General features: G+C 64.1%; 48 protein-coding genes and 1 tRNA gene (2 of these 49 cut by a window edge). 21 read left to right on the forward strand and 28 right to left on the reverse strand.

Translation table 11 applies throughout. The features are described from left to right. Nucleotides 1–92 carry the 3' end of a gamma-glutamyltransferase gene (locus QUV11_RS05215; RefSeq protein WP_300880914.1) on the forward strand. 1,486 nt of this gene lie to the left of the window's left edge, so the window shows 92 of its 1,578 coding nt (coding positions 1,487–1,578); its start codon lies off the left edge, out of view; the stop codon is at nucleotides 90–92. A gap of 346 nt (nucleotides 93–438) precedes the next feature. Here the strand turns inward: QUV11_RS05215 and QUV11_RS05220 are convergent, their stop codons facing one another. The 7 genes from QUV11_RS05220 to QUV11_RS05250 all read right to left on the reverse strand — a co-directional run bounded on the left by QUV11_RS05220 (nucleotide 439) and on the right by QUV11_RS05250 (nucleotide 9,065). Then, nucleotides 439–2,274: an ATP-binding protein gene (locus QUV11_RS05220; protein ID WP_300880915.1), complete on the reverse strand. Its 1,836-nt coding sequence runs from the start codon at nucleotides 2,272–2,274 to the stop codon at nucleotides 439–441. Beyond that, the gene (locus tag QUV11_RS05225; protein ID WP_300880916.1) at nucleotides 2,271–3,017 is read right to left on the reverse strand and encodes a response regulator transcription factor; all 747 of its coding nucleotides are present in this window, start codon (nucleotides 3,015–3,017) and stop codon (nucleotides 2,271–2,273) included. Before QUV11_RS05225 ends, QUV11_RS05220 begins: the two co-directional genes overlap by 4 nt. A gap of 13 nt (nucleotides 3,018–3,030) precedes the next feature. Continuing rightward, entirely contained in the window at nucleotides 3,031–3,297 is a 267-nt protein-coding gene (locus QUV11_RS05230) for a hypothetical protein (RefSeq protein WP_300880917.1), read from the reverse strand. 188 nt (nucleotides 3,298–3,485) lie between these two features. Beyond that, complete coding sequence (locus tag QUV11_RS05235) at nucleotides 3,486–5,369, reverse strand: EAL domain-containing protein (RefSeq protein ID WP_300880918.1); 1,884 nt, start codon at nucleotides 5,367–5,369, stop codon at nucleotides 3,486–3,488. Between the two features lie 76 nt (nucleotides 5,370–5,445). Then, nucleotides 5,446–6,864, reverse strand: coding sequence for a dihydrolipoyl dehydrogenase (locus QUV11_RS05240; RefSeq protein ID WP_300880919.1), 1,419 nt, complete (start codon nucleotides 6,862–6,864; stop codon nucleotides 5,446–5,448). Beyond that, complete coding sequence (locus QUV11_RS05245; protein ID WP_300880920.1) at nucleotides 6,861–8,237, reverse strand: NAD-dependent succinate-semialdehyde dehydrogenase; 1,377 nt, start codon at nucleotides 8,235–8,237, stop codon at nucleotides 6,861–6,863. The genes QUV11_RS05240 and QUV11_RS05245 overlap by 4 nt, the downstream gene beginning before the upstream one ends. A 66-nt stretch (nucleotides 8,238–8,303) precedes the next feature. Next, nucleotides 8,304–9,065, reverse strand: a complete 762-nt coding sequence (locus tag QUV11_RS05250) for a hypothetical protein (protein WP_300880921.1) — start codon at nucleotides 9,063–9,065, stop codon at nucleotides 8,304–8,306. A 244-nt stretch (nucleotides 9,066–9,309) separates the two neighbouring features. Between QUV11_RS05250 and QUV11_RS05255 the strand changes: the two genes are divergently transcribed. After that, nucleotides 9,310–9,990 carry a DUF2490 domain-containing protein gene (locus QUV11_RS05255; protein ID WP_300880922.1) on the forward strand — a complete coding sequence of 227 codons (681 nt, stop codon included), beginning with the start codon at nucleotides 9,310–9,312 and terminating at the stop codon, nucleotides 9,988–9,990. 28 nt (nucleotides 9,991–10,018) lie between these two features. On the opposite strand, the gene QUV11_RS05260 is transcribed toward QUV11_RS05255, so the two are convergent. The 9 genes from QUV11_RS05260 to QUV11_RS05300 all read right to left on the reverse strand — a co-directional run bounded on the left by QUV11_RS05260 (nucleotide 10,019) and on the right by QUV11_RS05300 (nucleotide 18,391). Further along, the gene (locus QUV11_RS05260; RefSeq protein ID WP_300880923.1) at nucleotides 10,019–11,740 is read right to left on the reverse strand and encodes a complex I subunit 5 family protein; all 1,722 of its coding nucleotides are present in this window, start codon (nucleotides 11,738–11,740) and stop codon (nucleotides 10,019–10,021) included. Beyond that, on the reverse strand, nucleotides 11,737–13,212 hold the full coding sequence (locus QUV11_RS05265) for a proton-conducting transporter membrane subunit (protein ID WP_300880924.1): 1,476 nt from the start codon (nucleotides 13,210–13,212) through the stop codon (nucleotides 11,737–11,739). Before QUV11_RS05265 ends, QUV11_RS05260 begins: the two co-directional genes overlap by 4 nt. Beyond that, nucleotides 13,209–14,702 (reverse strand): proton-conducting transporter membrane subunit, encoded by a 1,494-nt coding sequence (locus QUV11_RS05270; RefSeq protein WP_300880925.1) that lies wholly within the window; start codon nucleotides 14,700–14,702, stop codon nucleotides 13,209–13,211. The genes QUV11_RS05265 and QUV11_RS05270 overlap by 4 nt, the downstream gene beginning before the upstream one ends. Then, a complete protein-coding gene (locus QUV11_RS05275; protein ID WP_300880926.1) occupies nucleotides 14,699–15,031 on the reverse strand; it encodes an NADH-quinone oxidoreductase subunit K in 333 nt (110 codons plus the stop codon). The genes QUV11_RS05270 and QUV11_RS05275 overlap by 4 nt, the downstream gene beginning before the upstream one ends. Next, entirely contained in the window at nucleotides 15,031–16,038 is a 1,008-nt protein-coding gene (locus QUV11_RS05280) for a hydrogenase subunit MbhD domain-containing protein (RefSeq protein WP_300880927.1), read from the reverse strand. The genes QUV11_RS05275 and QUV11_RS05280 overlap by 1 nt, the downstream gene beginning before the upstream one ends. Continuing rightward, nucleotides 16,035–16,325: a monovalent cation/H(+) antiporter subunit G gene (locus tag QUV11_RS05285; protein ID WP_300880928.1), complete on the reverse strand. Its 291-nt coding sequence runs from the start codon at nucleotides 16,323–16,325 to the stop codon at nucleotides 16,035–16,037. The genes QUV11_RS05280 and QUV11_RS05285 overlap by 4 nt, the downstream gene beginning before the upstream one ends. Next, a complete protein-coding gene (locus QUV11_RS05290) occupies nucleotides 16,315–16,656 on the reverse strand; it encodes a monovalent cation/H+ antiporter complex subunit F (protein ID WP_300880929.1) in 342 nt (113 codons plus the stop codon). Before QUV11_RS05290 ends, QUV11_RS05285 begins: the two co-directional genes overlap by 11 nt. Continuing rightward, complete coding sequence (locus QUV11_RS05295) at nucleotides 16,653–17,150, reverse strand: Na+/H+ antiporter subunit E (protein WP_300880930.1); 498 nt, start codon at nucleotides 17,148–17,150, stop codon at nucleotides 16,653–16,655. The genes QUV11_RS05290 and QUV11_RS05295 overlap by 4 nt, the downstream gene beginning before the upstream one ends. A 314-nt stretch (nucleotides 17,151–17,464) precedes the next feature. Beyond that, complete coding sequence (locus QUV11_RS05300) at nucleotides 17,465–18,391, reverse strand: LysR family transcriptional regulator (RefSeq protein WP_300880931.1); 927 nt, start codon at nucleotides 18,389–18,391, stop codon at nucleotides 17,465–17,467. Between the two features lie 1,009 nt (nucleotides 18,392–19,400). Here QUV11_RS05300 and QUV11_RS05305 point away from each other — a divergent pair. The 4 genes from QUV11_RS05305 to QUV11_RS05320 all read left to right on the forward strand — a co-directional run bounded on the left by QUV11_RS05305 (nucleotide 19,401) and on the right by QUV11_RS05320 (nucleotide 26,582). After that, nucleotides 19,401–19,922, forward strand: a complete 522-nt coding sequence (locus tag QUV11_RS05305; RefSeq protein WP_300880932.1) for an RNA polymerase sigma factor — start codon at nucleotides 19,401–19,403, stop codon at nucleotides 19,920–19,922. Beyond that, nucleotides 19,919–20,893 (forward strand): FecR family protein, encoded by a 975-nt coding sequence (locus QUV11_RS05310; protein ID WP_300880934.1) that lies wholly within the window; start codon nucleotides 19,919–19,921, stop codon nucleotides 20,891–20,893. The genes QUV11_RS05305 and QUV11_RS05310 overlap by 4 nt, the downstream gene beginning before the upstream one ends. Before the next feature lie 132 nt (nucleotides 20,894–21,025). After that, nucleotides 21,026–24,100: a TonB-dependent receptor gene (locus QUV11_RS05315; RefSeq protein WP_300880935.1), complete on the forward strand. Its 3,075-nt coding sequence runs from the start codon at nucleotides 21,026–21,028 to the stop codon at nucleotides 24,098–24,100. A gap of 49 nt (nucleotides 24,101–24,149) precedes the next feature. Continuing rightward, nucleotides 24,150–26,582 (forward strand): prolyl oligopeptidase family serine peptidase, encoded by a 2,433-nt coding sequence (locus QUV11_RS05320; RefSeq protein ID WP_300880936.1) that lies wholly within the window; start codon nucleotides 24,150–24,152, stop codon nucleotides 26,580–26,582. A gap of 33 nt (nucleotides 26,583–26,615) precedes the next feature. On the opposite strand, the gene QUV11_RS05325 is transcribed toward QUV11_RS05320, so the two are convergent. After that, a complete protein-coding gene (locus tag QUV11_RS05325; protein ID WP_300880937.1) occupies nucleotides 26,616–27,128 on the reverse strand; it encodes a helix-turn-helix transcriptional regulator in 513 nt (170 codons plus the stop codon). A gap of 300 nt (nucleotides 27,129–27,428) precedes the next feature. On the opposite strand from QUV11_RS05325, the gene QUV11_RS05330 reads away from it, so the two are divergent. The 3 genes from QUV11_RS05330 (at nucleotide 27,429) to QUV11_RS05340 (ending at nucleotide 30,689) form a co-directional block, all read left to right on the forward strand. Beyond that, nucleotides 27,429–28,058: a GntR family transcriptional regulator gene (locus tag QUV11_RS05330; protein WP_300880938.1), complete on the forward strand. Its 630-nt coding sequence runs from the start codon at nucleotides 27,429–27,431 to the stop codon at nucleotides 28,056–28,058. A gap of 239 nt (nucleotides 28,059–28,297) precedes the next feature. Then, nucleotides 28,298–28,936, forward strand: a complete 639-nt coding sequence (locus QUV11_RS05335) for a lasso peptide biosynthesis B2 protein (protein WP_300880939.1) — start codon at nucleotides 28,298–28,300, stop codon at nucleotides 28,934–28,936. A gap of 244 nt (nucleotides 28,937–29,180) precedes the next feature. Beyond that, nucleotides 29,181–30,689, forward strand: coding sequence for an asparagine synthetase B family protein (locus QUV11_RS05340; protein ID WP_300880940.1), 1,509 nt, complete (start codon nucleotides 29,181–29,183; stop codon nucleotides 30,687–30,689). A gap of 3 nt (nucleotides 30,690–30,692) precedes the next feature. On the opposite strand, the gene QUV11_RS05345 is transcribed toward QUV11_RS05340, so the two are convergent. Together QUV11_RS05345 and QUV11_RS05350 are read right to left on the reverse strand one after the other, a co-directional pair. Further along, on the reverse strand, nucleotides 30,693–31,937 hold the full coding sequence (locus QUV11_RS05345) for a site-specific integrase (protein ID WP_300880941.1): 1,245 nt from the start codon (nucleotides 31,935–31,937) through the stop codon (nucleotides 30,693–30,695). A 130-nt stretch (nucleotides 31,938–32,067) separates the two neighbouring features. Continuing rightward, the gene (locus QUV11_RS05350) at nucleotides 32,068–32,763 is read right to left on the reverse strand and encodes a tRNA (guanosine(46)-N(7))-methyltransferase TrmB (RefSeq protein ID WP_300880942.1); all 696 of its coding nucleotides are present in this window, start codon (nucleotides 32,761–32,763) and stop codon (nucleotides 32,068–32,070) included. Between the two features lie 146 nt (nucleotides 32,764–32,909). Here QUV11_RS05350 and QUV11_RS05355 point away from each other — a divergent pair, with 146 nt between their 5' ends. From QUV11_RS05355 to QUV11_RS05370, 4 genes are all read left to right on the forward strand, one after another. Next, entirely contained in the window at nucleotides 32,910–34,622 is a 1,713-nt protein-coding gene (locus tag QUV11_RS05355) for a long-chain fatty acid--CoA ligase (RefSeq protein ID WP_300880943.1), read from the forward strand. A 107-nt stretch (nucleotides 34,623–34,729) separates the two neighbouring features. Continuing rightward, nucleotides 34,730–35,128 carry a hypothetical protein gene (locus QUV11_RS05360; protein WP_300880944.1) on the forward strand — a complete coding sequence of 133 codons (399 nt, stop codon included), beginning with the start codon at nucleotides 34,730–34,732 and terminating at the stop codon, nucleotides 35,126–35,128. 50 nt (nucleotides 35,129–35,178) lie between these two features. Beyond that, on the forward strand, nucleotides 35,179–36,525 hold the full coding sequence (locus QUV11_RS05365; protein WP_300880945.1) for a TldD/PmbA family protein: 1,347 nt from the start codon (nucleotides 35,179–35,181) through the stop codon (nucleotides 36,523–36,525). Between the two features lie 3 nt (nucleotides 36,526–36,528). Continuing rightward, complete coding sequence (locus QUV11_RS05370; RefSeq protein WP_300880946.1) at nucleotides 36,529–38,028, forward strand: DUF4403 family protein; 1,500 nt, start codon at nucleotides 36,529–36,531, stop codon at nucleotides 38,026–38,028. 7 nt (nucleotides 38,029–38,035) lie between these two features. On the opposite strand, the gene fghA is transcribed toward QUV11_RS05370, so the two are convergent. The 4 genes from fghA to QUV11_RS05390 form a co-directional block, all read right to left on the reverse strand. Continuing rightward, the gene (gene fghA / locus QUV11_RS05375; RefSeq protein WP_300880947.1) at nucleotides 38,036–38,887 is read right to left on the reverse strand and encodes an S-formylglutathione hydrolase; all 852 of its coding nucleotides are present in this window, start codon (nucleotides 38,885–38,887) and stop codon (nucleotides 38,036–38,038) included. Further along, complete coding sequence (locus QUV11_RS05380; RefSeq protein WP_300880948.1) at nucleotides 38,887–39,999, reverse strand: S-(hydroxymethyl)glutathione dehydrogenase/class III alcohol dehydrogenase; 1,113 nt, start codon at nucleotides 39,997–39,999, stop codon at nucleotides 38,887–38,889. Before QUV11_RS05380 ends, fghA begins: the two co-directional genes overlap by 1 nt. 187 nt (nucleotides 40,000–40,186) lie before the next feature. Further along, nucleotides 40,187–41,182 carry a copper resistance protein B gene (locus tag QUV11_RS05385; RefSeq protein ID WP_300881005.1) on the reverse strand — a complete coding sequence of 332 codons (996 nt, stop codon included), beginning with the start codon at nucleotides 41,180–41,182 and terminating at the stop codon, nucleotides 40,187–40,189. Beyond that, a complete protein-coding gene (locus QUV11_RS05390) occupies nucleotides 41,182–43,005 on the reverse strand; it encodes a copper resistance system multicopper oxidase (protein WP_300880949.1) in 1,824 nt (607 codons plus the stop codon). Before QUV11_RS05390 ends, QUV11_RS05385 begins: the two co-directional genes overlap by 1 nt. Nucleotides 43,006–43,169: 164 nt before the next feature. Here QUV11_RS05390 and QUV11_RS05395 point away from each other — a divergent pair, with 164 nt between their 5' ends. Beyond that, complete coding sequence (locus QUV11_RS05395) at nucleotides 43,170–45,191, forward strand: ATP-binding protein (protein ID WP_300880950.1); 2,022 nt, start codon at nucleotides 43,170–43,172, stop codon at nucleotides 45,189–45,191. Between the two features lie 163 nt (nucleotides 45,192–45,354). Here the strand turns inward: QUV11_RS05395 and QUV11_RS05400 are convergent, their stop codons facing one another. Next, nucleotides 45,355–47,619, reverse strand: a complete 2,265-nt coding sequence (locus QUV11_RS05400; RefSeq protein ID WP_300880951.1) for an NADP-dependent malic enzyme — start codon at nucleotides 47,617–47,619, stop codon at nucleotides 45,355–45,357. 258 nt (nucleotides 47,620–47,877) lie between these two features. Between QUV11_RS05400 and QUV11_RS05405 the strand changes: the two genes are divergently transcribed. From QUV11_RS05405 to QUV11_RS05415, 3 genes are all read left to right on the forward strand, one after another. Next, a complete protein-coding gene (locus QUV11_RS05405) occupies nucleotides 47,878–48,657 on the forward strand; it encodes an enoyl-CoA hydratase (protein WP_300880952.1) in 780 nt (259 codons plus the stop codon). 121 nt (nucleotides 48,658–48,778) lie between these two features. Beyond that, nucleotides 48,779–49,933: an acyl-CoA dehydrogenase family protein gene (locus QUV11_RS05410; RefSeq protein ID WP_054134871.1), complete on the forward strand. Its 1,155-nt coding sequence runs from the start codon at nucleotides 48,779–48,781 to the stop codon at nucleotides 49,931–49,933. A 19-nt stretch (nucleotides 49,934–49,952) separates the two neighbouring features. Beyond that, nucleotides 49,953–50,402: a thioesterase family protein gene (locus QUV11_RS05415; RefSeq protein WP_300880953.1), complete on the forward strand. Its 450-nt coding sequence runs from the start codon at nucleotides 49,953–49,955 to the stop codon at nucleotides 50,400–50,402. Here QUV11_RS05415 and QUV11_RS05420 read toward each other — a convergent pair. Next, nucleotides 50,399–50,980 (reverse strand): YqaA family protein, encoded by a 582-nt coding sequence (locus tag QUV11_RS05420; protein WP_300880954.1) that lies wholly within the window; start codon nucleotides 50,978–50,980, stop codon nucleotides 50,399–50,401. The two genes, QUV11_RS05415 and QUV11_RS05420, sit on opposite strands and share 4 nt — an antisense overlap. A 174-nt stretch (nucleotides 50,981–51,154) precedes the next feature. Beyond that, nucleotides 51,155–51,529, reverse strand: a complete 375-nt coding sequence (locus tag QUV11_RS05425; protein WP_300880955.1) for a PRC-barrel domain-containing protein — start codon at nucleotides 51,527–51,529, stop codon at nucleotides 51,155–51,157. A gap of 290 nt (nucleotides 51,530–51,819) precedes the next feature. On the opposite strand from QUV11_RS05425, the gene QUV11_RS05430 reads away from it, so the two are divergent. Together QUV11_RS05430 and QUV11_RS05435 are read left to right on the forward strand one after the other, a co-directional pair. Then, complete coding sequence (locus QUV11_RS05430) at nucleotides 51,820–53,655, forward strand: cyclic nucleotide-binding and patatin-like phospholipase domain-containing protein (protein ID WP_300880956.1); 1,836 nt, start codon at nucleotides 51,820–51,822, stop codon at nucleotides 53,653–53,655. 100 nt (nucleotides 53,656–53,755) lie between these two features. Further along, a complete protein-coding gene (locus tag QUV11_RS05435) occupies nucleotides 53,756–54,739 on the forward strand; it encodes a calcium/sodium antiporter (RefSeq protein WP_300880957.1) in 984 nt (327 codons plus the stop codon). 68 nt (nucleotides 54,740–54,807) lie between these two features. Here the strand turns inward: QUV11_RS05435 and QUV11_RS05440 are convergent. Continuing rightward, nucleotides 54,808–54,881: transfer RNA gene (locus QUV11_RS05440), tRNA-Gln, on the reverse strand. Nucleotides 54,882–55,231: 350 nt separating this feature from the next. On the opposite strand from QUV11_RS05440, the gene QUV11_RS05445 reads away from it, so the two are divergent. Both QUV11_RS05445 and QUV11_RS05450 read left to right on the forward strand, forming a co-directional pair. Next, the gene (locus QUV11_RS05445) at nucleotides 55,232–56,260 is read left to right on the forward strand and encodes a Ppx/GppA phosphatase family protein (protein WP_300880958.1); all 1,029 of its coding nucleotides are present in this window, start codon (nucleotides 55,232–55,234) and stop codon (nucleotides 56,258–56,260) included. Further along, nucleotides 56,257–57,057: an RlmE family RNA methyltransferase gene (locus QUV11_RS05450; protein ID WP_300880959.1), complete on the forward strand. Its 801-nt coding sequence runs from the start codon at nucleotides 56,257–56,259 to the stop codon at nucleotides 57,055–57,057. Before QUV11_RS05445 ends, QUV11_RS05450 begins: the two co-directional genes overlap by 4 nt. A 79-nt stretch (nucleotides 57,058–57,136) precedes the next feature. Here the strand turns inward: QUV11_RS05450 and QUV11_RS05455 are convergent, their stop codons facing one another. Beyond that, nucleotides 57,137–57,671, reverse strand: partial view of a TonB-dependent receptor gene (locus QUV11_RS05455; protein ID WP_300880960.1) — the 3' portion only. The gene runs 2,252 nt beyond the window's last position; the window shows 535 of its 2,787 coding nt (coding positions 2,253–2,787); its start codon lies beyond the right edge, outside the window; the stop codon is at nucleotides 57,137–57,139.

Raw genomic sequence — 57,671 nt, forward strand, 5'->3', positions numbered from 1 at the left:
ATCTTGGAATTATCAATTTCGTCGCGCGCAGCCAGGCAGGCGATTATTACGCCGGAGCCGATCCCTCGTCGAGAGGCTCGGCTTTACCCTGAGGGGCCCGTCGCGGCCCTGCTCACCTGGAACGCCCCTCGCCTGCGCACCCGATGCCGCCGCGTTGATGGTGCGGCGCGGCACGGTCGGCGGCCCTTCGACAATCCCGCGTTCGCGGTATGCGCGGCACCGCGCCTTTGGCCAAGATGATGGCTAGCCGGGGGGCCGATACGGTCATGGCAGGCCGCTGACCCTCCGAACACGAGATCCATGGCTTCTTTTGCGACTCGGGGAGCCATGGGGTGCAAGCAGACGGTGATGGTCACCCGCGATTGATACAACGTCTGCTTGCACCATCGTTCCGGTCGTAACGCGGCTCGCTGCTGTCCGCCAGACGCCAGGGCGGCTTCAGGCCGCAGGAATGCGCAGCACGACCCGCGTCCCCTTGCCCCCCGTTTCGATCGCCAGCGTCCCGCCGATCGCCCGGGCGCGCGTTTCCATGTTCGAAAGGCCCCGCCCCCGTTTCCACAAGACAGGGCCGGGCCGGCCGTCATCGGCAATGACGATCTCGACCCCGCCGGTGGCGAGAGGCGATATGGCCAAGGTCACCACCTGCCCGCCCGAATGGCGCACCGCATTGTTGATCGCTTCCTGCATCACGCGGTAAACTGCAAGAATGGTGCCCGGGGCCAACATGATCGACTGGCCGTCGAGCGCGTTCGACCACGCCAGGCGCATGCCCGCGGCGCGCAGCTTGGTCTCCGCGCGCTCGCGAAACTGGCCCAGCGCGATGTCCATCGTGTCGCCGACCGAATCCAGGCTGTCGATCAGCAGCCGCAGGTCGTCGATCGCCTGCTCCACGGTGCGGGTGATCATCTGCCTGGGGCTGGTCTCGTCGCGCGAGAGCATCAGCACCGACAGCAGCTGCCCGCCCATGCCGTCATGCATGTCGCGCATGATCCGGCTGCGCTCGCCCTGCACTGCGGCCTCGGCTTCGCGCTGGCGCAGCAGTTCGGCGGTGGCTTCCAGCTCCGCCTGCTTGGCGGCGATGCGGGCATCGAGCAGAGCATTGGCGTCCTCCAGACGCCGCGAGAGCATCCGCCCCCGGCGCACGATCCCCAGCAGCAGCAGAACAGCCAGCGCAAGCACGCCCAGCGGCGCGATGTTGAGGTTCAGCGGATTGACCTGGATGCTGTCGATAAGGTCGGCCAGGCTGATTGACGGCACAAGCAGCACCACGGCAGCATCGGCTGCCCATGCTTGAAGGTCAGTCCTGAGACCGCGAAGGATGCTGGCCACAATGGCGATGTTGGCAAGCGATACCATGCCGATTTCGAGCATGTTGCGCATCAGCGCGGGCATGCCGTCGGTGGTAAAGGCCGCGGCCGCGATGAGGACGAAGAACACCGGTGCGAGCGCGATCAACACCCGGTCGTGCCGCGGACCGCCGGGAAACCAGCGATCCGCCAGCGCGACCAGCCCCGCGAAGGTCGCAAGCAGGGTCATCTGCCCGGCGGCGCCGTAGACCGCCTCGCTCGACGGAGTCAGGATGTCGACCTGCCACAATCCGCCCAGCGCCATGCCGGTGAACGCCAGCGCGGCGGCATAGGCCTGCTGGCGATAGGCGGAATTGCCCGCTGCCAGCAGGCACGAGCCGGCGCCAAAAAGCCCCAGCACCATAAGGCCGAGAGCGGGCAACAGCGATTGCAGCCGCCACTGGCGGATGGCCACGTCGATGGCGCCCGGCGGAGCGGCGATCAGCGCGGCAAGATAGGCGCGGCAGCATTCGCGGCGGACATCGAGCGCGATGCTGTTGCGCCCCGCGCGCAGAAACCCTGCAGGTACCACCCATTTGCCGCCGAGCCGTCCCCCGCGCCACGCCGGCGTATCCGACAGGGGAATGATCTCGCCGTTGACCGCGAGCCTTGCCCAGCGATTGTAGCGCGGCGCGAACACCACCAGCCCGGCTTCGGGTCGATCGAGCACGACCGTTCCGACGAAACGCGCTGCGCGCCCCTCGCCGAGATAGTAATTGGGACGCCCCGCAGCCTCGCGCGGCCGGCCGTCCGCGCCCATCAGAACAACATCGGTTACACGGTGCCGTTCGAACACCGGGTCAACCACATGTGGCCGCACCAGCAGCGCGACACCCCAGAAGACAGCCTGAACCGCAACGATCCAGATGATGAGACGAACCGTGCCCGCGCGCGCGAATCCATTCGGCTGCACCACAGGACGAGTCATCGCCCTTCCATCTTGATGAGGCCGCTGTGGATCGCCTCGAACACCGCCTCGGAGCGCGAGTTGACTGCCATCTTCTGATAAATCGCCTTCACGTGCGAGACGATGGTATGGGGCGAGACGCCCAGGATCTCTGCAGCTTCGCGCTGGGTAAACCCGCGCGCCAGCGTTTCCAGCGTTTCGCGTTCGCGCGCGGTCAGGCCGTAATCCTCTGGCGTGATGCCGGATGGCGGCGGCTCGGCCACGGCGCTCGGCCTAGGGGGCTCGCGGAAGGCACGCAGCAGCTGCGCCGCGGCCTTGGGGCTGATCGGCACGCCGCCGTCGCGCGCGGCGCGGATGGCAGAGGCAAGCTCGGCAGGGCCGCTGTCCTTGAGGATGAACCCGTCCGCGCCGACCGCAAGCGCGTCGCTCACGGTCTTGCGGTCGCCGAACACGGTGAACACCAGCACCTTGGCCGCCGCCTCGCTGTGGTGGATCGCCGCGATCAGCTCGAGCCCCGAGCCATCGGGCAGGCCAAGATCGACCAGCACGATATCCACCCCGGCCGCCGCGCCGCGCAGCGCCGCCTTCGCGGCGGACAGACAGTCGGCCTCGCCCACCACCAGCATGTCGGGCTCGCGCCTGATCCGGTCGATCAGGCTTGCACGCAGGATGGCATCGTCCTCGACGATGAAGATACGGCACGCCTCCCCGGCGCGCGAGGATGACGACGGGTCCGCCGGTCCGGTGTGTGTGCTGTCATCCATAGCGGCAACCTTCTTAACGAGCCTGCATGGCGCTTCCAATCTTGGATTGCATGGGAGGCAGACAGCCGCACCCGTGCGCCTTCGCGGCCATCTGCGTTGGGTGCAAACGGGGACCTTGCGGCCCGTCCATGCCGGCCGGAACTTCCCAGGCGTTGCGGATCGCCCGGTCGCTGCCCGAGGTGTGAATCGGGCTGCTGGCGAGCAGTGCCGCGGGCCCTGCAATCACCATCATGCAGGCGGCAATGCCTCCGGCAGCATGGGAATCGCAGCGATCGGTCATGGGTCATGTTCCTGTGTCGGCGCCGCGCCGGTCTCTCGTACGAGGATGTTAGCGGCCTGCGCGCGCGCCTGCCTCCCGCGTTTGCGGGATGCGCTCGGCGGCGCGCTGGGCGTGGTTGCACAGCGCGAAGGCACGCCCGGCGGCTGCCCGTGATGGGCACGCCGATCGGGGAGCGCCGGCGCGTCCGTTCAGCCGTATTTCAGGGCCCCTGCCCGTTCCCGCGCCAGCAGCCCGGCAAAGGCGCGCGCGTCGACCGGGCGGCCCCAGTAATAGCCCTGGCCAGCATCGAAGCCGATCTTGCGAACGATATCGGCCACGACCTCGTCCTCGATGCCCTCGACGACCGAGCGGATTCCCAGGCCCTTGGTCATGTGCTGCATCGCCTTGAGCACTTCGATGCGCGGATCACCCGGGTGCAGCCCCAGCACGAAGCTGCGATCGATCTTCAGGGTCTGGACATCGATCTCGAGCACGCTGTTCAGGCTCGCAAAACCGGTGCCGAAATCATCGAGCGAAATCGCAACCGACATGTCCGACAACTGCTTCAAGACCTTGAGGTTGAGCGATCCGTCCTGCAGCGTGATGTTCTCGGTCACCTCGATCTCGAGACAGCGCACCGGCAGCTTGCAGCGGTGCAGCGCGTTGTGCACCTCGAGCACGAAATCAAAGGTCGCCACCTGGAGCGGAAACGCGTTTACCGCGACGACAAGATCGAGCGAGAAGCGCCGGTTCCATTCCGCAACCTGCCTGCAGGCCGTATCGAGGACCCAGCGCCCGACCTTGCGGGACTGATCCAGGCCGCACAGCACATCGATGAAATCGGCCGGCATCAGCAGCCCGCGGGTCGGGTGCTGCCACCGCAGCAGCGCCTCGACCTTGATGATCGCACCGCTGTGCAGGTCGACAATCGGCTGGTATGTCAGGACAAAATCCTTGTCGGGCCTGGCCGCCAGCAGATCCTGCGCGGTTTCGTGCCGCTGAAGCGCCAGCTTGCGCAGGTCCGGGCTGTAGGCGCAGGTTTTTCCCTTCTCGATCTTCGAGGTGAGCACCGCAAGGTCGGCATTGGCGGCCAGCACGTCTGCGGTGGTGCCATCGCGCGGCGCTACCGTCAGCCCTGCGCTCATGTCGATCCGCGTGTTCTGGTCGCCCAGAATGAACGGTTCGATCAGCGCCTGCCGCATGTGTTCGATCACCTTGTGCATCGCGCGTTCGGCGTTCCGGTCGTTGAGCACAACCGCAAACTCATCCCCCCCGATCCGGTAGATGTCGACGCCGTCGGTCCTGACCACGGCCCAGCGCTGGACGATCTGGCTCAACAGCCGGTCGCCTTCGGTATGCCCGTATTTCTCGTTGACGCTCTTGAAGCGGGCGAGGTCGATCATCGCGACACTGGTCTGGGTCTGCTGCTGTTCGCCGCACTCCAGCGCCGACTTGATGGCAAGATGGAAGGCCCGCCGATTGGGTGCGCCGGTCAGATCGTCGTGCATCACCAGATGGCGCAACTGCGTCACCGCCTCTTCAAGCTCGGTCTTGGTGCGGACGATTTCGCGGTTGGCCGCGGCGCGCGCCAGGATCGATCCCACCGCCCCTGCCACCGCAATCAGGATGCGCAGCACTTCGGACGAAAACGGGCTTGCGATCTTGACCTGATCAAACCCGACAAACCCCATGATGGCGCCGTCCCACTGGACCGGAACCAGCAGGATGCCGACGATGCCCTGCATGGCGAGCAGCTCGCGCAGATCGGGGTCCAGATCGAGCGCATCGATGGAGGGCACATGCAGCGGCTCTCCGCGCTCGAATCCCTCCCGCCAGGGAGCGATGATGTCCATCGTCATGTTCTGCAGAACATCGATCATCGGGGCCACGCCCTGGCTGCACCACTCATGGGTGTTGTCGAGCAGGTCGCAGGCCTTGCGCTGAAACACATAGGCGCGATCGACGCCGCTCAGATTGCCCATTCCTGACAATATCTTGTCGATCGCCGAGTCCGCATCGCACACATGCGCCGAAATGGCGTCGGCGAGAATTTCGACGACGTGAGCCTGCTGCGCAAAACTGTTGGGTGTCACGGCCATCTCCTGCAACCGTGCCAGTCCTTAACGGCATCCGTCTAAGGTTTGGTTAAGCCGCCACAGGCCAGATCCGTCACGCTCCTGCAGGTGATCCTGCGTCCTGGTTTTCTGGGACCGCGATCGGGGTGGCGGCGCAGACGGTGCGCAGCGCCTGTTTGAGGCCTTCCTCGATCGTGGGGTGATAGAACGGCATCTCGAGCAGCTGGGTCGCGGTCATCTTCTGCTGGATCGCCCAGGCCAGCAGATGGCCCAGATGCTCGCCCGCCGGGGCGACCAGATCGGCACCGATCAGCACGCCATCGGGCGCGGCGGCATACAGCGTGAGCGCGCCTTCGTTGCGCACCTCGACCCGCGCGCGGCCCTGGTCCGAAAAGTCGGCGGTGCCGCTGACCGCGCCATCCTCTTCCGCCTCGCCGATGCTGACCACCTGCGGATCGGTGAAGGTGATGCTGAACGGCACATAGCGATCGGTGTGCACCGGCGCCGGAAAGGCCGCAGCATTGCGCCCCGCGATCGCGCCATCGTGCGACGCCTCGTGCAGCAGCGGCCAATCGGCGGCGACGTCTCCGGCCAGAAAGACGTTGCTGTCGCCGCAGCGCATGGTCGATCGGTCGTGACAGGGCACGCCCTTGTCGTCCGTCTTCAGCCCTGCCTTGTCGAGCGCCAGCCCGTCGAGCACCGGGGGGCGTCCCACTGCCACCAGCACATGGTCGAACATCGCCTCGCCCTCGCTGCTGCCGCTCCAGCGGATGCAGACGCCGTCGTCGGCGGGCTCGGGCGTGACATCGACGCCAAGATGCACGTGCACATCCCGTTCGATGATCTCGCGCAAGGCCTTGTGGACGCGCTCGCAGCGCACCTTGGCCATGGTTTCGGACTTGTCGAACAGCGCGACGTCGACCCCCAGCCGGGCGAAGGCCTGCGCCAGCTCGAGCCCGATCGCGCCCGATCCGACCACCGCCAGACGCCTGGGCAAAGCTTCGAGTTCGAACACGGTTTCGTTGGTCAGCGCGCACGCACCCAGCGCCGCGAACGCTGGCGGCAACGTGGGCCGCGAGCCGGTCGCGATCACGATCGCGCCTGCCTCGATCTTGCGGCCGTCATCAAGGAGCAAGGTCTTTGGCCCGGCAAACTTCGCCCGCGATGCGATCCGGATACCATCGGGAATCTTGGCGATGTTCTCGCGCGTGGAGGCCGAGAACCGGTCACGCTCAGCGCGCACCCGGCCCATCAGCGCGGCATCGTCCACACTGACCTCGCCGACCTTGACCCCGAAAACCCCGGCACGGTCGATTGCGTGCCGCGCCTTGGACGCGGCAATCAGCAGCTTGGAGGGCATGCACCCGACATTGGCGCAGGTCGTGCCGCTGAAGTCGGGATCGATCAGCAGCGTCGAGGCGCCATTGGCGCGCGCGGCGCGCTCGGCGGCGAGGCCGGCAGTGCCGGCCCCGATCACCGCGACATCACAGCGCAGCGTGTCCTGCTTGCTCATGCAACCAGGATGGCCTTGGCGTTGACGAACTCCTTGAAGCCCTCATCGCCATGCTCGCGGCCATAGCCCGATGCCTTTACGCCGCCGAACGGCATGTCGGGCGAGGCGACGTTGAAGGTGTTGATGAACACCATCCCGGTATCGAAATGCTTGGCCGCAAGCTCCTTGGCGCGCTCGACATCGCGCGAGAAGATCCCGCCGCCCAGCCCGTAGCGGCTGTCGTTGGCGATCCGCATCGCGTCCTCGTCGTCCTTGGCGCGGATGATCGAGGCGGCAGGCCCGAACAGCTCGTCGTCATAGGCAGGCTGGCCCGGCTCGACATCGACCAGCACGGTCGGGGGATAGAACCAGCCGGTCTGCTGAGGGATCTTGCCGCCGGTCAGGACGCGCGCACCCTTCTCGACGCTCTTTTCGACCTGATCGTGCAGCGAATCGCGCTGGCGCTTGGACACCAGCGGTCCGAGCTGGGTGTCGTCCTCGCACGGATCGCCCATCGTCAGCGCCTCGAACGCCTCGGCATAGCCCTTGACGAACGCATCGTAATTGGCGGCGGTCACCACGAAGCGCTTGGCATTCACGCAGGTCTGGCCGTTGTTGTAGATGCGGCCCTGCACGCAGGTCTCGATCGCAAGATCGAGATCGGCATCGTCGAGCACCAGATAGGCGTCGTTCGAGCCCAGTTCGAGCACGGTCTTTTTAACCACCGATGCGGCCTTGGCGCCGACGGTGCGGCCCGCCTTGTCGCTTCCGGTCAGCGTCACGCCGCGCACATGCTCGTGCTCGATGACCTTGTCGGACTGGTCGTGGTCGATGATCAGCACCCCGAACAGCCCCTTGGGGAGGCCAGCGCGCTCATACAGATCGCGCAGGAAAAGGCCGCTGCCGGTGCAGTTCTCGGCATGCTTGAGCAGCACGCCGTTGCCCGCCATCAGGCTGGCGACCGAATAGCGCACCGCCTGATAGGCGGGAAAGTTCCACGGCTGGATGCCGTAGACCACGCCGATCGGCGCGTGGGTGACATAGCCGTCGCCGTTGTCGGTCTCGCGCTTCTGGTCGGCCAGCGCCTTGGGGCCTTCGCTCGCGGTATAATCGCAGATCGCGGCGACCAGATCGACCTCCTGCTGGCTGTCACGCAGCAGCTTGCCGACCTCGCGGGTCATCAGCTGCGCGAATTCATCCTTCGATGCGCGCAGTTCCTCGGCGATCCGTCCGATCACCTTGGCGCGTTCTTCGAGGCTCTGCATCCGCCAGTCGAGAAACGCCTTGTGGCTTGCCTCGACGACCGCGGTCGCCTCGTCATCGGACATATACGAATAGGTCTCGATCGGCTCTTCGGTCAGCGGGTTGATCGTCTGAAATGTGCGATTGGTCATGAAAATCTCCGTAAGTTTTGAGGGTTTGCGGCCAATTCAGCCGTGGCCGGATCAGCCATGGCCAGGTCAGCCATAGGTGGCGCGGTGGCTGTCGAGCGTTTTGTCGACATCCAGCAGCGCGCCGAGAATTTCGGTTTCCCATCCGCCGGGAGGAAGCGTGCGAACCGCCGAGTGCGCGGTGCACACGGTGCGCGTATCGGCCCAGGCGCGCGCAAGCTCGAGCGCCCAGTTGGCATAGTCGTCGGCCGCGCCGGGACGCTTTTCCAGCGCCTTGCCCAGCATCGGGTGAAAGCGCAGCCGGGGCTCGGGCAGGATTGCGCTCAGCAGCGCCGGAGGCTCGAGCACGTTGATCGTGTCATCGACATGGACGATGCCGCTGGGCCTGTGGCGCACCAGCACCGAGGCGACGTGCACCTTGTCATCCGCGCTGATGAAATCCACGCCGCGCGGGGTCGAGAACTCGAGGTCCTCTGCAAACTCGGCCTGCGCTGCCGGATCCTCGATGACCCCGGGCTCCCAGCGCAGCTCGGGCCGCTCGGCATGATGCCTGCGGGTGCCGATCAGCCGCGCACCGGGCAGCACCGAATGCAGCGCGGCGCAATGCAGCGTGTGGAACGGGTGCACATTGATGATTGCATCGACCAGCGCGCCGCCATCGGTCAGCGCAAGCAGCTGGTCGCGATCCTCGGCGTCCAGATCATAGCTGTCGAGCGCGAGGAAACGGCCATTGCCCTGCCGGACCAGCGACATATGGGTGCCGATATCGACGACCTTGGCGATCCTGAACGAACCGCGAAAATTCCAGAAGTCATCGTGCAGCCGGTCCATTGGACCTCCTCGTTCGCTTGGTTCTCATGGGAAGGCATATCTACGAGCCCGGGCGCGAGCGGTTCCGGTTGGCCGCGAGCAGCGATGTTCAGATGCGGCTGTCGGGGGTGCCCGGATCCCACCACCTGCCGCATAGCGTTTGCCAAAAGCTGCCCGATGCAGGCATGAACCCGCGCTTTCCATAGAGCGGGCCTGCCCATAGAGCGGGCCGGGATACAGGCTCGGGTGTTCAAAAGGTTGGCTTATGCGTTCGCGACTGTTTTCCCGATTGGCGGCAGCTGGTCTTGCCGCGCTCGGCATGGCCGCGCCTGCCCGCGCGAACGACCATGATTTCAATATTTGGCTCGGCCAGTTCGCGACCATCAACGCCAGCGACAGCGTCTATGTCCGGCTCGAGGCGCAGGAGCGGTTCACCGATGACGCCGACCGGCTCGGGCAACTGCTGTTGCGCTCGCTGGTCGCGTACCGGCTCGACCCGACCGTCAGCCTGGGTGCGGGCTATGCCTATATCCTGACCCGGCCGGATGGACGGGCCGATCTCAACGAGCACCGGTTCTATCAGGAATTGAACGTCCGCCTGCTCCAGACCGCAGGCGGGGTGACGGTGGATTCGCGCACCCGGATCGAGCAGCGCACCTTCGAGGAACGCAACGGCACCGCCTGGCGGCTGCGCCAGTTCGTCCAGCTGCGCGTGCCGATCACCGGGCGCAACAAGCTGGTGGCGTATACCGAGCCGTTCATCGACCTCAACCAGACCGATGTGCAGCGCGGCGGGGTCTCGCTGTGGCGCAATTTCGCGGGCGTTTCGGTCCCGCTGGCGAACCGGATCGAAATGGTGCCCGGCTATCTCAACCAGCACGTCTTCCGCGATGGTCGCGACCGGTCCGACCATGTCGCCAACGTCAACCTGGTGATGACGTTCTAACCCTGAGCCGTGGCGTCGCGAAGCGGGGTCAGCGGGCCGCCAGGATCGCGATCGCGAGCACCGACACCACGATCGCAAGGCCGCTGATCCGCCACTGCAGCAGCGCCCCTTCGAGTGTCTCGGCGCCCTTCGCCGCCACTGTGCCGGCACGGCGCACGGCTGCGGTGGACCGGTCGGCAATGGCAGCGCGCATCGTCGCGAGCGATCCGGGAACGCGCTTCAGCGGTGCAAGCCTGCGGCCCGCCGCCCTCGCGGCGCGGAGCGGATCGGCCGCCTCCAATGTGCCGGCGGGCCAGTTGGCGCGGGCCATCGCGGCGATCGCCGCCATTCCCAGCGCGACCGGCCAGGCCGCCGACCACAAGGTTGCGAGGCGCATCGGGTAGTCGGCGGGCAGCCCGCTCCACGCGCTCCACAGCCACCACGGCGATACCACCGCGGCGAGCGCCAGCGCGACCACCGGCCCTGCGATCAGCGGATGCGGGTGCCTGGCACCTTCGGCTTCAGCGTCATCTTCCGCGTGCTTCGTCGGGCTGGCGGCGAGCCGGACCAGAAACCAGCCCAGCACGAGCGTCGTCGTGGCGGCCGACAGCGTCAGCGCGAACGTCTCCCATGCGCCGAGCCCGGTCTTGGCGGCCGCCTTGGCCAGCCCCCCCCCGGTCAGGGGCGCCCCTGCGACCGACAGGGCCACCGCGGCCAGCAGCACCAGCCCCCCGGATCGCCAGCGCCCGCGCGAGCCTGCGACCAGCGCGACCCCGAGGAACAGCGCGCCCTTGGCCAGGCCGTGGTGGAAGCCGTAATAGGCGGCGTAGGCCATGTCGCCACCGGGACTGCGGGTCGCCGCGGCAACCAGCGCGATCACCAGCCCCATCTGGCTGATCGTCGAATAGGCGAGGATGGCCTTGGGCTGGCGCACGCGCAATCCCGCCAGCGCACCGCCAAAGGCGGTGGCAAAGCCGAGCGCTATCACGATGGTCGTGATATCGCTGGCAACCGGCAGGAAGAGCATCAGCCCGACAATGCCCGCCTTGACGATGGCGCCCGAGAGCACCGCCGAGGCAGGCGTGGGCGCGGCAGGATGCGCCAGCGGCAGCCAGACGTGCAGCGGCATCAGCCCGGCCTTGATGCCAAAGCCTGCCACCAGCAGGGCGACCGCGAACGTGCCAAGCGGCGCATCGGCCAGCGCCAGCCGGATCTGCCCGATCATCAGGCTGTCCGCAGCCGAAGCGCCGATCAGGAACGCCACCAGCAGGCAGACCTCGCCGACCAGGGCGAGCACGATGTACAGGCGTCCGGCGCGCAGGGCTTCCGCCGTGGCCTCGTGCACGACCAGAAAATAGGCCGAGAGCGATACCGCCGCGAAGGCGACGTAGAACGTGGCGACATCCTGCGCGAGGAATACCCCCAGATTGCCCGCCAGCGTCAGGCACCAGAAGCTGCTGAACACTGCGGGGTTGGCCGTCCCCTTCATGGACTTTTGCGCGTGCACGGCCGCGGCGAACCACAGGCAGGCGGTGAGCGTCAGCAGCAGCATCGCAGGGCGCCCGGCACCCAGCGTCACGCCGAGCAGCACGTCGGGCACGACCGTCACGCCCTGCCCTCCGAGGAAGGCCAGCCCGATTGCGGGCAACGGCGCCAGCGGCAGCAGCCGCAAGGCATGGGCCCGCACCGGCGGCAGCAAGGCGACCAGGCCGAGCAGCAGCGGCCAGATCAGGGCGACCAGCGGCAGCATCGGACCGCTCGGGCCGATCATCGCAGATAATCCCGCGTTGCGATCAGCGTCGCCCAGGCGAGCGGACTGAAGGACGAGGCCGCCAGCAACGCCACCGCGATCGATGCGAAGGCGGTGATCACCGGTGGTGCGATCAGGCCCAACGGCCGTTCGGTGGGGCCACCGCCCGCAGGCACCGGTGTCGGTGCGTCACCGAACCAGATGCGATAGACCAGCGGCAGGAAATAGGCGGCGTTGAGCAGCGTCGAGACGGCCAGCACCGCAAGCACCCAGGGCGCATCCGCCTGCATCGCGCCGATCCCGAGATAGATCTTGGTGATGAAACCGGCGGTGGGCGGCAGGCCGACCATGCCGATCGCGCCAATCGAAAAGCACACCGATGTCCAGGGCATCTGCCGCCCGATGCCATCGAGCGCATCGACCCGGGTGATCCCGGCGCGCTCGTCGAAGATGCCCGCGCAGAAGAACAGGGTGATCTTCATCAGCCCCTGATGCACCAGATGCACCAGGCCGCCAATCACCGCAAACGGGGATGCGAGCGCGACCCCGAGGACGATATAGGACACCTGGCTGACCGTCGAGAACGCCAGGCGCTTCTTGATCTCCTGCTGCTGCAGCGCGCGCGCCGACCCCCACAAGATGGTGAAGGCCGCCAGCACGGCGAGCGGCAGGCCCACGCCGAGCGTCTCCATCCGTTCGAGACCGAACACATCGAGCACGATGCGCATGACACCGAACGCCCCCGCCTTCACCACCGCGACCGCGTGCAGCAAGGCGCTGACCGGGGCAGGTGCGGCCATCGCAGCCGGCAGCCAGCCGTGCAGCGGCACCAGCGCTGCCTTGACCCCCAGCCCCGCGATGAACAGCGCAAAGATCATCCGCAGGCTGTTGTCGTCGAGCCTCTCCAGATTGGCCGGCGTCGCGAACTCGACCGGCCCTACCGAGCTTTCAAGCCATATGATCGCGATCAGCAGCACCGCGCTCGCCGGCAGCGCATAGGCAAGATAGCTGCGCCCGGCGGCGATCGATTTGGCATTCTGCTTGTGGACCACCAGGGGCCAGGTCGACAGCGTGAGCAGTTCGAAGAAGATGAAGAACGAGATCAGCGTTCCTGACAGCGCGATCCCCGTCGTGGCAGCCACGCACAGGCTGAAGAACCCGAAGAAGCGGGACATCTCGGGCTTGTTGCCCAGATAGGCGATCGCATAGATCGTCGTCAGCAGCCACAACAGCGCCGACAGCGAAACGAAAAGCAAAGACAGGGCATCGACGCGCAGCAGCAGATACAGGCCGGGGGCAAAGCTGATCCGGGTTTCGTAGATCGTCCCCTGCACCACCTCCAGGATCATGAAAACGATCAGCCCGAGCTTCAGGACCGCCCCGCCCAGATTGAGCAGATTGCGCACGCTGTGACGCTCCTGCGGCAGGAAGAAGGTGATGAAGGCCGGCACCAGCGACGTGAGCAGGATCAGAATCGGGAGCGTGGCGCTCATTGCAGGCCCGCCTCGGCGCTGCTTGGGCGGCCGATCTGCATCAGCGCGAACGGCCCCTGCGATGCCAGGCCGAGCAGGATCGCGGCGAGCGCCAGCATCAGCGGCATCGCCTGCGCCAGACGGGGAACCGGCTTGAACACCGCATCGCCGTCGCGCGCGAACGCGACCGCCAGCGGGCGATACAGATAGGCTGCCGAGAGCAGCCCGCCGATCAGCAGCACCGCGGCCCAGACATATTGGCCCGAGACGAACGCCGAAGTCAGCATCAGATACTTGGCGGTGAAACCCCCCGAAGGCGGCAGCCCGACCAGCGTCACTGCGGCCAGGGCGAATGCCGATGCGATCATCGGCGTGGCCGATGCCAGTCCGCGCATCGCCTCGATCCGGTCGCTACCCGCCGCCACGATCCACAGGCCGGCGCACAAGAACATCGACGCCTTGGCAAGGCCGTGGCTGAGCGCGTGAAACATCACGCCGGTCCATGCGCCGGCGGCCCATGGCTGCATGTAGGAATCACCGCCTGCGAGCGGGAAGATGAGGAACAGATAGCCGATCTGCGCCACAGTGGAGTATGCGATCATCAGCTTCAGCCGCGTCTGGCGCAGCGCGAGCACCGAGCCGTAGACGATCGCGATCGCGCCCATTGCCCCCAGCGTCACGAGCAGCGGCGGGGTGGCCAGCCCGGGCAGGGCTTCGAACCATATCCGGATGAGGATCGCGAACGAGGCCTTGGGCACCAACGCCGAAAGCATCGCCGACGCCGGCGCAGGCGCCCCCGAATGCGCTGGCTGCAGCCAAGCATGAAACGGAAACAGGGCGGTCTTTGCAGCCAGGCCTGCGGTCATCAGGCCGACGGCCATCATGTCGACCGCGGCGCGACCACCGATCGCCTGGTCGGCCAGCAAGGCAATGTCGAGCGTACCGTGCTGCGCATACAGCAGCGCTGCGCCAAGCAGATAGGCAAGCGAGCCCAGCAGCGCAAACATCAGATACCGCAAGGCCGCGCCAAGTCCATCGGCCTTGCCGTCGATCGCGACCAGCGCCACCGCGGATACCGTCAGCAGCTCGAGCGCGACATACAGGTTGAACAGATCGCGCGAAAGAAACACGACGTTGAGCGCGCTCCACAGCAGCAACGCCAGCGGCCAGAACGCCCATTGCCGCCGCGTCTCGGTCACCTCGCCGCCGCCCCCGAATTCCGGTCGTGCGCTGACCAGCACCGCTGCCATCACCAGCGCCGCCATCGTGAGGAAGGCCAGCGCCATGCCGTCGGCGCGCAGCGTGATCCCGAGCGGCGCCTGCCAGCCGCCGATCGGCAGCGTCAACGCCCCCTGGCTGACGATAGCGGGGATCAGCACCACCAGCGCGGCCGCGTTTCCGGCGACCACCAGCAGGCTCAGCCATGGCCCCCAGCGCGGCAGGATGACCGCGATCAGCGCGGCCACCAGCGGCGCGGTCACCAGCGCGACAATAGCGAGCGATACACTCATCGCGGCGGCTTGCCGGGGTCGGTGGGCGCGCCATCTTCGGGCAGCGTGGTGCGTCCGGTGACGCGCGCATAGGCGAGCACCAGCCCGACGCCGAGCGCGGTCGCCGCGAGCGCAACGACGATGCCGGTGATGATCAGCGCCTGCGGGACGGGATCGGTCGCGGCCGATGGCAGACGGGCCGCCGTTGCCCCGAACAGCAGGAAGATGCCCGATCCGATCACGTTGAAGGCCAGCAGGCGGCGCAGCAGATGCGGATGGGTGATGAAACCGTACAGCCCCATCCCGATCAGCAGCGCACCGCACAGGCCAAAGATGCTCGATGATGCCATCAGGGTGCATCCCCCGGTCCGGAAGGCATGGCAGGCCCGCCAGGCGGACCGAGCACCAGCAGCGCCAGCGTCGCTGCGATCGACAGCGTGAGGGCCGCCTCGATCATCAGGATCAGCGGCTTGGCATAAGCCGGCGGCAAGCCGAGGAAACCGCCGGCAAACGCTCCGATGATGCCGACGCTCAGAAACACCAGCGGCCCGGCGATCAGCACAGCGCGGATCCGCGCCGAGGTGACCATGGGGGGCGGCATCAGACCCGCCATCATCATCAGCAACCACACCGCCGCAAGAACGGTACCGCCCTGGAATGCCCCGCCGGGCAGCGACGAGCCGACCCACACCATATACACGCCGAACAGCAGCCCGAAGGGCGGCAGCAGCCGACCGAACATCGCCAGCACGCCATCGGCGCGCGCATGCTGGCGAAGACCCGGCCGCCGCCCCCAGTCATCGTCGCGCCAGAGCGACCACAATCCGATCAGCGCGGCCAGCAGCACGATGCTTTCAAGCAGCGTATCCCAGCCGCGAAAATTGATCAGCACCGCCGTCACCGGATTGGAGACCCCCGACGCGTCGAGATTGGCTGCCACCCCTGCGCGCAAACCGTCCGAATCCGACAGCGACAGGAACGCCCAGCCAAGCGCCACGCTGACCGCTGCGGACACGAGCATTGTCGCGATCTGCGATACCGAACGCACCGAGAAGGCGCTGCGGCGCGAGAGCGCATCGGTGCCTTGCGTCCCGGTTCTGCGGCCAAGCCGGGCCACGGCGCCGATCAGCAGCACACCGGTCAGCCCGGCCCCCAGGGCCGCTTCGGTCAGCGCAACATCCAGGGCTCCGAGCCGCAGCCAGGCCAGAGCGACGAACACGCCATAGACGATGAAAAAGACCACCGCGCCAAACAGATCGCGCACGGTCACCGCAAACAGCCCTGCCCCAAGGATCATCGCCGCAAGCACAAGATCGAACCCCGTGGCCGCGATATCCGATGCGGTGCCGTCGATCACTGCGATGTATCCTGCTGCTGCAACGCCGAACGGGCGACGAGCTGCGCGGTGGTGCCCGCCGCAATCAGCGCCATGGCCCAGATCAGCACGAGCTTGCCCACCGATTGCCAATCGGGCGCCTGGAATGCCAGACCCGTGATCAACAGACCCAGGCCGACATTGTCCGCCTTGGTCAGCGCGTGCAGGCGCGTGAGCGTATCGGGAAAGCGGATGATCCCGGCGGTTCCGGCAAAGAAGAACACCAGGCCGGCGCCGCACAGGACAAGGGTGACGATATCAGCGGGCATCGGGTGCACGTCCGGGCTGGATGGTGGTAGGATCGGTGCCTGCCGCAGGCGACACAGGGTCTTCCTCGGGGTCGCCACTGCCATCGACACTCTGTGCCTTGACGAAGGCGATGGCCGCGAAGGCGGCCAGCAGCGCCAAGACCAGCGCGACGTCGAGCATCTGCCAGTCGCTCGCCGCTGCCAGCAGCAACACCACGCCGACCCCGCCGGTGCCGACAAGCTGCGCCGCCATCATGCGATCGGCAGGCTCCGGCCCGCGCCAGATCCGCCAAAGCGCGCCAGCAAGGCTGAGCAGCAGCAAGGTGGCGAATGCCAGGAACCAGGCGCTCATCGCGACCCTTCCGTGTCTTTGGGTGGACCGCCGGTGCTGGCGCCGCCCCTGCGCGCACCCGTCGTCTGCCAAAGGCGTTCCTCCTCGTGGCGGATCGCCGCCGCGACATCCTGCTTGCGATCGAGGACATGCACCAGCAGCCTGTTCCCGACGCTGCCGGCAGCGAGCGTGCCGGGCATCAGCGACAATTCGCCGCCAAGCGCTACGCGGCCGCCATCGGGCAAGGCAACGGGCACCTCGATCCAGCCCGGATCGATCGGCAGCCGCGGATCGAACGCGCGCCGCGCCACGTCGATTCCGCCGATGACGGACTGGGCTATGAATCGCGGCAGCAGGCCTGCCACTGCGCCAAGCCGCACAGGTATCCCGTCCGGGACCAGCCGCAGGCTGAGCCCCACCGCAATAGGAACGAATATCAGCCCCACCACCAGGGCTTCGAGTCCGGCTCCGGCAAACACCAGCCAAATCGCTGCCAGTGCCACTGTCCGTTTCAAGATCGTAATCCTGCTCACTCCCAATCGAGCGGGCCCAATTGCGATAGCCCGCAGCCTTCAGGGCGTAGGGGGCATCCGCCATGACCTCAACCGTGAAATGCCCTTTGGGCGGTTCTTCTCGGCCTAGCGCCAATGCTTCCTGCCGGTTGCGGCTGAAGGGCCGGTGAAAACTGAGAACAGCTCCAATATCGGTTGAACGAACCGATTGAGGCGTGACGCGTCGCAATGCCCGCATGCGAAATGCCTTCTGAGATCAGACTGGCATTCTCAAGCAAGAGGACACCCATCCCGATCCCAGGGCCATCAACCCTGTCTCAACTCTTCTTCGAAAATCCGGTCGCCTGCCATGTGTCATGCGCGCAGGTCTCTGCGATGTACCGAAATTTCGCGAGTGCAGGGTTGGTGTTGGTGGTGTTCCAATGCAGACCGAAGCCGATCCGAACGAGCCCATCTGTACCAAGGATTTCGTGCGACTGAACCGTTGGAAATGCTGATGTCGACATCGGCTGAACCAGCAGGGTTACTTTCTGCGTGATGGCAACAAGACCTAGAATACTGTCACCACCTGTGGCCTGGAATGAGATTTCCGGCTCTGCATCGTCCGACCCAAGGTGCCTGATCAGTATGTCACGAAACACCGGCCCCAGACCGGAAGCAGGAAGAAGAAATTGCTCGTTGCCCAAGGTGTTCCAGCCTATTTGGCCGGCGCCCACCAGCCTGTGGGTGCTGGCAAAGCACACACGCAGTGGTTCACTCCAAAGCGGTAGATGCTCGAATTCTTCCGACGAGAATTCGCAAGGGGCAATAACAGCATCCAGCGCGCCGGCCCGCAATGCATCGAACAGCCGACGCGGGCCTCGCTCGAATCCATCAAACTGAATATCAGGATGCTGCTTCAAGAATATCGAAAGGGCAGAAACCAGGGGGCCGGCAAAAAGAGAGGTGCTGTATCCAAGGGCCAGTCTTCCCTGCTGCTTGCTCCGCAACGCTATGGCCCGAAGCTGCAAATCATCGATGTCGTGGATGATCTGACGTGCAGCATCGAGGAATGAGACAGCGATCGCGGTTGGATGCGCCCCGCGGGTCGACCGGTCAAACAATCGAAACCCTAGCTGATCCTCCAGTCGCAAGACCTTCTTGCTCAGTGTCGACTGCTTTATGTTCAGCGAAGTCGCGGCGCGAGAGAAACTCTGCTGCTCGGCCGCGATAACCGCATAACGAAGCTGTCGAATTTCGATCATGCTCCGATCGTCCCGTTGGTTTCGACCACTGTGCGAAGATGGGGTGACTGCCGAGCACACGTTCCGGCAACCATCGCAATGGTGCGCACGATCCTCCAGGAATGATTGGATATCCCGTCCATCATCAACAGGAAGAATGCATTGTTCCTGCTTGTGGCAAGGCAAAAATCTGCATCTTTGGGCCGCTGCGGACCATAATTCAGCCTTCTGCAGCCAGTATTGTCCGGCCTGAAACACGCAGAATGTGTCGCGCAATGATGGCTGATAGGCTGGTTGCCGCAATAATCGCGTGAGCAGTGCTCATGCGCGCCTCAGGCCCTTCAACGCGCACTTCAGCGCTACGTCCGCCAGCAGGGTGCAAGAGGGCGGCGCGTTTCGCCAAGTTTACGCAGCATGACGGCGAATCAGCGGTAGCCAGCCAAATGTACCATCGATGATGGCAATGCTCGGCGTCACTCGATCCGCAACTCCGTTTCGTAACGACCGCAGCCCTTTGCCTGATTCACGCAAGATACTGGCGGAGCCCGTTCATGTTGCGAAAATCCATCCAGTTTCTGCGGAAATATTTCACCGGACTGCGGATGTGACTTCGCACGTTCCAACCGCAGGAATAAGGACACTATGTCGGGTGCCGCAAAATAGGGCGCGATGCGGGAGCCGGGGGACATTCGCGGTTCTGCTGGATATGTCGGCAGCGCATCGCATTTCAAATAGCGGGCCTTGTGTACTGAGGTTCCAACACCCGACCCCCTCCCTCCTGCCAGCTGCCGCTATTGCGATGACGTGCCAGGTGGCTGATCCTGCCACGGCTGCCGGTATGGCTGGCAGCGGGGCGTGGAAACCCTTGTATATTGGTCAAGAGTGCTGGGTCACGTGCCGGACCGCAATCCGGACGGGACCTCCGGTTCTCATGACGGCCGGCTTTGTCGGCTGGTCTCTAAGCAATCGGCTTTCCTGGCAGCTGCAAAGGTTGCCGTAGCGCCTCTGGTTTACAGGGAAAGCCGCTGCCATGGCAGATCATCTGAGTCCGATACCTCGCCGAGGGCTGTCAGGTCGCGGGCGCCAGCGTAGGGCAATAGAAACTTTGTACCGCACCCATGTTGACTGGCTGCGCCGCGCATTGGGTTACAGGCTCGGCAATCACGGTATCGATGTGGATGACATAGTCCACGACGCCTACATCCGCATAGCCCGATACAGCGACGAAGACAGCATTCACCACCCCAAGGCGTTGCTGCTACGGATCGCTCTCAATCTGGCCAGGGATCAGATGCGACGAGATTCCAAACTGCCAGCCAATGATCTGGACCCTTTCGAAGAGATCGCATCAGAGGGAGATCAGGAGTATCTGTTGGCATTGAAGGGGATTATTCTCTCTCTACCACCTGACTTGCGCAACGTGTTTCTCCTATCAAGGTTTACCGCCATGACCAATGTGCAGATTGCCGAGCATCTTGGAGTTTCGGTCAAGACGGTAGAGTACCGGATGCGCAAGGCACTTCTTCACTGCGCGGAACGGTTGGCGCAATGAGCAACATCCCCTCAGACAAGCTCGATCCGGTCACACGGCAGGCTGCGGTTGAAGCTGCAGGATGGTTGTCCCGGCTAAACTCGCGCGTGGTCGACACTGTCGAGCTGGAAGAGTATTTCGCATGGCGTCGAATTCCCCACAACGCAAAGGCCTATGACGAACTCGAAACCCTCTGGCGGTCCAGTCTGAGGCTGGCAGATGATCCCGAGATTGCCCACGCGCTGGATGGTGCGACTTTTGCAAACAGGGATCGTGGGCGCGGGATCAGGCTTGCTATTGTAGCAGGTTTTGCAGTGCTTCTCGCTTGTGCCGCGTTTTTCATGCTGGCCCGCGACACGGTTTTTGAAACCGCGATCGGGGAGCAGAGGCTCGTCCAGCTCGAAGATGGCAGCCGCATCCGGCTCGACACCAATACCCGCATCAACGTGCGCATGGATTCCGAGCGGTCCGTGCGGCTCGTCAAAGGACGAGCGTTCTTTGATGTTGCCCATGACAGCTCGACAAGTTTTCTCGTTTCGGCTGGCGACGCGCGGATTCAAGCCTTGGGAACGCAGTTTGAAGTCGATGACACCGTCAGCGGCACCAGGATCGCGCTTGTGGAAGGCCGGGTCGCAGTCACCACCAGAAACCCCTCGCCTGCTTTGGCGCGTGTCGAACTGGCACCAGGCCAGATGGTCAACGTTGCAGCTTCCGGGCTGGAACGGGTGATGGCTGCAGACACGAGGTCTATCACTGCATGGACACAGGGCCGGCTGGATTTCCGGCAGACACCGCTGGTCCAGGCTGTCGCCGAAGTGAACCGCTACGCGCGCAAACCCCTGCGCCTGACTTCAACCCGCTGGGCTCAGCAGGAGGTCAACGGCGGCTTTGCTGTCGGTGACGTTCAGGCCTTTGTCGAGGCCGTGACGACGCTTTACCCTCTGGAGGCGTTTGACAAGCCTGATGGGGCCATCGAGTTGCGTGACAGGTAATCAGCCAGCTGCACTGGGAATTTTCCCAGGGGTTTAGGGTTGCCCCCCGCTCCCATCGTTTAGGGTGATCAGGTGCTGACGTTCCGTTCCCGGAAGCTGCCCTGCAATCCAAAAACGAGGGGGAAAAGGGAAATGGGAAAAACGCAGAAACAACATCGGGTTTTGTGGCTCGCAGCCAGGACTTCGCTCGCGGCACTCGTGGTGCTCAGCGCCACCCTTCCTCCGAATGCTGCAGCCCAGGCAGCCGGCCGGACTCAGCAGTTCGACATTGCGGCGGGCCCGCTTGATCAGGCGCTCCGCCAATATATGGCACTTACAGGGCGACAGCTCCTCTACCCCTCGTCTCTGGTTGCGCACCGCAATGCTCCGGCAATCAAGGGCCCAATGGACGCAGATCAGGCATTGCGGCGATTACTGTCAGGCCAGCAGATACTGGTACGCAAACGGGCTCGCAACGTCATCGTGTTGACCGCAGCGCCGGCAGAGCGGCCAAGGTCTCTAGGTCAGTCGCGCAACCCCTCGCCGCCCCGCACCCCAAGGCTACAGCCGCAAAGGCCCCAGCCGCCCGCGGAGGCGAGGGACGACGTTCCTATTGTTGTTACCGGCAGCAACATCCGCTCAACAGGAATCGGCGTCTCTCCACTTATAGAAATCACATCGGAGAACATCGAGCGCTCTGGAACAGGCACGATTGCCGAAGCCTTGGCTTTGCTGCCGCAGAACTTCGGCGGCACCGCAAACGAGGACACCAGCCTGACGGGTAGTGACCGGACAATCAACAATTTGGGGCTTGGATCGAGCATCAATCTGCGCGGGCTCGGTTCAGACGCGACGCTCACGCTCGTCAACGGCCGAAGAGTAGCCGGATCCGGGGGCAGAGGCGACTTCACGGATCTTTCGTTGATACCCCTTGCGGCAGTTGAGCGCATCGAGATCCTGACAGATGGCGCATCGGCGGTCTACGGCTCGGATGCGGTCGGTGGAGTTGTAAACCTGCTGCTACGCCGGGACTTTGAGGGTACAGAAACACGCTATCGGCTTGGCAGCGTCACCCGAGGGGGCAGCCAGGATGTCCAGCTGGGACAGTTGGCGGGGACACGCTGGGCAGAGGGACACATTCTGGTTGCGTACGAGTTTCAGCGGCGAGAAGCGCTGAGCTCATCTTCGCGGGCCTATACCCGCTCGGCGGATCTGCGGCCACTTGGCGGAAATGACTATCGCCTGTTTTTTTCCGCGCCTGGTACCGTGGTGGCCCTTGACCCGGCTCTGCGTACGTTCGTGCCGGCCTTTGCGGTACCCGCTGGTCAGGATGGAACGGCCCTGCGGCCTCAGGATTTCGTGCCCGGACAAAATCTTGCCAGCCCGCGCGCTCAGGTTGATCTCCTGCCCCGACAGACACGTCACAGCCTGTACATCACCGGGGAGCAGCAACTTGGAAGTGCCGCAACCCTATATGCCGAAGGACGATATACAAACCGGCAGTTTCAGCATCTGGCCCAGCCGTCCCTGACAGTCATGTCGGTCACGCGGGCCAATCCATTTTTCGTTTCACCCAATGGCAGCCCAGTAACCAACATTGCCTATCTGTTCGACAAGGACCTTGGACCTCTTCGGACCCAAGGGAAAGTGGAGGCCTGGTCGGGTACCGGAGGCGCACGCGCGGAATTTGGAGGTGACTGGCAAGTGGACGGCTTTGTCTCCTATGCGCGTCAATCGGATCACCGGCGCAACAACAATATACTCAACGCTACCGCGCTGAATGAAGCGCTGGGTACGACTCCGGATGATCCCCTCACGCCATTCAGCGCTCCCCGGGACGGGTTTTTCAACCCTTTCGGCGAAGGGCGCAGCAACAATAGCGCAGTCCTGAATTTCATTGGCAGCGGCTTTATCGACGAGCGATTCAGCAGTGGACTGCTCAACGGCAGCCTCGTTGCCGACGGGACGATTTTCGAGGCTCCAGCCGGATCGGTTAAGCTTGCGATCGGAATGCAGGCGCGGCGCGAGAATTTTTCGCGCAGAACCTTGAGCTTTCTATCGGGCCGAACCCCATCGGCGGGAATACCTATTGATGCCGACCGCACAATTGTCTCGGCGTTCGCCGAAGTCGCCGCGCCGCTGGTGGGTGCTGCCAACGCGGTTGCCGGGATTGAAAGACTGGACCTTTCGGCTGCGGTGCGGGCGGAACGATATTCTGACTTCGGCACAACGGTGAATCCGAAGATAGGGCTGGCCTGGCAGCCTTCTGGCGGCGTCATGGTACGAGCGAGTGCTGGCACATCGTTTCGTGCGCCTGCCCTTTTCGAAGTTCGCGATGCCCCCAGGATTTCCAACACTCAGCTGCCCGCAATCGGAGGCGGAAATCGCCAGGTCATCTCGCTTGGCGGCGGAAATACCAATCTCGACCCGGAAACAGCAAGATCACTGACAGTCGGAGCAACCATCACCCCGCCCACAATGCCGGGGCTCTCGTTCGAGGCCACCTTCTTTCAGACGCGGTTCCGCAACCGTATCGGCCAACCCGCCAACGAAAACATCCTGCAGGCGCTGACCAATCCAATCTTCGCGCCGTTTGTTACTTTTCTGGACCCGCAGAACAACTCTCAAGACCGGGCTCGGATCGCAGATCTGATTGCAAGCCCCAATTCGACCATCCAGCCGACGGTCAATCCTGATCTGTTCAGCGCAATCGTGGACGGGCGGTTCGTCAATTCGGCACGCGTCGATATCCGGGGTTTCGATCTTTCCATGCGGTACGGCTTTGCTCTTGGCGATCATACCATTGCATTTGCAGCCAATGCCACCGTGATGATCGACTTCAAGGATCAGATCACACCCGCCTCACCCTTGATCGAACGCGTCGGGACGCTCGGCAATCCGGTCGATTTTCGAGCTCGATCCACGATTGACTGGTCATGGCACGAATTCGGGGCAAACTTCGCGATCAATCACGTGGGCGGCTATTCCGATAACATCAGCGTCCCGGCTCGTCCGATTTCATCCTGGACGAGCCTTGATTTCCAGCTGCGCTTTTTGCCTGACCTCACATCGGGCTTCGCACGCGGCTTCAGCGCAGCGCTGACGGTGCAGAACGTGTTCGATCGTGACCCGCCATTTGTCGATCGCTCACTCGGGTTTGGCTACGACCCCGCCAATGCAGACGTGCTCGGGCGGTTTGTGGCGCTCCAGTTGAAAAAGCGCTGGTGATCCGCGCCATCGCCTGAAAATCGGCCACCCTGAAAGAAAGAAGGACGCCATGCGTAAGACATGGATTGCAGCGCTGTGCCTTGTGTGCGCGGCCTCCGGTGCAGCCAAGCCATACGAGATCGACGACATGCTTGCTGTTCAAAGCTATGGTAAAGCGGTTTTCGACCCCCGGGGCGAATGGGCGGTGGTTGAGAAATATCGGCCATATGCAGACGCTGCGGCCTATCATTTCGATGCGTTCAACAAACGCATGCTGGGCGAAATCATGCGGATCGATCTTGGCAAAGGCGGCAGACTTACGCCTTTGTTCCCGCAATCGGTCGACGCCGGATACTGGTTGGGAAGCGCGTCGCCGGACGGTTCGAGGCTATCAGTTTTTAGGCTGACCTCGGACCGCCTTTCGCTCGGCATTGTCGACATGAAGACATCAAGGGTGCGCTGGCTCCCGGCAAATCCCGTACCTGCTCTTCTCAACCCGCTACCGGTCTGGCGTGACAATCGCCGCCTGCTGGTGCTTGCTGCACCTCATGATCAGTTACCATTCCCGTTGGATGCGGGCAGCCGATCCCAGCGCGAGTTCCCCTCTTATTGGCAACGCTCGGCCACGGGCAAGGAGACCGGCACGTCGGTCGTCACGACCGATCGGATCACGAGTGACGAGAACCGGCAGCAACTCAAGGTCGTAGAGTTTGACGTTGATTCTCTTGACCAACGGACAATTGCCGAAGGGCATGTCGCAGATATGGCTCTGTCGCCGGATGCCAGATGGCTGGCATTGATGGATGAACTAGAGGATGCGAAACCGATGGCGGGGGCCCTGCTTTCCAGCAGTGCCTTACCAAGGCAGCATGGTATCCGAATTCTTGCACTGGATGATGATCGCTCTTGGCGAGCCTGCACCGAGTGCCAAACCATGCCCGGAGTCATGCACTGGTCGGACAAGGGGAGTTCTCTGCTGTTCTTTGCCGGCACGCCAGGGACCGATTGGTCGCACGGGCACCTGCACGTATTTGATGCAGATACGGGCCAGGCAAAGCCTGTGCAGCCGCCGAGCGTCAAACCCTGGCTGCCAGACAACGATTCGGGAGCTCGGATCGTTCGAGCCGGATGGCATGGACGCGAGGTTCTGATGCTGTCGCAGACGACAGACGGAAAGCCCGAATGGGTGAGGCTGGGGGGAGATCATGGACGAAAACTAGCGTCGCCATGCCATCCGTCCGTGATCTTCAAGAATGGCCGCGATCTGATTGTACCCTGTCCCAATGGTGTCTGGAGGGACCGGCAACGCAAAACATCCCGGCAAGCTACACAAGCCGTGACTCATATCGACCAGCCCGCCCAGGAAACGTTCGATACCGGGATCAGAGAACGTTACGCATCAATCGTCACGGCAGCTGGCAGGTCAGAATGGGGACCGAATGCCACCGGCGTGACTGCGCGATTGCTGGCGGAGGCACACAGGTTCGAAATTCCCGTGCCCGGTGATACGAGTCGATTGTTCGGTCTTGCGCCGGTGATGCAAACCGGGCTCGCGGTTTCAAGGTCCCAACACGGGGCCAGTCGCCTTTGGCTTGTTAGAGACGGCCAACACCCATTTTTGGTAGATGCGATCAATACCCACCTCGAAAGTGTAAAACTGCCTCGGACGCTTGCTTTGCCAGCGGCTTCCGATGGACTCGTCCATTGGCTGTTTCTGCCTGATGGCGCTCAGCGCGACAGAAATCTGCCGCTGGTCATCATGCCTTATCCTGGTTCTGTCTATCCTGTAGGAAGCACAGCACCTATCGCTCCCGATACTGTCTCCAGCGCGGTCAATCCGTTGCTGATGACGAGCTTGGGCTACGCAGTGCTGCTACCGAGCATGCCCCATGATCGTGAGGCGGGTGAACCAGCCTCGGCCTTGACCCGGCAAATTGAAGCCGCCGCCGACGCGGCCATTGCATCCGGCTACGTCGATGCATCTCGAATGGGCGTTTATGGCCATAGCTTTGGCGGCTATACCGCGTTGGTGGTTGCGTCTCAAAGCAGGCGTTTCAAGGCAACCGTCGCTGGCGCCGCTCCGGCTGACCTGACACTCCAGCATGGAAATCTGCTGCCTTATGACCGAATAAATCTGACGGCAGGCTTTCCGCTCGGTCCAAGCTTTGGGTGGGCTGAACTTGGACAGGCAAGACTGAGAGCAGCGCCATGGCAGGATCCTTCGCGCTATATCCGCAACAGCCCATATTACCAGATGGGCTCGATCCAATCGCCCATTCTACTGATCCACGGCGACCTTGATCCGGTATCGGTAACTGGAGCCGAGCGTATGTTTTCAGGACTGTACCGATCTGGCAAAGACGCAACGCTTCTGCGCTACTGGGGAGAAGGGCACGCGATCCGCAGCCCGGCCAATATTCGGGATATGTGGCAGTTCTTGGCGCTATGGTTATCGGCACGGCTCGGCAATGAAGAGAGCAGAGCGTCAAAGGAGGATCGCTGACACAATAAGACTGGCTCAGACCATTGCGATACATCAACGAGAGACGCGCGGCTTGAACCTGCCGGATTCCGGCGAAATCGTTCTGTTCATTCTGGGAGCACGGCTCTCAAGCCACGTTTCTGCGAACGTATCACGTTTGCGGACATGCTCGGCTAGGTCCTTGCACAGCCTTGTCATGCCACCGATGATGGCTCCGGACTCCAGGTAGACGATGTCTTCACCCAGGTCGTCGTTGAGTTCGCTCAATGCGATCATTACGATCTGCATCAGCTTGTTATCGGCACATCGTTGAGCGAACTCTGCTGAACCTATTGCAGCCACCGACAGCAGGGCGACGGGGTCACTGTTGGTAGCCTCGGCAAATCGAACCAACCGGCCATAGGTCATCCGTCCATGACCGGCTTCGAAATGCTCGTAAGAGCGGACAGGCATATCCATAGCCTGAGCGACCTCCGACGTCCGCATGCGCCGCGACTTTCTTATCCCACGCAAAGCGGTCGCGAGAAGAGCGGCGCTTGCAGCATCGTCATTCGACTTTCCTGTCATGGGCGCACTAACTCCCCAGCTGCAGCGAGTTCTCCAGCGATAAACTTTGATATTCGATCTTATCTTTGAATTGTGGGTTTGGAAAGATACAATAGGCACGCTTAAGGACTGCGGAAATCTGGCATAACTGCACCTAAAAAGGGCAATAAATAGAGTTAGATACGGCAAGCGACTGCGCAAATTGCAATGTATTGATCAATCTTGCAGATAACGGTTGCCTAGCTGGTACAAACCGATGGCCTACCTCGATTGTTCCTCACCATGCTGATGCTCCCATTCACAGATATGTGGAGAGAAATCTTGGCGGAACACGGCAACGCCTTCAGCAGGGCCTATTCAACACTCCATTCTGATCTACGCGACGGCCGGTTTGCGCCGGGTGCTAGGCTAGCTGCAGCCGATGTACTTGCGCGGCTGGGGATCAGCGCAACACCGGTGCGTGAAGCATTGTCAAGGCTTGCAGGCCAAGGATTGCTGATCGACAGGCCCGCAATCGGGTATTTCGTGCCTGTGGTAGATCCAGTAGAACTGAAAGATCTCTATGGTCTGGCAATGATACTGGCACATGCCGCCATGGATGACCTCGATCATGCGGCCATTCGGGCCTGGGCGGGGGCACATCATCAATCTCAACATCGAACTGCTGGCGAACTCGTGCGTACTGTCGCCAGCCTCTCGTCCAATGCCGCATTACAAAGCGTTGCCACGAATGTTGATGACAGGCTGGCGCGGCTGTCTGCGATCGATGCACACATGTTCGCTGCAACCGACCGGGAGCAAGGGGATCTCGAGGACTGGCTTGCGACAAGGCAGCGTCGAACCGAGAAGCTCTCGGTCAGCCAGTTCTACCGCCGCAGGATCAAATCTGTTCTGGACATCGCCAGCCACGCCGCCCGATCATTGGGCGGACCAGATAATATAATCTCATAATGATTTGAGTAGTTGGGAAGCAAAGCCTTTCTTTGAAGAGTCGCATGTGCGGCAATCAACCCAAAGGAGGCTCGAATGAAGCAAGACAATCGCAACCGGCTGATCCGCCTCGGAAGCATCCGGCGTGACACCAAGGCTATCGTCACCGCCGGCCAGCAGGAGGAATTCCTGCCGATCCTGTCGTATCAGTGATGCCAGGGCGGGGTGACCTTCGGGCCGCCCCGCTTTGCCTACCATCCATGTCTGTTGGTCCCGCCCCGAATATTAGTCTGGCTGTCGTAGACGGTGATCTGGTTCTTTTTGATATTGGCCAGGACACCTATCTGGCTGTTGACCGCGACGCTGCCCGCAACTCTGTGAATGCGCTTCTGGGACACAGCTACACTCCAAGCGATCCTGTCCTCACAGAACTCATAGCCCAAGGGCTTCTGCTTCGCGGCGCGCCGCCTTGGATGCCAGATGCGAAACCACGCCCTCAACCCCTGCCAGCGGTGCAGTGCAAGCACAGCCAAGACAGATTAACGATCCCATTCCTTCGCGCCTCGCTGGGTACATATCTAGCGCTGCAGAAGCGGGATAACCGTTGGGCAGCGGTACTGCCGGTTCAGGACATTGGAAATGATCCTTCTCCCGAGCAGATGGCAAGCATTATCGGCCAATTCGAAAACTGGCGAATTCTGATCCCCGGTACCGGACGTTGCTTGGTCCAATCGATGATGCTCATGCGCCTTCTGGCGATCATCAAGATCAAGGCTGAATGGGTTTTCGGTGTCAGGACGCATCCATTTGAAGCCCATTGCTGGGTAGAATGGCAGTCCATGGTATTAAACGATTCACCTGATCACGTATCTTGGTTCACCGTCATTGCGCGGCTCTGACGCCCCTTCGTTTTGTGCGATCATCTCCCGAGCAGTGCGCGGCGAGGGCGCCATATCATTCGCTGGGCCGGTTCAAACGCTGTCGCAAGAGTTTGCGGAACTCGAGCTCGTGGTGACTACGCCGAGATTTGCCCTGCTAAAGGCAAACTCAACACAAGCCGAGTTGTCAGATGATCAAAGTGTAGTCCTGATTGGGGAAATCTTTCCTCGAGCGGGGTTCTCAATTCCCAGAATCATCGGACCCTTGAGTTTCGAAAAGCCGCAGCTTGCTGCCCGCTGCGTGTCGGATCTCGTCTGGGGGCGCTACGCGATGTTTTGCGCCGGCCGGGATGGGAATAGCGTGGCCTGGTTTCGGGATCCATCGGGGAGCCAGCGTCTCTATGAGTGGCAAATTGGCCCGTACACAGTTTTGACCGACGCAATCACGCCGCGGCTCACGCACTGTCTGGGCCAAAGGCCCAAGATCGACTGGCATCGACTCTCTCAATTGATGGTTCAGACTGAAATGGCCGCGTCTTTCAGCGCGCTGGAAAATGTCGACATTGTGATTCCCGGTCAGTTGCGCGCCCTCGAGGGGCAACAGGTCATCAGCGAAACAATATGGTCGCCTTCACAATTTGCTCGTCGCAACCGACATGCCGATTGCCATGAGATAAGAAAAACCGCCGCCAATTGCATGGAACACTGGCTTGGCGATCACTCAAAGGTGACTGTGGAACTTTCAGGTGGCCTGGATTCTTCGCTGGTCGCGGCGTTGATCGCCACTTCGAACCGCGCGCCGCGAATTCAAGGCCTCAATATCATCCCGCGTTCGCCTGGCGGTGATGAGAGCATCTACGCACGCGCCGTTTCTGAAAAATGGGGATTTGGACTGATCGAAACTATCGCCGATCCGGGCGCGCTCGACTATCTCGAGTTGCTGAAGCACACGCCTGTTGTTGAGCCCGCGGTGTACGGACTGGATATCCTTGCCGATCGAACCTCTTCGGATTTAGCGGCTGCAGTTGGCGCTACCAGAATATTCTCGGGACAGGGCGGTGATGCGGTCTTCTTCCAACCGCACACGCCGCTGATTGCGTCTGACTATCTGAGGGTGGCTGGCCCCAGCCCCAGGTTCCTCACTCTCGCGCAGAGGTGCGCGAAGGCTGACAGCACTTCTATCTGGTCCGTTCTCAAACGTGCCCTTACCAACGATTCGACGCTTGCGCGCCGCCCGATCCCAATCGGAATTGCTGGTCCAGTGGCCCGAAACGCATGGGATGCGCCACAGATGGTTCACCCCTGGATGGAAGAAGCCCAAGAGTTGCCGGCGGGAAAACGCATGCAGATCGCAATGCTTGCAAACTGCCAGCTTTTTCATCGTGCTACCCAGACCAGCCAGCAGCAAAGGCTGGTACACCCGCTTCTGTCACAGCCGCTGGTCGAGTTATGTCTTGCAACAGCGCTGTGGGAGCTCGTCCCGGATGAGCGCGACCGAGGATTTGTGCGCGATTGCTTCGGTCGATTGCTGCCTACTCTTGTCCGCCAGCGACAGGGAAAGGGGGAGGCCTCGGGTTTCTATAACCGGGCGATCGCGACACATCTCGCAACCTTGCGACCCTTCTTGCTGGAAGGAGTCCTGGCCAGCAAAGGTTTGGTGTCGCCCGATAAGTTGTCCGACATTCTCGACCCGCAACACCTCCTGTGGAAAGACGATCACCCTATTGTCGGCTCGCTTGTTTCTCTCGAGATCTGGGCGCGTCAGTGGGCCTAGCCTTTACAGTCTCGTTGGTGATTGTTTTGCGTCGATTGATTTGGCTGGGACTTCAGAAAGGAGCGACACGATATGGACGTTCCACATCTCCAATGCCTCAACCTTTTCCTGCTCCCAATTGTAACGCTGGTAGATGCCAGCAATGCCGGATCGAGAGCCGCCGAGGTGATTTAGAACAGCTTCGGTGACCTCAAACCGCACGCCCAGACGCTGGAACCCCGTTGCAAGCGTGCGTCTTAGATCGTGCAGCCGCCATGGTGTCAGCAAACCGCCCTCATCCGCGGCAATCAGCTCATCGAGCTTTGTTTTACCTTTGCTAAAGGCAGTGAATTTTGCGCCTGAAGAAGTGAAAAACACCCTACCACGACCTGGCCAAGCATGAGTGTTAGCAACTTCGTCCAAAACCGAGATGGCCAATGCGTTTAATGGCACACTGTTTGGCTCGCCATTTTTGGAGCGTTCGCCTGGCAGGGTCCACATGCGCTTTTCACGGTCTAGCTCCTGCCAAGATAATGAAGTGACCTCTTCACGCCTTTGGCCGGTAACGATCAAGAGACGAATAATTGCGCCGAAAAGCCGGTGGGTGTGAAAAGACTGGTGCCATACACTCGCCAATTCCCGGTCCGATAGCCAACGATCGCGCGCCTTCACAGGCGGTGGAGCTTCCATGCCCTCCATGGGGCTGCGCTCAATGTCCCCGCGACTGACCGCCCAGCGAAAAAGCCGCCGCAAGACAGCAAAAACATTGCGGCGGTTCGCTGCTTGTGGCGTGGGCATTCTGTCAAACACAGCCACGATGTCATGCCGTCTGATAGTCGGGAGAGGCTTCTTGCCGAGAACCGGCTTCACATGGATCCGCAGTGAACGCTCGACCAGACCACTCCAGCCCTTCCGCACGCAAGATTTGGCAAACTTGTCGGCGTAGTTAGAGAAGGCAAGGTCAACAGCTTCCCTTCGGCGCTGCTTGTCCGCTTCGACTGGATCGATACCCTGCCCAATCAGCAACGACAGGCGGACCGCTTCTTCTCTAGCGGTGACAGGGGTCCAGGGAGACCCATGGCTGCCGATTGTATGGCGGCGCGTGACTGCTTCACGGCCGCCCATTCTGAACTGCAAAATGTACGAGACAGCCCCTGTTTTAGAGAACCTCGCACCAAACCCTTTGATGCCGTCGTCCCAAACGAAACCTTCGTACCGCTGTGCGATCCACCCATCGACCGACCGCTTTGTGATCTTTCCATTCGCCATTTTGGGGCCTCCAAACTCGGCGCCGTGCAATCACCGGGCAATCACCGAAACGGAAATCACCGCCAATGAGCGAAAACCATAGAGGAACCAAACCTTTGTAAAAACACACTTTTCGTACTCTACAGTACCCTCAAATACGCCGGTACCTAAAGTACCACACCTCGTGACCGTGCGCGCGGGCCTTGGCCTCGTAGCGGGTCTCGGGCCAGCCACCGGGGCGAACGAGGAAGTCCTTCGGGCGCTCGCACAGCCAGTCGAACGCCGGGTGATCGTTCATCACCATCATCGCGTGCGCGACATAGATCGGGTGATCGGTGCCGAAGCGGAATTCGCCGCCGGGTTTGAGCTTGGCCGCGATCAGATCGACCGGGCCGGAATTCATCATCCGGCGTTTGGCGTGGCGCGCCTTGGGCCAGGGATCGGGGTGGAGCAGATAGACGAAGCTCAAGCTGCCGTCGGGGATGCGCTCGAGCACGTCGATCGCGTTGCCCATGTGCAGCCGGATGTTGGCGAGCGTGTTCTCGCGGACATGCTGCAGCGCGCCGACGACGCCGTTGAGGAACGGCTCGGCGCCGATGAAACCATGATCGGGCAGCATGTCGGCGCGATACGCCATGTGCTCGCCCGAGCCGAAGCCGATCTCGAAGTGCAGCGGGCGGTCATCGCCGAACAACCGCTCGGCTGTGATCTCGCCATCCTCGGGCACGGTGATCTGCGGCAGCAGCTTTTCGACCAGTTCGGCCTGGCCGAGGCGCAATTTGTGGTTCTGCTGGCGGCCATAGAGCCGCCGCACGGATAAAGGATCGCCGGGTTTGTATGCAGTCATGGGCCAAGCGCTTAGCAAGCGATGCCCGCGATGCAAGCCGGTATCGGTGCTTTGCGGGCGTGATCGACGCAAACTATGGCACGCCTGCGACAGTCTGAATGGCTGGCGGCTTGCGCCGCGCGAGGCTCTTATTTACAGTCGTGTCAATGACTGACAGCGCCCTTCCCGCATCGCCCGCCGCCGTTTCGACCGATCAGCCGATCTGGAAGACGCACTACAGCCATCCTTGCGACTGGGATCAGGTGTTTGCGCCGCTGACCTTGCCCGACATGCTGTTCGGTTCGGCAGAGCGCAAGCGCACCGCGCCGCTGCTCGACTTCATGGGCCGCAAATACAGCTATGCCGAAACCGCGCAGGGTGCGCGCCGCGTCGCCAAGGGCTTGCAGGCCATGGGCGTCGGCAAGGGCGACCGGATCGGGCTGTTCCTGCCCAACGTGCCGCATTATGTCGCGGCCTATTATGGCGCGATGGCGGCGGGGGCGACCGTGGTCAACTTCTCGCCGCTCTATACGGTCGACGAGCTCGCGCACCAGGTCGCCGACAGCGGCACGACGATCCTGTTCACGCTGTCCGCCGCAGCCCTGCTGCCCACCGCGATCAAGGTGCTCAACCAGTCGGGGCTGGAGCGGCTGGTCGTCGGGTCGGTCGCCGGCGCGCTGCCATCGGGCAAGGCGCTGTTCTACCGTCTGTTCAAGGGCAAGGAGACCGCCGCGCGCCCCGATGATGCGCGGATCACCAGCTTTTCTGCCCTGATCGACAATGACGGCGCGTACACGCCGGTGCCGATCGACGCGGAGCGCGATATCGCGCTGTTCCAGTATACCGGCGGCACCACCGGCACCCCCAAGGGCGCGATGCTCAGCCACCAGAACCTCTCGGCCAACGCACGGCAGGTCAACGCCATCGATCCGCAAAAGGATTCGGGCGACGACCGCATCCTGGGCGTGCTGCCCTTCTTCCACGTCTTCGCCAACACCTGCGTGCTCAACCGCACCGTGCTCAACGGCGGCGAGATCGTGATGCTGCCGCGGTTCGAGGCGGTGGCGGCGCTGAAGGCGATTTCCCGGGCAAAAATTACCGCCCTGCCCGGCGTGCCGACGATGTATCAGGCGCTGCTCGACAATCCGCAGATCGCCAAGACCGATTTCGCAAGCCTGCGCGCGTGCATCTCGGGTGGCGCGCCGCTCGCCGCCGAGGTCAAGGCGCGCTTCGAGCAGGTCACCGGCGCCAATGTGGTCGAGGGCTATGGCCTGACCGAAAGCAGCGGGGTCGTGTCGACCAACCCCTATGAGGGGCTCAACAAGACCGGCACCATCGGCCAGCCCCTGCCCGGCACCATGGTGCGGCTGGTCGACAAGGAAGACCCGACCAAGCAGGTCGCTCCGGGCGAACCGGGCGAGATCATCTTTGCCGGGCCCCAGGTGATGTGCGGCTACTGGAACCGTCCCGACGCCGATGAAGAGGTGTTTATCGGCGAGTATCTGCGCACCGGCGATGTCGGGATGATCGACGCAGACGGCTACATCCGCATCGTCGACCGCATCAAGGACATGATCGCGGTGGGCGGGTTCAAGGTCTTCCCCAGCCAGATCGAAGAGGTGCTCTACCGGCACCCGGCGGTCAGGGAGGCGCTAGTGATCGGCATCCCCGACCCCTATCGCGGCGAAAGCCCCAAAGCCTTTGTCGCGCTGCAGGAAGACGCGGAGATCGACGGCGCCGCGCTGATGGCCTGGCTCAACCCGCAATTGGGCAAGCACGAGCGCGTCGCGGCGGTGGATATCCGCGAGGCGTTGCCCAAGACGCTGATCGGCAAGCTCGACCGCAAGGAACTGCGCAAGGCCGAGGGAATCGCAGCCTGAAGTGTCGAGGTTAACCCCCCTTGCCAAGCTGTCATCGCAGTGACACACTCATTTTGGTGCAGATAGGCCAAGACCGGAGTCTGCACGAGGCAATCATGGGGGACATGATGACCAATGCGATCGAAAAGCGGTTCGAAGCCGCCCGCTACAATTCCACGTTCGTCAAGCCCGTGGCACCCGAAACGATATGGGACCGACGGATCAGCAACCACGTCGCCTACGCGTTGCTCGCCTATACCGGCCTGCAGATCTTTGTGGTGATGGGTGCGGTCAAGGGCGAGGACATGTCGATCCTGCCCTATCTGGGGCTGGTCGCTCTGGTCGCCATTGTCATCCCCATGTGCCGCCGGGTTGAAAAGCGCTGGCAGACATTGTCGCGCGGCGATCTTCCCGAAGCGCGGCTGATGGCGCTGTACCGCGGCGACCGGCTGGGCATCTGGCTGTTCGCGATCGGCTTTCCGTTCGCATTCGTGGCAGTGGTCAAGGGGCTGTCGGCGCTGTTCTGAGCCGCGCCGGTCCGATTGACCAACCCAACACGGCGGCTTAAACCCCGCTGATGCAAACCCCCGACCAAGCCAGAGACCTGGCGCAAGATCTTGTCGCCCGCGCCATCGCCGCAGGCGCCAGCGCCGCCGACGCGGTCTTCGCCTGCGATGCCTCCACCGACGTGCAGATCCGCCTGGGCGCGCTCGAGGATGTCCAGCGCTCCGAAAGCGCGGCGATCGGCCTGCGCGTGTTCGACGGCAGACGCTCTGCCAGCGTCTCGGGTGCGGATGTCACCGCCGCGGGCCTGGCGACACTCGCCGAACGCGCGGTCGCGATGGCACGGCTGGCGCCCGAAGATGCCTATGCAGGGCTGGCTCCCGAGGGCCTGCTGGTGCGTGGGCCATTGCCCGCGCTCGATCTCGACGACGACATGGACCCGGATCCGGCGCTGCTGCGCGATCTGGCAGAACGCTGCGAAGCGGCCGCGCGCGACGTGACCGGCGTCACCAACTCCGAAGGCGGATCGGCCGGCGCGGTGCGCTCGGTGATGGCGCTGGCCACCAGCCACGGCTTTGTCGGCAGCTATGGCGGCAGCCGCTATGGCATCGGCGCCAGCGTGCTGGCGGGCGGCGAAGGCGCGATGGAGCGCGATTCGGCCTCGCACACCGTGCGCTTCCTCGAAGATCTCGACACCCCCGAGGCTGTCGGCCGCAAGGCCGGCGAACGCGCGGTGGCGCGGCTGGGCGCAGGAAAAATCACCAGCGGGCCGATGCCGGTGGTGTTCGATCCCCGCGCCGGCGGATCGCTGATCGGATCGCTGATCGGTGCGATCTCGGGCGGCGCGATCGCGCGCAAGACCAGCTTCCTGCTCGACAAGCGCGGCAAGCCCGTGTTCGACAGCGCGGTCTCGATCGTCGATGACCCCCACCGGGTGCGCGGACTGCGCTCGCGCAGCTTCGATGGCGAGGGCTTGCCGACAAAGGCGTGGCGGGTGATCGACAAGGGCGTGCTCACCGGCTGGATGATGGACAGCGCCGCCGCCCGCCAGTTGGGCGAAGCGCCCACCGGCCATGCCGCGCGCGGCATCAGCGGCGCGCCCGCGACCGGCGCCAGCAACCTGCATATGGAAGCCGGCAGCGACAGCCCCACCGCGCTGATGGCGGGCATCGCCACCGGCATCTATGTCACCGAGCTGATCGGCATGGGCGTCAACGGCGTCACCGGCGACTACAGCCGCGGGGCGAGCGGCTTCGTCATCCGCAATGGCCAGCTGGCCGAGCCGATCAGCGAGATCACCATCGCGGGCAACCTGATCGACATGTTCGCCAATCTGACTCCCGCCAACGATCTGGACTTCCGCTATGCGGTCAATGTGCCCACGCTGCGCATCGACGGCATGGTGGTCGCGAGCAGCTGAGCCGTGGCGGCGCTGTCCAGGAACAAGGCGGTCGGCGCGGGCGTGATCCTTGCGGTGCTGGCGCTGGCCGCGACCCTGGCGCTCATCTATGGCACCAGGTGGACCGACCGGGGCCGCCCGCCGCGCACCGACGATGCCATCGTGGTCAAGCCCACCCCATCGCTGATCACCGTTCCGGTCGAGGCCGAACTGGGCGATCTGGCGCGTGCGCTGGAGCAGCGCGTGCCGCGCGAGCTGTGGCGGATCAACGAGCCCGACCAGGTTTGTGTCGAGAGCGAGGGCGTGGATCTGGGAATCGCGACGGTCAAGACCCCCAAGATCAAGTGCAATATCGTCGGCGAGGTGACGCGCGGCGCCATCCGCGTCGGCGGTTCGGGCAAGGAGCTGCGCTTTTCCTTTCCGATCACCGCGGTGGTGCGCGCCGAAGACATCGGCGGCATCCTCAAGCGCAAGACCGCCACCGCCAAGGCGATGGCGCACGCGGTCGTGCGCATCGACCTGGAGCAGGACTGGACCCCGCGCGGCACCGTCAGGCTGAGCTATGACTGGCTGACCGAACCGCATGTCACATTCCTGGGGCAGACGATCAAATTGACCGAGCCTGCCGAACGCGAGCTGGCGCCGGTGATCGCCAGGCTCGAGCGCGACCTGCCCGGCGAGCTGGGGCGGATCGGCATCAAGCGGCAGATCGAGCAGGCCTGGGCCAGCGCCTTCACCGCGGTGGTGCTCAACGAGCGCAACCCCGAGGTGTGGATGCGCATCACCCCGCGCGCGCTGCAATATGGCGGCTACGAGGTCACCGATGGCCGCCTGCGGTTGCGGCTGGGGATGCGCGCGCTCACCGAAACCTATGTCGGCCACCGGCCTGAGCCCCGCGATCCCACCGCGCTGCCGAAGATGCAAACGCTCGATGCCGACCCCGGCCAGCTTTCGTTCTTCCTGCCGGTGTTCGCCGATTACCGCGCGCTCGAACCGGTTCTGATCCGGGCGCTGCGCAGACGCTCGCAGCGGCCGTTCATCGTACCGGGGCTCAATCCGGTCGACGCACGCTTCAAGGCCGCGACGATCTATGGCACCAGCGGCGGACGGATCGCGGTCGGGCTGACCTTTTCGGCGCACGAGCGGGGCAGCAGGAGCCCGACCTCGGGCACGGTGTGGATGACGGGCAAGCCGGTCAATGCCGAGGATTCGCGCCGCGTCGGCTTTACCGACTTCGGCGTCACGGGCACCACCGACATGACCGGCGGCGACCTGATACTCGATCTGGTCAATGCGCCGGGCGTCGCACAAATGATCGCCGAGATGCTCGCGCAGAACTTCGAGCGCGATTATGCCGAATTGCTCGGCAAGATCGACCAGGCGATCGAGACCAAGCGCGCCGGTGATGTCATCATCCATGCCGAGCTCAAACGCGCCAGGACCGGCCAGTTGCAGGCGGCGGGCGCAGGGCTCTATCTGCCGGTCTGGGCCGATGGCACCGCGAGCGTCACCATCGTCCCTTGATTGACGGTCAGGCCTTCAGGCGCTCGGCATGCCAGTGCAGATGGTCTTCCATGAAGGTCGAGATGAAATAGTAGCTGTGGTCATAGCCCGGCTGCATCCGCAGCGTCAGATCGATGCCGGCCTTTTCGCACGCCTCGGCGAGCAGGTGCGGCTTGAGCTGCTCTTCGAGGAAATTGTCCGCCTCGCCCTGATCGACCAGCAATGCGGGCACGCGCGCGCCATCCTCGATCAGCGCCACCGCATCATGCGCGCGCCACGCCGCGCGATCCTCGCCCAGATAGCCGCCCAGCGCCTTGTGGCCCCAGGGCACCTGCGAAGGCGCGACGATCGGCGCAAACGCCGAGATCGCCTTGAAGCGTTCGGGCAGCGTCAGTCCGATGGTCAGCGCGCCATGGCCGCCCATCGAATGGCCCATGATCGACTGGCGGTCCATGTCCGCCGGGAAACAGTCGCCGATGATCTCGGGGAGTTCCTCGGTGATGTAGCTCCACATCTTGTAGTGCTGCGCGAACGGGTCCTGCGTCGCATCGACATAGAAGCCCGCGCCGAGGCCGAAGTCGTACGCGCCGTCGCCATCGTCGGGCACGCCCTCGCCGCGCGGGCTGGTGTCGGGCGCGACGAAGATCAGTCCGAGCTCGGCGCACGCACGGCGAAACTCGCCCTTTTCGGTGACATTGGCCTGGGTGCAGGTGAGCCCTGACAGGTACCACACCACCGGCAGCTTGGCATCGGGCGCGTGGTCGGGGACGAACACCGAGAAGATCATCTCGGTGCCGGTGACCTCCGACGTATGGCGCAGCACCGCCTGCTCGCCGCCGAAGCTTGTGACCGACGAGACGGTTTCCACAGCGACCGGCATCAGTACACCACCACGCTACGGATCGACGTGCCCGCATGCATCAGGTCGAACGCGGTGTTGATCTCTTCGAGCCCCATCACATGCGTGATCATCGGGTCGATCTCGATCTTGCCGGTCATGTACATGTCGACGATCTCGGGCACATCGGTGCGGCCCTTGGCGCCGCCGAACGCGGTGCCGCGCCAGTTGCGCCCGGTGACCAACTGGAACGGCCGGGTGGCGATTTCCTTGCCGGCTTCGGCCACGCCGATGATGATCGAGGTGCCCCAGCCGCGATGGCACGCCTCGAGCGCGGTGCGCATCACTTCGGTGTTGCCGGTGGCATCGAAGGTGTAATCCGCGCCGCCATCGGTCATTTCGACGATCTTGGCGACGGTGTCCTCGCGGCTCATGCCCTTGGTGTTGAGGAAGTCGGTCATGCCGAACCTGCGGCCCCATTCCTCGCGATCGGGGTTGAGGTCGACACCGATGATCTTGTTGGCGCCGGCGAGCTTTGCCCCCTGCAGCACGTTGAGACCGATGCCGCCGAGGCCGAACACGACGATGTTGTCGCCCGGCTGGACCTTGGCGGTCTTGGTCACCGCGCCGACCCCGGTGGTGACGCCGCAGCCGATATAGCAGGCCGACTGGAACGGCGCGTCCTCGCGGATCTTCGCCACCGCGATCTCGGGCAATACCGTGAAGTTGCTGAACGTCGAGCAGCCCATGTAGTGATAGATCGGCTGGCCCTTATACGAAAACCGGGTGGTGCCGTCGGGCATCAGGCCCTTGCCCTGGGTCGCGCGGATCGCGGTGCACAGGTTGGACTTGCCCGACAGGCAGGTTTTGCACTTGCCGCATTCGGGAGTGTACAGCGGGATGACGTGATCGCCCGGCTTGACCGAGGTCACGCCCGCGCCGACCTCGCGGACGATGCCTGCGCCCTCATGCCCCAGCACGCTGGGGAACAGCCCCTCGCTGTCGAGCCCGTCGAGCGTATAGGCATCGGTGTGGCACACGCCGGTTGCCATGATCTCGACCAGAACCTCGCCCTCCTTGGGGCCTTCGAGATCGAGTTCGACGATTTCGAGCGGCTTCTTGGCTTCAAAGGCGACGGCGGCGCGGGTCTTCATGGGGCGGAGGCTTTCTCAGTGATGGGAGCGGGGATAATCGGGTCTAGCAGCGTAGAGAGGGCGCGTTAAGGCGCAAGTTCGTCATTCCCGCGAACGCGGGAATCCCGCTTCCTTGCACGATTGCACAAAAGCGGGACCCCCGCGTGCGCGGGGGTGACGCGCAAATGCGACGAAGGGTGCCGGTAATTCAGAACCACGCCCGCACACCGACCATAAAGCTGGTGCCGGTCGGATCCTCGCCCGCCGCGCGCGCAAAATCGGCGGTGCGGCCAAGCTTGGCGCTGTGCGAGATGCCGATATACGGCGCGAACTCGCGGACGATCTCGTAGCGCAGCCTGAGGTCGAACTCGGCATCCGACAGCCCCGAGCCGATGCCGCTGGCGCGAACGTCCTGCGCGGCAAAATTGAACTCGGCGCGCGGCTGCAGGATCAGCCGCTGGGTGATCCGCTGGTCATAGCTCGCGGCGAGCCGCGCGAGCACATCGCCCCCCGTCGAGACAAAGCCGTGCGCCTCGACCTCGAACCAATAGGGCGCCAGCCCCTCCACCCCGAAGGCGGCATAGGTGCGCGAAGCTGGCTCGATATCCTGCCGCACCCCGCCCTGCAGGTTGAAATACGGCCCGATCGCCCGGCTGTAGAGCGCCTGGACCTCGGCATCCTCGATTGCCTCGCCGAAACTGCCCTCGCCCTCGGTCTTGATCACCAGCCGGTTGATGTCACCGCCGAACCAGCCTTCGCCCTCCCAGCGATAGCCTTCGCGGCCCTGCCGGACCTGCAGTTCGGCGATGTCGATCATGATCTGGCTGAAGCTTGCCCCGCCATGCTCGCGGCGCAGCGCATCGCGCACCGGTGCCATCGCCTCGGACCCCCAGATACGGTCGGCATAATTGGCGCGTGGTGCGGGCGGCGGCGGCGCATCGCCTGCGGGCAGCGCGGTGCCAGAGGCTTGCGGATCGACAGGGCCTGCAGGCGACGGGGTACAATGCCCCATCGCTGCGTGCTCGGGCGGGCAGGCAGGATCGGCGGGCGCCTCTTCGGGCGGAATGGCGCAATGCCCCATCGTCGCGTGCTCAGGGGTGCACTGCATCGCGGGCGCGGGGTCGGGGTCGGCGTGGTGCTCGTGCTGGGCCAGCGCCGGGGCAGCGCCCGCCGCCAGCAGCATGGCGGTCAGGGCAAAACGGATCACGCCTGCTCCCCGCGCGGACGCACCGTCACCGTCTGCATCATCCCGGCGTGCATGTGATAGAGCATATGGCAGTGAAACGCCCAGTCGCCGAGCGCATCGGCGGTGAAATCGAAGGTCGCGGTGCCGCCGGGCTGGACGTTGACCGTGTGCTTGCGCGGGGCATGGTCGCCATGCCCGGTGACCAGTTCGAAGAAATGGCCGTGCAGATGGATCGGGTGCGCCATCATCGTGTCGTTGACCAGCTTCACCCGCACCCGCTCGCCCTCGATGAACGGGATCGGGTCCTTCACTTCGGAGAATTTCTCGCCATCGAACGCCCACATATAGCGTTCCATATTGCCGGTGAGATGGAGCTCGAGCTCGCGGGATGGCGCGCGGACATCGGGATTGCGGTCAACCGCCACCAGATCGCGATAGACCAGAACGTCGTGGCCGACCGTGTCGAGCCCCTGCCCCGGCTCGCCGGTGCGGTCGACCGGCATCGGCGAGATTGTCTGCACCGTGGGCGTCTTCTTGACGGTGTCGGGCACCACCGAGAAATCGCGCATCGAATGGTCCATTGGCGCGGCACCATGGTCCATCGTTGCATGATCCATCGCGCCATGATCCATCGGCGCGGCGGGAGCGCAATGCCCCATCGCGGCGTGTTCGGGGGTGCAGGCGTCAGGAGCGCCATGGTCCATCCCGGCCATCGCCCCGCCCATATCGCCCATGCCCATATCCTTCATGTCGGCGAGCGGGCGTTTTCGGATCGAGGGCACCTCGGCCACCATTCCCACGCGCGGCGCGAAGGTCGCCACCGCCATGCCCGAGCGGTCGACGCTTTCGGCGACCAGCGCATAGGCCCGGTCGTCGGCAGGCTCGATGATCGCGTCATAGGTTTCGGCGACCGCGATCTGGAACTCGTCGATCGTCACCGGGCGCACCGGCAGCCCGTCGGCCTGGACGATGGTGATCTTGAGCCCGGGAATCCGCACGTTGAATGTGGTCATTGCCGAGGCGTTGACGAAGCGCAGCCGCACTTTCTCGCCCGGTGCGAAAAGCGCGGTCCAGTTGTCCTTCGGGCCATGGCCGTTGACCAGATAGGTATAGGTCGATCCGGTGACATCGGCGATGTCGGTCGGGTCCATGCGCATCGCGCCCCATTCGGCGCGCTCGCCTGCCGACTGGTTCTGCCCGCGCAGCTGGTCCGCGAGCGTCTGCTTCTGGAAGTTGAAATAGCCCCCCATCTGCTTGAGCTTCTTGAGGATCGTGTGCGGGTGCAGCGGGCTGTAATCGGACAGCACGATGACATGCTCGCGGTCGGCCTGCACCGGATCGGTGCCTGCAGGATCGATCACGATCGGGCCGTAATGCCCCATCTGCTCCTGCAGCCCCGAATGGCTGTGATACCAATAGGTGCCCGCCTGAAGGATCGGGAATTCATAGGTGAAGGTCGAACGCGGCTTGATGCCGGGATAGCTGATGCCGGGAACGCCATCCATGTGGAACGGCAGGATCAGCCCGTGCCAGTGGATCGAGCTGTCTTCATCGAGCGTGTTTTCGACATACAGCCGGACATTCTGGCCTTCCTTCAGCCGGATCAGCGGACCGGGCACGGTGCCGTTGATGCCGATCGCGTGGCTGGCGCGGCCATCGATGGTGATCATCTGGTGCGCGATGCGCAGGCGGATGTCCTCGCCCGACACCTCGGGCAGGGCACGCACAAGGCCTGACGTGCCCGACTGCGCCCAGGCGGGGAACAGCGGTGCCAGCGCCACGCTGCTGCCGGTCAGCGCCGCAGTGCGCAGCAACCTGCGCCGGTCAACGGTGAAATTCATGTGCCATCCCAAAGCGTTCGTGTGCCCGATATAGGCCTGCCGTCGCCCGTGCGCGACCCCTGATCGCCAACAAAAACAGCGCTTGCGCTGGTGTTGCTGCGCGGGTGGTCTATATACACAGCCAACCGGCAGGCACGACCGCCGCCATACAATCGGACAGGGGCATGCTGCTCAACCTCAGCCAGACCGCCTTCAAGGGCGACGACGATACCGCGCGGCTGGCTGCCTTGCGCGCGTATCAGCTCGGCCCCGAGGACGGCGACAACAGCCTGTATTCCGATCTGGTGGCGATCGCCCAGAAGCTTGGCGGGTGCGAATCCGCGTTCATCTCGATCGTCGAAGAAGAACGCCAGTGGTTCAAGGCGGCGCGCGGCATCGCGCTCACCCAGACCCCGCGCACGATCGCGTTCTGCGACCACGCCATCCGCTCGCCCGACGTGATGGTGGTGCTCGATACGCTCGCCGACCCGCGCTTTGCCGATAATCCATTGGTCACCGGCCCCCCGCATATCCGCTTCTACGCCGGCGCACCGATCATCAACGGCGATGGCTATGCGCTGGGGACATTGTGCCTCTCCGACAGCGCGCCGCGCGAGCGGTTCGACGATGCGCCGTTGCTCGCGGCTCTGGCGCGGCAGGTCGCGGCGCTGCTCGAACTGCGCAAGCAGCTGATCCACCAGCAGATCGCCGCCGATCTCGCCGCCGACCAGCGCGACCGCTTGTGGGATTCCTCGCTCGACATGATGCTGATCACCACCCTCACCGGGACCTTGGTGGCGGGCAATCCGGCATGGGAAAAGGCGTTCGGCCCGGTGCCGCTCGACGGCAGCGGCCACGTCAGCGACTATTTCACGCAAGGCGCGCAGGTCGATCTGATCGCCGCGGCCAGCAGCACCGGCGATATCCAGACCGAACGCGAAATGCGCGGCGCCAATGGCCAGACGATCTATGCCAGCTGGAGCCTGGCGCGCGAGGGCGACCTGATCTTCGGCATCGCGCGCGACATCACCCGCGCCCGCGCCGCCGAGGCGCAGCTCGCGCAGGTCCAGCGGGTCGAATCGATCGGCCAGCTGACCGGCGGCATCGCGCACGATTTCAACAACCTGCTCACCATCATCTCGGGCAATCTCGATATCGCGCAGAAGCGCATCGCATCGGGCCAGATCGAGCGCGCCGAGACCGCGATCGCCAACGCCCGCGACGGCGCCAACCGTGCCGCCAACCTCACCCAGCGGCTGCTGGCCTATGCCCGCCGCCAGTCGCTGACCCCGACGCGGATCAAGCCGGCAGACCTGATCCGCGACCTCGTTCCGCTGGCGTCTCAGGCGCTGGACAAACGGCACGAGCTCAAGGTCGAATGCCCCGAGAGCCTGTGGCCGATCACGGTCGATGCCAGCCAGCTCGAGAATGCATTGCTCAACCTCGTGGTCAATGCGCGCGATGCGATGGAGGCCCCCGGCGAAATCACGGTGCACGCCGCCAATGCCGAACGGACGCCGGAGGATGCCGATGACGGGCATGACGCGCCGCCCGGCCGCTATGTCCGCTTCTGCGTCAACGACACCGGCACGGGAATTGCGCCCGACGTCGTCAAGCACATCTTCGAGCCGTTCTTCACCACCAAGGATGTCGGCAAGGGCACCGGTCTCGGGCTGAGCCAGGTTCAGGGCTTTGTCGCGCAGTCGGGCGGCTTCGTGACGCTGGATACCGCGCCAGGCGAGGGCACCACCGTGATTCTGTGGCTGCCGGTTGCCGAAGGTGCGGATATCGACACCGACGGGCGCATGGCAGCGATAGCTGGGACCGCGGTGCGCGAGGACAGCACCATCCTGCTTGCCGAGGACAATGGCGCATTGCGCGCGCATGTCTGCGATGTGCTGCAGGATGCGGGCTTTACCGTGATCGACGCCGAGGACGGCCAGGCCGCGCTCGACCGCGTGAGCGCTGGCGGGACCAGGCCCGATCTGGTGCTGAGCGACATCACCATGCCTCGAATGGACGGCAAGACGCTGGCGATCGAGATCCGCAAGCTTTGGCCGGACATGCCGATCGTGCTGATGACCGGCTATGCCGGTGGCGCGCTGACCAGCGACTGCCCGCACGACCTGCTGATCACCAAGCCGTTTGCGCCCGACGATCTGGTGGCGCTGATCCGCAAGACGCTGGCCGCGGTCCCGGTGGCCTGATCGGCCTGCCTTCGCAGCGGTGCCTTAATCTCCCCTCCCGCAGGCGGGAGGGGTAGCTGAGCCGCAGGCGAAGACGGGGTGGGCCTGATATTCACGCCGGTTCAGACCCATCCCGGCCTGCGGCCTCCCCTCCCGCAGGCGGGAGGGGAGAGTTTGGTATGTATCAGCCCACCACGCCTGCCGACGCCAGCAGCGCCAGCGTCAGCAGCTCGCCCGCGGTCGAGGACATCGCCGCGATCTGCACCGGCTTTTCCATACCGATCAGCATCGGCCCGATCATCGCATCGCCGCCCAGTTCGCGCAGCAATTTGGCCGAGAGATTGGCCGATTGCAGCCCGGGCATGATCAGCACGTTGGCGGGCGCCGACAGGCGGCAGAACGGGTAGTTCGCCATCAGCTTGGGGTTGAGCGCGACATCGGGCGACATCTCGCCTTCATATTCGAAGGTCGCCCCGCGCTGGTCGAGGATGCTCACCGCGTCGCGGATGTTGTCCAGCCAGCGCCCCGAGGGGTTGCCGAAATTGGAGTAGGACAGGAAGGCGACGCGCGGTTCGTGCCCCAGCCTCTTGGCGACATGCGCGGTGTTTTCGGCGATGCACGCCAGTTCCTCGGCATTGGGGCGCTCGTTCACCGTGGTATCGGCCAGGAACACGGTGTGGCTCTTGCCGACCATGACGTGGATGCCGAACGGGGTTTCGCCGGGCTTCGGATCGAGCACGCGGCGGATCTCGCGCATCGACTGGCCGAAGGTGCGGGTGATGCCGGTGAGCATCGCATCGGCCTCACCCAGATGGAGCAGCGCCGAACCGAAGATGTTGCGGTCCTGGTTGACCATGCGCTTGACGTCGCGCTTGAGATAGCCGCGCCGCTGCAACCGTTCGTACAGCACGTCGACCATCTTGGGCACCAGAGGCGAGTTCACCGAATTGTGTACCTCGAACGCCATCGGATCATCGACCGCAAGCTCCTTGAGTTTGTCGCGCACGCGCTGTTCGCGCCCGACCAGCACCGGGGTGCCATAGCCGCCGTCGCGGAACTGGATCGCCGCGCGCAGCACCACTTCTTCCTCGGCTTCGGCAAAGACGACGCGCTTGGGATTGGCGCGGGCATCGCTGTAGACCTGGGTCAGCACCGCAGTCGTCGGGTTGAGCCGGCTCTTGAGCGAGTGGCGATAGGCCGCCATGTCCTCGATCGGCTTTTGCGCAACGCCGGTGTCCATCGCCGCCTGCGCCACCGCTGCCGAAACGCGTTCCATCAGGCGCGGATCGAACGGCGCGGGGATGATGTAATCGACCCCGAACTTCTGGGTCGCGCCGCCATAGGCTGCGGCGACCTCTTCGGGCACCTGTTCGCGCGCCAGCTCGGCGATCGCCTTGGCCGCGGCGATCTTCATTTCCTCGTTGATCGCGGTCGCGCGCACGTCGAGCGCGCCGCGGAAGATGAACGGGAAGCCCAGCACGTTGTTGACCTGGTTGGGATAATCCGACCGGCCGGTGGCGATGATCGCATCGGGACGCGCCGCCTTGGCATCGGGCGGGGTGATTTCGGGATCGGGATTGGCCATCGCGAAGATGATCGGCTGCGGCGCCATCTTCATCACCATTTCAGGCCTGAGCGCGCCCGCGGCCGACAGGCCGAGGAAGATGTCCGCGCCATCGAGCGCTTCCTCCAGCGTGCGCCGGTCGGTCTTGGCGGCGTGCGCCGACTTCCACTGGTCAAGATCGTCGCGGCCCTGATAGATCACGCCCGAACGGTCGCACATCAGCACGTTGTCGTGCCGCACGCCCATCGCCTTGATCAGTTCGGTGCAGGCGATCGCGGCGGCGCCAGCGCCGTTGACCACCATCTTCACATCGGCAAAATCGCGCCCCGTCAGGTAGCACGCATTGAGCAGGCCGGCCGCCGAGATGATCGCGGTGCCGTGCTGGTCGTCGTGCATCACCGGAATGTTCATCCGCTCTTTCAGCGCCTGTTCGATGATGAAGCAGGCGGGCGCGCCGATGTCCTCGAGGTTGATGCCACCAAAGGTCGGCTCGAGCAATTCGACGCACTCGATGAAGCGCTGGACGTCCTCGGTGTTCACTTCGATGTCGATCGAATCGACATCGGCGAAGCGCTTGAACAGCACAGCCTTGCCTTCCATCACCGGCTTGGAGGCGAGCGCGCCCAGATTGCCCAGGCCCAGGATCGCGGTGCCGTTGGAGATCACCGCGACCAGATTGCCCTTGGCGGTATAGTCATAGGCGGTCGCCGGATCCTCGGCGATCGCGCGCACCGGCACCGCAACGCCCGGCGAGTAGGCCAGCGAAAGGTCGCGCTGTGTCGCCATCGGCTTGGAGGCGATGATTTCGATCTTTCCGGGACGGCCTGAAGAGTGGAAGTACAGCGCCTCGCGCTCGGTGAACTGGACGTTGCTCTTCTCGGTCATCGACAGGCCCTTAGCTGGCGGACGCATGGCTACGGCCGCGGGTGGTGTTTCGTGATCTTCATGCCGGTTTCCGGCGTGGCTGGTTGAAGACGCCCCTGACACGATGCATAGCCTTGCCGTAAGGGCTTGGGCAAGCTTTTGCGCCGCTTTATGTTGCGCACAACGCACCATAGCTTCGGTTCAGGCGGCGGTGAGAAGGCCTTGCCGGGGAGCACCGCGACCGATAGCGTCAACGCTTATGCTGCGCGAGGAGCCGTCATGCCGCTGATCCACACCGACATCGCCGACGGCGTGGCGATCGTCACGCTAAACCGGCCCGAAGCGATGAACGCGCTTTCGGCGGCGCTGCGGGCTGAGCTGGCAGAGGCGATGCTCGCGGTGGCGCAGGACGATGCCGTGCGCTCGGTGGTGCTCACCGGGGCCGGGACCCGCGCCTTCACCGCCGGGCTGGACCTCAAGGAGCTGGGCGCGAGCACGGCAGGGCTGGGCGCCGCCAACGCCACCGATCCGCGCGACAATCCGGTCAAGGCCGTGGAGCAGTGTGCCAAGCCGGTGATCGGCGCGATCAACGGGGTCGCGATCACCGGCGGGTTCGAACTGGCGCTGGCGTGCGACGTTCTGATCGCGTCATCGAATGCGCGCTTTGCCGACACCCATGCCCGCGTCGGCATCATGCCCGGCTGGGGGCTGTCGCAGAAACTCTCGCGGATGATCGGGATATCGCGCGCCAAGGAGCTGTCGCTGACCGGCAATTTCCTCGATGCCGCCACGGCCGAACGCTGGGGGCTGGTCAACCGCGTGGTCGAGCCCGAAGCGCTGCTCCCCGCCGCGATCGCATTGGCCCGCGACATGGCGAGCATCGAGCCGGCGATGAGCGCTGCCTACAAGGCGCTGATCGACGATGGCTTTGGCCTGCCGCTGGCCGACGCGCTGGCGCTGGAGGCCGAGCGCTCGACCGCTGCGAACACCAGGGTCGCCCCCGAGGCGGTCGAACAGGCACGGCTCACGGTGATGGCGCGTGGACGCGGGCAGAGATGACGCCATCTGCCAAGTTAACCAAGCGATTAAATAGCGGTTGACGCTCACGTAAACGCGGCGCTAGACCGAGCGACGTGCCGCGCGGCATGAATCGCGCGCCAGCTTTTACCGGAGAGATGCCATGTCGCTCGATGCCCTTGCCCGCACCGCCTACAATGCCGATCACGAGGCGTTCCGACAGACCGTCCGCCGCTTCATGCAGGAAGAGGTCGCGCCCAATGCGGTGAAGTGGGACGAGGAGAAGATCGTTCCACGTGAAATCTGGCCCAAGGCGGGCGAGCTCGGCATGCTGTGCCCTACGGTGCCCGAAGAATATGGCGGCCTTGGCCTCGACTTCGGCTATAACGCCATCGTCAACGAGGAAGCCGCGTATTTCGGCGGATCGCCGCTCGGCTTCTCGCTGCAGTCGGACATCGTGGTCAACTATCTGGTGCAGTACGGCTCGGAAGAGCAGAAGCAGAAGTGGCTGCCGCGCCTCGTTTCGGGCGAGACGATCACCGCGATCGCGATGACCGAACCGGGCACCGGCTCGGACCTTCAGGGCATCCGCACGACGGCCAAGAAGGATGGCAACCACTACGTCATCAACGGATCGAAGACCTATATCACCAACGGACAGAACGCCGACCTGATCCTGGTCTGCGCCAAGACCGATACCGAGGTCCAGCCGGCGTGGAAGGGTGTCTCGATCATCCTCGTCGAAGCCGACCGCGAAGGGTTTGCGCGGGGTCGCAACCTCGACAAGATCGGCCAGGACGCCGCCGACACCTCCGAGCTGTTCTTCAACGACGTCCGCGTGCCGATGACCAATTGCCTGGGCGAAGAGGGCAAGGGCTTCATCTATCTGATGAGCGAACTGCCGCAGGAGCGCCTGTCGATCGCGGTTTCCGCGCAGGCGTCGGCGCAGAAGGCCTATGACGATACCGTCGCCTTCGTGAAGGACCGCAAGGCCTTCGGCAAGACGGTGTTCGATTTCCAGAACACCCGCTTCGTGCTCGCCGACCTCAAGACCAAGCTGCAGGTCGGCTGGGCGCATCTCGACTGGGCGTTGAACCGCCACGCGACCAAGGAGCTGACCGCGGTCGAAGGCGCTGCCGCCAAATTGTGGCACACCGAACTGCAGTGGGAAATCATGGACAAGTGCCTGCAGCTGCATGGCGGCGCGGGCTACATGAACGAATATCCGATCGCGCGCGCCTGGCGCGGTGCGCGCGTGACGCGCATCTTCGGCGGCACCAGCGAGATCATGAAGGAGCTGATCGGGCGCTCGCTGTAAGCGGCGCTCGAACCTTCCTATGCCCAGACCAGAACAATGGCAGCGCGACCCCACCTGCTATCCCTTCAGCACGGTGACGGAAACGCGGTTTCAGGACCTTGACCCGCTCGGCCATATCAACAACGTCGCGATGGCGGCGCTGTTCGAGAACGGCCGGGTGCGGTTCAACCGCAATCTGGGTCTCGAGCGCCGACAGCCCGGCGAACGCTGGCTGATCGCGGCGGTGGCAATCGACTATGTCGCCGAGGCGCATTTTCCCGATCCGGTCGAAGTGATGAGCGGGATCGGGCGGATCGGCCGGTCGAGCTGGGATATCTGCTCGGCCGCGTTCCAGAACGGGGTGTGCGTTGCGACCAGTATCACGACCATCGTGGTTACCGACAAGGCCGGGCCGCGCCCGATCGCCGATTCGCTGCGTGCCAGCTTTGCCGAGCTGATGGTGCGGCGCCCGGTGCGCGCGGACGCCTAGAACAGCAGCTTCAGCGCCGCGAAGCCGCCGACGAACAGCACGCCAAGCCCGGTGGTGGCCAGCGCGAAGTGCTTGTCGATCCAGTCCTGCATCGGCTGGCCGAATTTCCACAGCAGCGCGCCCACCAGGAAGAACCGCGCCGAGCGCGCGACAATCGAGGCAGCGACCAGAATGTACAGCGGCATCGCGGTTGCACCCGCCGCGATGGTGATCACCTTGAACGGCAGCGGCGTGAAGCCTGCCAGCAGCACGATCAGCCAGCCCTGCTCGTTGAAATTGGTCTTGAACTCCTCGAACGGCCCGGCAAGCCCGTAAAAATCGAGGATCGCCCTGCCGATCGTCTCGAACAGGAAAAAGCCGATGGCATAGCCCAGAAGCGCGCCCAGCACCGAGGCGATGGTGCAAATGAGCGCATACTGAAACGCCCGCTGCGGCTTTGCCAGACACATCGGTGCCAGCATCACATCGGGCGGGATCGGGAAGAAACTCGATTCGATGAAACTGATCGCGGCGAGCCAGTGGGGCGCCTTGTCATGCGCCGCCTTGGCCAGCGTCCAGTGGTAAAGCCGTTTGAGCATCGAAGGAAAAAGCCTCGCGAACCAGGCGCCACACGGCGCCGCGCCGCTTAGGACCAGCCTGGCCACGGATGCAAGCGCTTTGCTTGGGCGGGCGGGCAATCGCCCCAACCACACCGGGCCGGAAAGCTTGCGCTCCCCGGCCCGGAATTAAGCTGCTAATCGGGGATCAGACGATCACCAGTAGGGCTTGACCGCCCAGTAGTCATAGACGCTCGACTGGTAATCGCGGTTCATCGCGCGATCGCGGTCCGAATCCGAGAAGCTCGGCGCGTCCTTGAGCTGGTCTGCGGTGACGTTGACGAGATAGCCGCCAAGTTCGGTGTCATAGCTGAACTTCGACCACGGAAGGCTGTGCAGCTCGCTGCCGATGCCGAGAAATCCGCCGACCGACACGATGACGTCAGTCACCTTGCCTTCGCGCTTGCCGATCAGCATGTTGGTGACCGATCCGATCTTTTCACGGTCGCTGCCATAGACTGCGGTACCGTCGACCTGATCGCTCGAAATGGTATCATGGCCGCTTGCGAGTGTGGATGCTTGCATGTTCATAAGAAATGCTCCTTCTGCCTGTCTGCCTCGTGCCCCGCTCGATTCCTTCCGGCTTGCCGTGGTGTCGCTATCGAGGCTGCTGACCGGGCCGAGAGGCGGTTTGGGGGTGGCCCGGCCAGCCCCCCACCAAGGGATGAACCGGCAAAGGGTTGCTCGGCTGGTCGCAAAGCCGGGCGGCCCCGTCGACGGGCTTCTGTTTTTTCAAACGCTGCGCTAGACCTTCGGAACACGCGCCATCCCGCGCGCAAGCCTGCCCGGTCAATCCGGGGCAGGGCCGACGGAGCGACAGAATGGCCATGGGGCAGCCGGCTGAACACGATGCGGATGGATCGCTGCGCGACTGGATGCAGTCGGGACTGTTCGCCGATGTCGATCAGGCCGCCATCGACGCGCTAAGCGAGCGCGCCCACCGGGTCGAAGTCCCCGCCGGTGCCACTCTGGTGAAACAGGGCGATGCCGCCGACACGCTTTACTTTCTGGAAACCGGGCGCCTCAGGGTGCTGATCGAAACGCCGCTGGGCAGCAAGGCGGTGGCGCAGATCGAGGCGGGCGAGCCCGTGGGTGAACTGGCGTTCTTCGGCGGGGGCACGCGCACCGCGACATTGCAGGCCAGCCGCGACAGCGTGGTGATGGCGCTCGACCGCGATTGCTATGATGCCGTGGTCACCGCCTATCCGCAGCTGGTCCCGGCGATCCTGACCGCGGTGACTCAAAGGCTGGCCGCGGTGACCGCCAAGACCCCGCCGATGGAAGCGCGGTTGCCGCGCGTCATCGCAGTGGTGCCCTGCGGCGGCAGCCGGATCGATCCGGCGCTGCTCGTCCGGTTGACCGATACGATCCGCCGGACCATTCCCGATGACCGCCAGGTGATTCTGGTGCGCGAAAGCGATGTTCCGCCGGGCCCGGCCAGCGCGTATCAGGCGTGGCTGCGCGAGCAGGAATCGCGCCGCGGCTATCTGCTGATCGATGCCAGCGGCGATGCCGACTGGGGCGCTCTGGTGTGCCGCAACGCCGATGGCCTGCTGATGGTCGCGCAGGCCGGCGCGAGCCCGGCGCTCGGTCCGCTCGAATTGGCCGGATGCGCCGCGATCGAGCCACCCAACCGCACGCTGCTGGTGGTCCGCGACCGCGCCAACCAGCCGATCGCCGGGACCCCAGCCTGGCTCGCAGGGCGCGATCCGCATTTGCACCACCATGTCGCGCGCGATTCCGACGCCGATTTCGAGCGTGTCGCGCGCTTCCTCACCGGGCGCGCGGTGGGGCTGGTGCTGGCAGGCGGCGGCGCGCTGGGCTGCGCGCATCTGGGCATCGTGCGCGGGCTGCAGGACGCGGGCGTGCCGATCGACCTGATCGGCGGCACCAGCGCGGGCGCGGCGATGGGGGCGGCCATCGCGCAGGGTCTCAATGTGCCGCAGACGCTCGACCAGATGGAGGCGATGTTCATCGACGCCAAGGCGATGCGGCGGTTCACCGTACCGATCCACTCGCTGCTCGACCCGGCGGTGTTCGATACCGAGCTCGAGGCCCACTATGGCGCGGCCGACATCGCCGACCAGCCGCTCAATTTCTTCGCGATCTCGACAAATTTGTCGACCAACGATCTTCACGTCCACCGCCGCGGCCCGCTGTGGCACGCGGTACGCGCCTCGGGGTCGCTGCCGACGATCCTGCCGCCGTTCATCGATGACGACGGCAACATCCTGGTCGATGGCGGGGTGCTCGACAATGTGCCCGTGGTGACGATGCGCGCGCTCAAGTCCGGCCCCAACATCGTCGTCACTCTGGGCGAGGCAGGGCAGACCTGGCGGATCAAGGCGGCCTATCGGTCGTTGCGGCGTCGGGGGCAGCTGATTCGCGATTTGCTGCTGCGCCGCAAGTCGGACAGCGATTTTCCTTCGATCGTCGAGATCATGCAGCGCTCGATGGTGGTCGCCAGCCGCATCGCCTCGCGCTCGATGCTGCGCGAGGACGACATCCTGCTCAGCCCGCCGATCGTCCAGGGCATGCAGATCCTCGATTGGCACCTGGGCCGCAAGCAGGCCGAAGCCGCCGCGCTCTACGTCGCACAAGAGGTCGCGGCCAATCCTGCGCTGGCGCAATTGCAAGCGCGTTCCAGGGGAAGCTGACGCGCGATAGCAGCGCAGGCGTGCAACCTTTTCCGGTGACATGCCTTTACCGTCTCCATAAGCTGTTGTGCTTAGTCTGCGGCCCGGAGTTCGTTTTTTCATGCTGACCAACGCGCTGGCCCTGGGCCTGGGACTGATTCTGCTCGTGGCGGGGGGTGACCTGCTGGTGCGCGGCGCGGTCCGCATCGCCGAACGGCTCAAACTGTCGCCGATGCTGATCGGCCTCACCGTGGTGGGGATGGGCACCTCGATGCCCGAACTGGCCGCAAGCCTGCAGGCCAGCCTGGCCGGATCGCCGGGAATCGCCATCGGCAACATCGTGGGATCGAACCTTGCCAACACGCTGCTGATCCTGGGCGCAGCAGCGCTGGTCGCACCGATCGCGGTGGAACGGCCCACTTTGTGGCGCGATGGCGGGGTCGGCGTGGTGGCGGTGGTCCTGCTGCTGGCAGCGGGCCTGACCGTCGGGCTTTCGCGCCCGGTCGGGATCGCCTTTCTGGTCGCCATGATAGCCTATATCTATAATGCCTATCGCCAGGAGCGGCAGGAAACTGGCCATGGCGCGGCCTATGATCGCGCGGTGGCGATGGAAGGCGTCGACCCGGGGATGATCCCGCATTCCAAGCCAACCGGTAGCCTGGCTGTCGCCATCGCGCTGTTTGCCGTCGGGCTGGCGCTGATCGTCGGCGGAGGCATGGTGCTGGTCGATGCCGCGATCACGATCGCGGAAGTGCTGGGTGTCAGCGATGCGGTCATCGGCCTCACCATCGTGGCGGTGGGCACCTCGTTTCCCGAACTGGTCACCTCTGCCGTCGCAGCCTACCGCCGTCAGGGTGATATCGCTTTGGGCAACGTACTGGGTTCCAACATCTACAACATCCTGTTCATCGGAGGGATCACCGGCGCGGTGTCTCCCACCGAAATCCCTGCCAGCATCCTGGCGTTCGACCTGTGGCTGCTGATCGCCGCATCGCTGCTGATGATGATCTTCGCGCTGTCGGGCGGACGGCTGAGTCGGCGCGAAGGCTTTGCGCTGGTGGCGTCGTATGGCGCCTACACCGCATATACCGCCGGGCTGTTCTGATTCGCGGCCTTCGCCGGCGCGCGGATACCCCCGGCGAACCGGTCGGCAGTCATATCAGTGGCGGAAAGTGGATGCCCCCCAAGGATTCGAACCTTGATTAACGGAGTCAGAGTCCGTGGTCTTACCATTAGACGAAGGGGCAATGGAGCGGCCCCATTAAGCCGCTCACGAAAACGGGTCAAGACCCAAAAAGGCGGACAAACGGCGGCATGCTTGCGCTGAAGCGCCAGATTGGCTAGCCTTGCGCCCAAGTACCGGCGATGCGCGGGCATATTGGCCGCGCGGGCAGGACCGGATGAGAAAAAAGAGCAACTTGGCATGGTGGAGCGATCGACACCGTTGCCGCAGGCTGAACCGATGGCGCCGGACTCTGCCGATCCAGAGTCCAGCTCGGGGCAACTGGCGAAACCGGCCATCAATGGCCGGAATGCGGCAAGACAACGCAGCACGAAACAGGCCGGTCCCGGCCAGGGCAACAGCTCGCGCGGCCGCATGGCGGACCGCACCAACTGGAATGCGCGGCGCGCCTATGCCGCGATCGATCTGGGCACCAACAACTGCAGGCTGCTGATCGCCAAGCCCGCGGCCGACGGATTCGTCGTCGTCGATGCGTTCTCGCGCGTGGTGCGGCTGGGCGAAGGCCTGGGCCAGTCGGGACGGCTGAGCGACGCCGCGATGGACCGCGCGGTGGCCGCGCTGTCGATCTGTGCCGACAAATTGCGCCGCCGCCACGTCGCGCTGGCGCGCTCGGTGGCGACCGAAGCGTGCCGCAAGGCCGCCAACGGCCCCGATTTCATCGAACGCGTGCGCCGCGAGACGGGGATCGTGCTCGACATCATCACCGCCGAGGAAGAGGCGCGGCTGGCGGTGCTGGGCTGCCACATCCTGCTGGAGCCCGGCGACGGCCCGGCGCTGATCTTCGACATCGGCGGCGGATCGACCGAACTGGTGCTGGTCGACAGCTCAGGGCCCGTGCCCGACATCCTCGACTGGATGAGCGTGCCCTGGGGCGTGGTCACGCTGACCGAAAGCGAATCGTTCGACCCCGAGGACCCGCAGGCGCGCGATGCGGCCTATCAGCGCATGCGCGACCGGGTGATGGAGGGCTTTGCGGCGTTCGCCAAGCGCCTGCCGGTGATGGCCAATGAGGATCGGCGGTTGCTGGGCACCAGCGGCACGGTGACCACGCTGGCGAGCCTGCATCTCGACCTGCCCTGCTATAACCGCGATGCGATCGACGGGTTGATCGTCCCGTCCGAATCGATGCGCGCGATCAGCACCCGGCTTGCGGGTCTCAGCCTGAACGAGCGGCGCGAGCTGCCCTGCATCGGCAAGGAACGCGCCGATCTGGTGGTGGCGGGGTGCGCCATTCTCGAATCGATTCTCGATATCTGGCCCGCGGTGCGGCTGGGCGTGGCCGATCGCGGCATCCGCGAGGGCATCTTGCGCGCGCTGATGGGGCGCGACGCTCCGGCAGCGTCCACCCCGGCAACACCGGCGCAGAACGGACACAAGGCATGAGCAGCGGAAACGACGGCAAGGACGGCGGAAAAAACGGAAGCGGAAAGGATGCCGGGGGCGGCAAGAAGGTCCCCGGATCCAGCGCGCGCAAGCCCACCGGGCGCTATGGCGATGCGCTGCACCAGCGGGTGAAGACCGCCAAGGGCCGCACCGCGTCATCCAATCGCTGGCTCTCGCGCCAGCTCAACGACCCGTATGTGCGCAAGGCCAAGGCCGACGGCTATCGCAGCCGCGCCGCCTACAAATTGGTCGAGCTCGACGAGAAATTTGCGCTGGTGCGCAAGGCGCGGCACATTATCGATTTGGGGATCGCGCCGGGCGGCTGGGCGCAGCTGATCCGACGGATCAACCCCAAGGCGGCGGTGGTGGGTATCGATCTGCTTCCGGTCGACCCGATCGAGGGCGTGACCATCTTCGAGATGGATTTCATGGCCGACCATGCCCCCGACACCCTGATCGAGGCGCTGGGGGCGCAGCCTGACCTCGTGCTGTCGGACATGGCGGCCAACACCGTCGGCCACAAGCAGACCGACCATCTGCGCACCATGGGGCTGGTCGAGGCGGCAGCGCATTTTGCGGTCGATCATCTGGTCGAGGGCGGCGCGTTCGTCGCCAAGGTGCTGGCGGGCGGGACCGACAACGAGTTGCTCGCTTTGCTCAAGCAGCATTTCAAGACGGTCAAGCACGCCAAGCCGCCTGCCAGCCGCAAGGCCAGCAGCGAATGGTATGTCATCGCGCAGGGGCGCAAGCCGCGTGTTGCCATAGCTGTTGAGTCAGAGGATTCCGACGAGGCTTGAGCATGGCGCGCCTGCCATAACAAAAGGCCCCGCCTGCTGCGTGCAGACGGGGCCTTTTTTGTGGGTCGCAGCTGTCAGATCAGAAGCGGCTGCGCAGCGTCACGCCATAGGTGCGCGGCTCGCCGAGGAACGCCGAGAAGATCTGGCGGTTGCCCGGGAACTGCGGATCGACGAACGGGGCGCCCGCACCACCAGCCTGGAACGGGCTGTTGAACGCCACCTGGGTGAAATCCTCATTGAACAGGTTCTGGGCCCACAATTCGACGGCCCAGTTCTGATCGGGACCGCGCAGGCCGACGCGGGCGTTGACCACCACGAAGCTGGGCTGTTCCTTTTGCGGGAACAGATCGGAGCCGGTGTTGAACCCTTCGGTCACGCGGGTGTCGACATAGACCAGACCCGACAGGCCGCTGTCGCCGATATCCGGCGTCCACGCCATCGATCCGGTAACCGTGATCTCAGGTGCGTTCGACAGGTTGTCGCCGGGCAGCAGACGCAGCGCCGGATCGAGCGGTGCACCCGACTTGTTGCCGACCAGGTTGTTGCGATACTTGGTCTGGGCGTAGGTGATGCCGGCATTGACGTTGAAGTTGCGCGCCGGATTGACCGAAGCC

It is taken from the genome of Blastomonas sp., from assembly GCF_030373265.1.
Taxonomy (GTDB): Bacteria; Pseudomonadota; Alphaproteobacteria; order Sphingomonadales; family Sphingomonadaceae; genus Blastomonas.

Bases quoted from the DNA above. Each gene is read 5' to 3' on its own strand.
- QUV11_RS05360 (WP_300880944.1), top strand. From the start codon at position 34,730: ATGACCAATGCGATCGAAAAGCGGTTCGAAGCCGCCCGCTACAATTCC.
- QUV11_RS05315 (WP_300880935.1), top strand. From the start codon at position 21,026: ATGGGAAAAACGCAGAAACAACATCGGGTTTTGTGGCTCGCAGCCAGG.
- QUV11_RS05305 (WP_300880932.1), top strand. From the start codon at position 19,401: ATGGCAGATCATCTGAGTCCGATACCTCGCCGAGGGCTGTCAGGTCGC.
- QUV11_RS05245 (WP_300880920.1), bottom strand. From the start codon at position 8,237: ATGACCAATCGCACATTTCAGACGATCAACCCGCTGACCGAAGAGCCG.
- QUV11_RS05350 (WP_300880942.1), bottom strand. From the start codon at position 32,763: ATGACTGCATACAAACCCGGCGATCCTTTATCCGTGCGGCGGCTCTAT.
- QUV11_RS05225 (WP_300880916.1), bottom strand. From the start codon at position 3,017: ATGGATGACAGCACACACACCGGACCGGCGGACCCGTCGTCATCCTCG.
- QUV11_RS05380 (WP_300880948.1), bottom strand. From the start codon at position 39,999: ATGAAGACCCGCGCCGCCGTCGCCTTTGAAGCCAAGAAGCCGCTCGAA.
- QUV11_RS05320 (WP_300880936.1), top strand. From the start codon at position 24,150: ATGCGTAAGACATGGATTGCAGCGCTGTGCCTTGTGTGCGCGGCCTCC.
- QUV11_RS05220 (WP_300880915.1), bottom strand. From the start codon at position 2,274: ATGACTCGTCCTGTGGTGCAGCCGAATGGATTCGCGCGCGCGGGCACG.
- QUV11_RS05395 (WP_300880950.1), top strand. From the start codon at position 43,170: ATGCTGCTCAACCTCAGCCAGACCGCCTTCAAGGGCGACGACGATACC.
- fghA (WP_300880947.1), bottom strand. From the start codon at position 38,887: ATGCCGGTCGCTGTGGAAACCGTCTCGTCGGTCACAAGCTTCGGCGGC.
- QUV11_RS05240 (WP_300880919.1), bottom strand. From the start codon at position 6,864: ATGAGCAAGCAGGACACGCTGCGCTGTGATGTCGCGGTGATCGGGGCC.
- QUV11_RS05255 (WP_300880922.1), top strand. From the start codon at position 9,310: ATGCGTTCGCGACTGTTTTCCCGATTGGCGGCAGCTGGTCTTGCCGCG.
- QUV11_RS05265 (WP_300880924.1), bottom strand. From the start codon at position 13,212: ATGAGCGCCACGCTCCCGATTCTGATCCTGCTCACGTCGCTGGTGCCG.
- QUV11_RS05270 (WP_300880925.1), bottom strand. From the start codon at position 14,702: ATGAGTGTATCGCTCGCTATTGTCGCGCTGGTGACCGCGCCGCTGGTG.
- QUV11_RS05300 (WP_300880931.1), bottom strand. From the start codon at position 18,391: ATGATCGAAATTCGACAGCTTCGTTATGCGGTTATCGCGGCCGAGCAG.
- QUV11_RS05290 (WP_300880929.1), bottom strand. From the start codon at position 16,656: ATGAGCGCCTGGTTCCTGGCATTCGCCACCTTGCTGCTGCTCAGCCTT.
- QUV11_RS05420 (WP_300880954.1), bottom strand. From the start codon at position 50,980: ATGCTCAAACGGCTTTACCACTGGACGCTGGCCAAGGCGGCGCATGAC.
- QUV11_RS05400 (WP_300880951.1), bottom strand. From the start codon at position 47,619: ATGACCGAGAAGAGCAACGTCCAGTTCACCGAGCGCGAGGCGCTGTAC.
- QUV11_RS05415 (WP_300880953.1), top strand. From the start codon at position 49,953: ATGCCCAGACCAGAACAATGGCAGCGCGACCCCACCTGCTATCCCTTC.
- QUV11_RS05410 (WP_054134871.1), top strand. From the start codon at position 48,779: ATGTCGCTCGATGCCCTTGCCCGCACCGCCTACAATGCCGATCACGAG.
- QUV11_RS05390 (WP_300880949.1), bottom strand. From the start codon at position 43,005: ATGAATTTCACCGTTGACCGGCGCAGGTTGCTGCGCACTGCGGCGCTG.
- QUV11_RS05425 (WP_300880955.1), bottom strand. From the start codon at position 51,529: ATGAACATGCAAGCATCCACACTCGCAAGCGGCCATGATACCATTTCG.
- QUV11_RS05345 (WP_300880941.1), bottom strand. From the start codon at position 31,937: ATGGCGAATGGAAAGATCACAAAGCGGTCGGTCGATGGGTGGATCGCA.
- QUV11_RS05435 (WP_300880957.1), top strand. From the start codon at position 53,756: ATGCTGACCAACGCGCTGGCCCTGGGCCTGGGACTGATTCTGCTCGTG.
- QUV11_RS05430 (WP_300880956.1), top strand. From the start codon at position 51,820: ATGGCCATGGGGCAGCCGGCTGAACACGATGCGGATGGATCGCTGCGC.
- QUV11_RS05230 (WP_300880917.1), bottom strand. From the start codon at position 3,297: ATGACCGATCGCTGCGATTCCCATGCTGCCGGAGGCATTGCCGCCTGC.
- QUV11_RS05310 (WP_300880934.1), top strand. From the start codon at position 19,919: ATGAGCAACATCCCCTCAGACAAGCTCGATCCGGTCACACGGCAGGCT.
- QUV11_RS05275 (WP_300880926.1), bottom strand. From the start codon at position 15,031: ATGGCATCATCGAGCATCTTTGGCCTGTGCGGTGCGCTGCTGATCGGG.
- QUV11_RS05405 (WP_300880952.1), top strand. From the start codon at position 47,878: ATGCCGCTGATCCACACCGACATCGCCGACGGCGTGGCGATCGTCACG.
- QUV11_RS05260 (WP_300880923.1), bottom strand. From the start codon at position 11,740: ATGATCGGCCCGAGCGGTCCGATGCTGCCGCTGGTCGCCCTGATCTGG.
- QUV11_RS05445 (WP_300880958.1), top strand. From the start codon at position 55,232: ATGGCGGACCGCACCAACTGGAATGCGCGGCGCGCCTATGCCGCGATC.
- QUV11_RS05285 (WP_300880928.1), bottom strand. From the start codon at position 16,325: ATGCCCGCTGATATCGTCACCCTTGTCCTGTGCGGCGCCGGCCTGGTG.
- QUV11_RS05335 (WP_300880939.1), top strand. From the start codon at position 28,298: ATGTCTGTTGGTCCCGCCCCGAATATTAGTCTGGCTGTCGTAGACGGT.
- QUV11_RS05365 (WP_300880945.1), top strand. From the start codon at position 35,179: ATGCAAACCCCCGACCAAGCCAGAGACCTGGCGCAAGATCTTGTCGCC.
- QUV11_RS05355 (WP_300880943.1), top strand. From the start codon at position 32,910: ATGACTGACAGCGCCCTTCCCGCATCGCCCGCCGCCGTTTCGACCGAT.
- QUV11_RS05325 (WP_300880937.1), bottom strand. From the start codon at position 27,128: ATGACAGGAAAGTCGAATGACGATGCTGCAAGCGCCGCTCTTCTCGCG.
- QUV11_RS05250 (WP_300880921.1), bottom strand. From the start codon at position 9,065: ATGGACCGGCTGCACGATGACTTCTGGAATTTTCGCGGTTCGTTCAGG.
- QUV11_RS05450 (WP_300880959.1), top strand. From the start codon at position 56,257: ATGAGCAGCGGAAACGACGGCAAGGACGGCGGAAAAAACGGAAGCGGA.